The organism is Sphingomonas sp. GW821-FHT09E03, assembly GCF_059416225.1.
Genome location: NZ_JBWKOS010000001.1, coordinates 222,559 through 277,401, shown reverse-complemented (window position 1 = coordinate 277,401; position 54,843 = coordinate 222,559). Strand labels below are relative to the sequence as shown.

Below are 54,843 nucleotides of genomic sequence, written 5' to 3'. Positions count from 1 at the left end.
AAGCACCGGCTCGCTATGAAGAGCCCCCTTCTCCTCCCCGTCGTCGCCGCGCTCTTCGCGCTGGCCGCCTGCAACACCAAGCCCACCCCCGAAGTGGTGGACACCAACCCGGATCCGATGGCGAACGAACTCGCCAACCGCGCACCCGTCGAGCTGCCGCCGGCGATCAAGGCGGACAAGACGCTGCGCTGCAAGGACAACAGCCTGGTCTATGTCACCTTCTTCGAAGGCGACAAGCAGGCGCTGGTGCGCACCGCCAAGGATGGCCCCGCCACGCGCCTGATCGCCCCCACCACCGGCGACCCGCTGGTGGGCGACGGCGGCTGGAAGATGACCGGCACGCCCAAGCTGATCACCCTCACCCAGCCGGGCAAGACGGCGCAGAGCTGCAAGTCGTAAGCGCCTAATCCGCGCAAATTCCCGACGGGCCGGCGCAGCGATGCGCCGGCCTTTTTGCTGACCGACGGCCGGCCTTTGGCGGATGCCGCAATTCGCTGTCCTACAGCATGCCGCTCATGCAACGCTGATGCCCGATCTCGATTCGGTCGCGCTCTTTCTCCCCCGCAAGTGGGACCTCAATCCACACGCACGTGTAGGTGTGACTTTAGTGAGACCTTCGGCGGTTTTCCGCGGGTTTTCATCGGGCGCGGTCGCGCTCTGGCGTCACGTCCATCTTGCCACGCCGCGCAGCGAGCGCCACCTTGCCGCCATGCAGATGCTCGATCCGCAACTCGTGCTCGGCGCTTATGCGGTCGGCGTGTTTCCGATGGCCGATCATCGCGAGGCGGACAGCGTCTATTGGGTTGAGCCGCGCAGCCGTGCCGTGATGCCGCTCGACGGTTTCCACCTGTCACGCTCGCTGCGCAAGACGATCGCCGCGGATCGCTTCCGGGTCACCGCCGATGTCGCGTTCGTCCGGATGATCCAGCTCTGCGCCGAACCGGTCGAGGGCCGGCCCGACACCTGGATCAACGTCGGCATCGAGCGGGCGTTTACCGCGCTTCATGGCCTCGGCTTTGCCCATTCGATCGAATGCTGGGAAGGCGACGAGCTGGTCGGCGGCCTCTACGGCCTCGCGCTCGGCCGCGCCTTTTTTGGCGAATCGATGGTCAGCCGGCGCACCGACGCCTCGAAGGTCGCGCTGGCCTGGCTGGTCGCACGGCTCAAGGCCGGCGGCTTCACCCTGCTCGATTGCCAGTTCCAGACGGCGCACCTCGCGTCGCTGGGCGCCGTCGAGATCAGCCGCACCGATTATGTGGCGTTGCTCTCCGCGGCGCTCGATGGCGTGGTCGGCTCGGCGGCCGGCTCCGCATCGGCCGCCGGCGATTTCCGCGCGCTAGAACGATTGGCCGGCGCGGCGCCGGCGTCGGCGGCTACCGTGTCCGGCCCGGTCGCCGGCCACGACATCGTACAGCTCTTGGTCCAGACATCGTAAATGGCGTTGGGAACGACGTTGAGGCCGGGGCGCTCCTTGTAGAGCCAGCCCGAAAAGCTGCGCCGCCAGTGCCTGTCGATCCCGCGGACATCGAGCTGGACGAACGCGCCGGTCAGCTGCTCCTGCTCCCATGGCGCGGTATGCTCGCAGGCGCGCAGCCGCACGATCGCATCGCCGACGCGCACCGCCTGGCCGGGCTTCAGCGTCAGCTCGCGGCTTTCGCCATTGCGCTTGTTGAGCAGGCCGACCACCGCGATCCGCTGCGCCATCGGCGTGCCGCCGGTCGGCGCGACGTCGTCGGCCGAGGTGACGGTCTCGATCGTCTCGGTGCTGCCCGGCTCGATCGGCGCGATATCCTGACTGGCGACCACTTGGCTGCCACGCTCGCCGTCACGGTTGAGTGCGCGATAGCCAAACCACCCGGCCACCCCCAGCACCACCAGCAACACGCCGGCGGCGAGCCAGCGCCTCATCACCCTTCGGGCGTCCAGGCGTCATAATCTCCGGTGGCGGCGGCGCGGTGGCCGCCCTTTTCCAGCGCGCCCGCCGGCCGATAGGCAAACGGCGTCCCGGTCATGTTGGCCTGGCCCGGCTTTTCCCACGACCGTGCCGGCGGCAGCGCGCGATCGGGCACGTCGTCGATCTGGTGGTGCAGCCAGCTGAACCATTCCGGCGGCACCCGGCTGGCATCGGTGGAGCCGGTGTAAATCACCCAGCGACGCGGTACGCCGTTGGTGTCCTTGCCACCTTCCCAATAGGCATTGCCCAGCGAATCGGTGCCGACCTGGGTCTTACCGCGCAGGCCATAGAGCACGGTGCTCACGGTCGCGCCGTTCCACCAGGTGAAGGGATTGAGGTTGATGCCCATGGCCACCGCTTACGCGCCTCGCCGCGGGTCTTCAACCGCTGAACTGCGGCGCGAGCGTAGCCACCGGCAGCTATTTGGCTGGCGGCGTGGCGACGGTGCCGGCAGGCCAGCTCACCTTGTCGCCTTCGGCGATGCCCAGTTCGGCGGAACGGCCGCCGATCAGCTCGAGCACCGCCGCCACCGGCTCGCGCGACGGCACCGGGGTTTCGGAGAAAGGCACGGTATTCTCGGCGATGGTGGCGATCGTGCCGTCGGCGCGGATGAACACGATGTCGAGCGGCGTCGGCGTGTCCTTCATCCAGAAGTTCGCCTCGCGCGGTCCGCCGCCGTCCGGTGGGTAAGGGGCGAACAGCATGCCGCCATCGGGCTTCAGATCGGTGCGGAACATCAGCCCCTGCGCCTGTCGCGCGGTCGTCGCCGCCACCTCTACCGTGAAGACATGCTTGCCGGTGGCGCTGGCGATCGTGACCGGTACCAGCGCCTCGGCCTGGCTGCTGCTGCCGCCGCTGCCCGCATTGCCGCTGCCGTCACCTGTCTTGCTGCAGCCACTGGCGCACAGCATCAGCAGCGCCGCGGCCGCCGCCCGTACGCCCACCATCGATTTCGCCAAGCTCACTCCTCTTCGACGATCACCGCAAGCGGTCCCTTGCGACCCGCCACCACTCGGGTACGCAGTCGCTGCCCCGGCTCGATCACGATCACCCCGGCGCGGCGCAGCGTCTCCATATGCACGAAGATATCGCTGCCGTCGCTGTCGCGCACCAGGAAGCCATAGCCCTTGAGCCGGTTGAACCATTTTACCGCCGCCCCCTCGAACGGGCCCGCGGCATCGATCAGCGCCACCGGATCCACTCGGTCGCCAGTGCGCGCCGCCCGCGGCGGCTCCTCCACCGCATTCGACAGGTCGATCGCGGTCACCTCACGGGCCTGATAACCGCGCCCACGCTGCACGCACACCGTTTCCACCCGCGTGCCCTCGGGCAGGCTGCGGCGGCCATGCGGCTGCAGCACCGAGAAGTGGATCAGGATATCGCCCATCTCCACATCGTCCGCGACCGCAAAGCCGAAGCCGCGGGTCACGTCGAACCACTTGATTACACCCCCCATGGCGACATGCTCGGCGGGCATTACCCCGCCGTCGTGCTCGTCGCCCTCCCGTTGCGGCTCGCTACGCATCACTGCACCCCTGTTAGCGCTACGCTAGCACGGTTCGTCTCGGCCGCAATTGGTTATCCGGTCCTCATTCTAGATCCTCGGCCCGAAGTGGCTCACTTGAGTTAATGATCCGCCGCGACAGCGTCATCGCATGACCGGCGCGCAGCATCGCCGCGAGTTGCTTCTCGCGCCCCGCTCGGTCCGCCACGGGCGTGCCATAAGGACCGATCCGCTTGCGCCGGGCAAAGGTGAGCGCGGCCTCCACCGCCCGATCCGCGATCGCCGGCGCCAGATCCTCGGCATCGGCCTCGTCGACATGCGCCTCGCGCAGCGCCGCCGTCACGCGCCGCGCGCCGAGCCCGCGCCGGCCGAGCGCCGCCGCCTTGCTTTCCGCATAGAGCCGGTCGTCGACATAGCCGAACTCCGCCATCCGCTGCGCCACCGCGGCGGGGTCCGCCGGCTCGCCCTCCCATCCGCGCTCGCGGATCTTGCGACGCAGATAATCGGCCAATTTACCCCTCGTGGTGGCGAACCGTTCAACGTAGCGCAACGCCAGCCGGTCCAAGGCAGCGGCATCGAGGGGCTTCACGGGACGGCGTTCCTGCCTCATGGCCATGTTGTTGCCACACTAACAGCGGAATTAGAACGTTGGTGCTGTGGTATGAAGCAAGATTGCAGAGCCGCACCAGCGGCCACGAACGGGATGAATAGATGATTGAGCAGCTTGCGGCCACGCCGTCGCTGGATGACCTGCCCCGGCGCTTCGCCGATTTCGCAACGCTGGGCGAGGCGTTGGATTACGCCGCCACCGGCGTGCGCGGGCTCAACTTCCACGACGCACGCGGTACGCTGGTGCGGCCCTATCCCTATTCGCAACTGCGCGCCGACGCTTTGGCGATGGCCAACCGGCTGATCGCCGCCGGGATCAAGCCTGAAGACCGCATCGCGCTCGTCGCTGAAACCGGGCCCGAGTTCGCCGCCTTGTTCTTCGGCACGGTCTATGCCGGCGCATGGCCGGTGCCGCTGCCGCTGCCCACGTCGTTCGGTGGACGCGATTCCTACATCGAGCAGCTTCGCGTCCAGCTCGCGAGTTGCGACCCCAAAATGCTGATCTTCCCGCCGGAGCTCGCGCAGATGGCGGCCGAAGCTGCACGGCTCGCCGGCACGGACGGGATCGACTGGTCGGAATTCGCCACCCGCGAGGCGCCTGCCGCCGAGCTACCGAAAGCCGACGGCCAGGCGATCGCCTATCTGCAATATTCCAGCGGCTCCACCCGCTTCCCGCACGGCGTTGCCATCACTCATCACGCCTTGCTCAACAATCTCGCCGCACACAGCCATGGTATGGAGATCGACGGCACCGATCGCTGCATCTCATGGCTGCCTTGGTATCACGACATGGGCCTGGTCGGCTGCTTCCTGTCGCCGATCGCCAACCAGGTCTCGACCGATTACCTCAAGACCGAGGATTTCGCGCGGCGCCCGCTGGCGTGGCTCGATCTGATCAGCCGCCACGACGGGACCACGCTGAGCTATTCGCCCACCTTTGGCTATGACATCTGCGCCCGCCGCATGTCGTCGCAGACCAAGGCGTCGGACCGGTTCGACCTGTCGCGTTGGCGGGTCGCCGGCAATGGCGCCGACATGATCCGCCCGGACGTGATGCAGAGCTTCGTCGACGCCTTTGCCGATGCCGGCTTCAAGGCTTCGGCATTCCTACCCAGCTACGGGCTTGCCGAAGCAACGCTCGCGGTGTCGCTGATGCCACCGGGCGAAGGCATCCGCGTCGAGCTGGTGGAAGAGACCCAGCTGTCGGGCGGCGACCATTTTGGCGATCGCCCGCAGCGGTTCCGCGCCATCGTCAATTGCGGCAAGCCGGTGCGCGACATGACGATCGAGGTCCGCGAGGAAGACGGTACGCCGCTGCCCGACGGGGCGATTGGCAAGGTCTGGTGCAAGGGTCCGTCGGTGATGGTCGGCTATTTTCGCGACCCCGAGGCAACCGCGGCGTGCATGACCGACGGCTGGCTCGACACCGGCGACATGGGCTATATGTCCGGGGGCTACATCTACATCGTCGGCCGCGCCAAGGACATGATCATCGTCAATGGCAAGAACCATTGGCCGCAGGACATCGAATGGGCGGTGGAGCAGCTGCCGGGCTTCAAGGCCGGCGACATCGCCGCCTTCGCCATCACCACGCCGGGCGGCGAAGAAACCCCGGCAGTGCTCGTCCAGTGCCGCAGTTCCGACGAGGCCGAGCGCCAGCGGTTGCGAGAGGAAATCCGCGAGCGTGTCCGCTCGGTAACGGGGATGAACTGCGTGATCGAGCTGATCCCGCCGCGCACCCTGCCGCGCACCTCCTCGGGCAAGCTCAGCCGTGCCAAGGCGCGCAACCTGTACCTCAACGGCGACATCAAGCCCTACGACATCGCGGCTTGAACGGTCGCCGGCGCAGCCCAACAGCCGGTCTTCCTGCGAGCCGTTACCCCAGCGAAAGCTGGGGTCTCATGCGGCTGCGCTCCGTATGCCTCGGCAAGATTCCAGCGTTAGCTAAGAAGACTGGGGGGTAGCCGTGGGCGGGGCAGTCACTCCCCAAAACCCAACAAAAAATAGCTCCATTTCGGTTGGCGAAACCATCCGCTAACCAGCCGGCCGTTACCGTTGCCGGGTGAATCACAATATTCCCCCCGCATCCGACCTCACGGCAATCCGCTTTCCGCAGCTGCTGGGCCTGCGGGACGGGGGTGACCCCGCGCAATGGGGCCGGATCCGCGCTACTCAGTTGCATGCAGGCCGGCAGCTCGCGCTGTTCATGCTCGCCGCCAACCTGCTGTCGGCGGCGATCACTGCCTCGATCTTCGTTGATTCGCGCCCATTGTGGATGTTGATCGGCTGGGCCGGTCTTGTCGGCATCGTCTCGGTCGGGGTGGCGGTGCGCCGGCTTGCGACCCATCACCGCGGCGACGGCGGCTATGCCGCGCTCAACGATCTGCGCGTCACCGCCATCGAAGGCGCCGCACTGGCGCTGGTATGGGCGGTGCCGCCACTGATGTTCACCGGTGCCACCGGGTCGAGCGACGCTTATGCGATGTGGACCATCCTGTCGGTGTTAATGACCGCGGGTGCGGTGGCGATGGCACCGCTCGCGCTGGCAACCATCGCCTTCGTCGGCGGCCTTGGCCTGGTGGTCTCGGCCAAGCTCATGGTCACCGGCGCCTATGCCGCTGCCGGCGCTACCATTCTGTTCACCACCCTGCTGATCGTCGCCTGCCTGACCCGCGCGCGATCGCTGGTCCAGCTGCGCGCCAGCCAGATTGCCCTGTCCGAGCGCGACGAGACCGTCAGCTTGCTGCTGCGCGAATTCGAGGAAACCAACGCCGACTGGCTGTGGGAGACCGATTCCGCGCGCCGCGTCGTCAAGGCTTCGCCGCGCTTCGCCTTTGCCTGCGGGCTTGATCCCGTCACCATCGACGGCATGCCCTTCCTGCAGGTGCTCGCCGGGCCGAATTGGGATGACGGCAACTTCGCCGCGGGGCTGCGCACCCTCGCTGACAAGCTCAAGACCCGCGAAAGCTTCCGCGATCTGCGCCTGCCGGTTAACGTCGGCGGCGAGGAGCGTTGGTGGGAGTTGGCTGCCAGCCCGCGGTTCGACGAGAGCGGCTCGTTCTGCGGTTTCCGCGGCGTCGGCTCCGACGTCACCGAGCAGCGCGCCTCCTCCGACAAGATCAATCGGATGGCGCGGTTCGACACGCTCACCAGCCTGCCCAACCGGCTGATGGTCAACGAGACGCTCAGCCGCGCGATGGCCGATGCGGACAAGTGGGGCGGCCGCTGCGCCTTCATGATGATCGATCTCGACCGCTTCAAGGCGGTCAACGACACGCTCGGCCACCCGATCGGCGATCGCCTGCTCGGGCGCGTGTCCGAGCGGCTCAGCCAGTTGATGGGCGACAACACCATGTGCGGGCGCCTCGGCGGCGATGAATTTGCCGTCGTGGTGCGCGATGCCAGCGACACCGAAAATGTCGAGCGGCTGGCGCGCAACATCATCGAGACGCTGTCGCGCCCCTATGAGGTCGATGCCCACACGCTCTATATCGGCGCGTCGGTGGGCCTCGCGGTCGGCCCGCGTGATGGTCGCACCGCCGAGATGCTGATCCGCTCCGCCGACCTTGCCTTGTACCGCGCCAAGGACGCCGGCCGCGGTGTCTATCACGCTTACGAGCCAGAACTGCACGTCCAAGCCGAGGAGCGCCGAGTGCTCGAGATGGCGTTGCGGCAGGCGCTCGAGAAGGGCGAGATGCATCTCAACTACCAGCCGGTGGTGGATGCCGGCACCGGCAACCTCAAGGGATTCGAGGCGTTGCTGCGCTGGATCAGCCCGCAGTTCGGCAATGTCTCCCCCGCCAAATTCATCCCGCTCGCCGAGGAATCCCGACTCATCCAGCCGATCGGCGAATGGGTGCTGCGCACCGCCTGTGAGGAAGCGGCAAGCTGGCCGTCCGAGATCCGGGTCGCCGTCAACGTCTCGCCCGATCAGCTCAACAACCCGCATTTTGTCGGCGTCGTCACCTCCGCGCTCGCCAGCGCCGGCCTGTCCGCCGAGCGGCTCGAGTTGGAAGTCACCGAAAGCGTGTTCATGCACGAGGGCCTCGGCGCGACCAAGGTGCTCGAGCGCGTCCTCGATCTCGGCGTCCGCCTCAGCCTCGACGATTTTGGCACCGGCTATTCGTCGCTCGGCTATCTCAGCCGCACTCGCTTTTCGTCGATCAAGATCGATCGCAGCTTCGTCCAGAGCGCGTCCAAGGGCGTCAAGGAAGCGATCGCGATCATCCGTGCCGTGGTTGCGCTCGCCCAGAGCCTCGGCATGGCGACCACCGCCGAAGGCGTGGAAACCGAGGCCGAGCACCAGATGGTCCAGGAACTCGGCTGCACCAAGGTCCAGGGTTATTACTTCGGGCGTCCCTTGCCTGTCGAGGAGGCACGCATCCTCGCCAATCGCCGCTGGGATGATGTCGCCGCCGCCTGATACCGGGTGGCCCGCTATGTCTTCAGCGGGTCGTGTCCCCAGTTCATCAGCGAATAACGCCAGTCGGAATGTTCCTTGTCCTCGGCAGGACCGCCCTGCGCGAGGTGGCGGTGCACATAGCCGACCACTTTGCGCATGTGTGCGTAATCGTCCTCGCTGAGGTCGGACTTGTGGGTGCGCTTGATCGCGACGATCCGCTTGCCAGAGGCATGGCCGACGCTCTCGCCTGAGCCCTTGCCGTCCTCACCCTTCCAGCCGACGCGCTTGCTGTCGTCCGTATCCAGGAACGCCTCGATCGCCGCCGGTGACATGTTCACCGCCTCGGCGAAGTCGCGATAGGTCTGGTCTTGATCGTCGGCCACAGGCAGGTCTCCTCCGGGAGAGAACACGCCTGTGGCCAACGGGTTGCGTGTTACAGCGCCGCCGGCATGGCTGCCATCGCCTGGTGGATCGCCATGGCGGCATGCACGGCATCGACGAAGAAGCCGATCCACATCGCCGCCAGCACGACGCAGGAGGCAAGATAGACCATGAAGCGCGCCTGGACGTTCTTTGGCCCAATGTGGATGAAACTATGCGCGCAGCGCAACGCCACGAACATCCAGGCCAGGATCACCTGGATGTCGTTGGCCGATCGCGTTGCCAGCAACAGCGGCACCAGCGCGAAATAAAGCACCGGCACCTCGAACAGATTGGCGAGATTGTCGGCGGGCGTGTTCTCCACGCCGAAATAACGTGCCATGGTGTCGTTGGTGGCAAAGCTGTCGCGCTCGGGCGGACTTGAACGCATGTGGCGCAACCGCTTGAAGATCATCGTGAACCAGACGACGAAAATGAGCGCGACGAGCGCGAACGTCGGCCACAGGATGCCCAATATCTGCATGGTGTCCCCCTTGATCATGTAGGTGATCATGCCTGCGGGGGCCGGATTGCGCCACCCCGCTGTGGCGACAGGCTCAGCCGAGCATGCCAACATAGGTTTGCGGCGGCGGTGGCAGCAGCAGCCGCGCCGCACCGCCGGTGACCAGCACCACGCCGAGCGCCACCACCAGTGCACGCCGCCACACCGGCCGGCCGAGCAGCAGGAGCGCCAGCGCCGTCGCGGTGATCGCCCACAGGTGATAGCGCAGGTCGGAGGCGATGCTCAGCACCGCGAAGCTCGCCTCGAGCGACAGCGCCGACACCAGCAACGCTCCCGCCAGCCGCGCTGCGGCGGAGTCGGTACGCAGCGCCGGGATCAGTGCCGCCGCTGCCACCACCGCCCACAGCACCGGCCAGCCGATCGGCCATTCCACCAGCGCCGCCGCGAGATGCTGCCACGCCCGGGCGCTGGCGCCGGGATCGCGCAGCCCGAATTCGTTGGGCTCGTCCTGCAACGGCGGCGCCGCACCCGGCCAGTGCCACGGCACCAGCCAGCGTTCGGTGGAGTTGAGATGCGCCAGCCGGTGCCCGGCATAAGCGATCGGATGATGCATCATCGTGGCCGCCAGCATGACGTATAGCCGCCCGGGTGCGATATCCCGCAGCGGGGCGAGATCGTCATTGCAACGTCGCGGCTCGCCGAGCGGATCCCAGAAGAACGGCCGCACGCAATGCTTGGCGCGCAGCGCGGCGATGGTCGTCCGAGGCAGCCCGGTCGCCTCGTCATCGGTGCGGACCGCCAGCCCGGCCAGATCGTACAAGGCCTGGGTGCGCTGCACCCCGCTCGGCTCGGCGGCAAACAGTTGCTGGTTGATCGGGGTCAGCGCCGCGAGCACCACGACGATGCCGACAAGCCCGAGCGCGACCTTGCCCGCCGCCGTTCCTGGCCGCCGCATCAGCATCACCGCCAGCGGCACGACCGCGAATACCGCGTTGGCGCGCACCAGCGTCGCATAGAGCATCAGCACGATGATTGCGGCGAGCGCCAAGGGCGGGATCTTGCGCCCGGGCAATCGCCACCAGACGATCAGCCCCAGCGCCGTCAGCAGCGCGCCGAGCATCTGGGTGTCCTTGAGCACCACCGCCTGCCACCCGAGCAGCGGCGGCCACAGCCCGAGCCCGATCACGCCCCATGAAGCCGTGGCACGGCCTGAACGCCGCACCGCCGCCGCGATCAGCCCGAGCCCGAGCCAATAGAGCCACAGCTGCAGCGCCAGCATCGGCGCGGTACCTACGGCACCGAATAGCGACCACAGCCGCGCCATGATCGGCGGGTGCCAATCGTCGTAGGTGCCGCTCAGCGCCTGCCCATATTGGGCAAGGCTGTCGTACATGGCAAAACCGGGCCAGAACAACGCCAGCGATGCTGCAAGCAGCACGAGCGCAGCGGCCACCGCTGCCAGCTCGCAATGCCGCACGAGCGGCGCAGCCCGAGCCCCTATCGACATTCCCACTTTCCCCCAAACCGTCATGCCGGCGCACGCCGGGGTGCAGAACCCCGTGGCACCATGCGTGAGACTGTATCCCGGGTCGAGCCCGGGATGACGGTGGGTGATCCGCTTCCTAGAAGTGGATCGCGCGGCCGTAGGCGCTGAGCACGCTTTCGTGCATCATCTCGCTCAGCGTCGGGTGCGCGAACACCGTTTCCATCAGCTCGGCCTCGGTGGTCTCGAGCTGGCGCGCGACGACATAGCCCTGGATCAACTCGGTCACCTCGGCGCCAACCATGTGCGCGCCGAGCAGCTCGCCGGTCTTGGCGTCGAACACCGTCTTGACGAACCCCTCGGCCTCGCCGAGCGCGATCGCCTTGCCGTTGCCGATGAAGGGGAACTTGCCGACCTTCAGCTCATAGCCCTGTTCCTTGGCTTTGGCTTCGGTAAGCCCGACGCTCGCCACCTGCGGGCGGCTGTAGGTGCAGCCCGGGATGTTCCACTTTTCGAACGGGTGCGGATTCTCGCCGGCGATCTTCTCGACGCAGACGATACCCTCGTGGCTTGCCTTGTGCGCCAGCCACGGTGCGCCGGTCACGTCGCCGATCGCGTAAATGCCCTCGACGTTGGTGCGCGCATAGCCGTCCACCTTGATGTGGCCGCGCTCGGTCTCGACGCCCAGCGCCTCCAGTCCGATGTTTTCGGTGTTGGGAACGATGCCGATCGCGACGATGACGTGGCTGTATTCCTCGGTGGTGACCGTGCCGTCCTTGCCCTTGATCGACGCCTTCACCGCCTTGGCACCGGTCTCGATCTTCTCGACGCCGGCGCCGGTGACGAGCTTGATGCCCTGCTTGGTCAGCGCCTTGTCCATGAACGCGGAAACTTCCTCGTCCTCGACCGGCAGGATTCGCGGCAGCATCTCGACGATGGTGACGTCGGCGCCCATGTCGTTGTAGAAGCTCGCGAACTCGACGCCGATCGCGCCCGAGCCGATCACCAGCAGCTTCGTCGGCATCTCGGTCGGCACCATCGCATGACGATAGGTCCAGATCCGATTCCCGTCGGCCTTGGCGAACGGCAGGTCGCGCGCGCGCGCGCCGGTGGCGACGATGATGTGCTTGGCTTCGAGCTCGACCGTCTTGTCGCCCTGCTTGACCGACAAGTTACCCTTGCCGGTGAGCGCGCCGACACCCTCAAAGACCGTGACCTTGTTCTTCTTCATCAGCCCTTTGACGCCGGCATTGAGCTGGCCCGCCACCTTGCGGCTGCGGTCCACGATCCGGCCGAGATCAAACCCGATGTTGTCCGCCTTGAGGCCGTAATCGGCCGCATGCGTCATGTAATGGTAGATCTCCGAGGTACGCAGCAGCGCCTTGGTCGGGATACAGCCCCAATTGAGGCAGATGCCGCCCAGCCGCTCGCGCTCGATGATCGCGGTCTTGAGGCCAAGCTGGCTCGCGCGAATCGCGGCGACATAGCCGCCAGGCCCCGAGCCGAGGATGATGAGGTCGAATTGGTCAGCCAACGGTTTTTCCTTCGTTGAATTCTATGTGGGGATGCGACCGGCGCTTGTCAGGCCGTCGGCATGCCCGGCACCGGCCGCGGCTGGCGATTTTCGTCGGTGGCGACGAACACGAAGCGCGCCTGGGTTACCTTGGTGGTGGTCTCGGTGTGGCGGGCACGACGCCAGGCTTCCACCTCCACCGTCATCGACGTCCGCCCGACCCGCACCAGCGCGCCATAGACCGACACTTCGTCGCCGACGAGCACGGGAGCATGGAACTTCATACTCTCCACCGCGATCGTCACCGCGCGCCCCCCGGCATGGCGCGAGGCGACCGACGCGGCGCCGAGATCCATCTGCGCCATCAACCAGCCGCCAAAGATGTCGCCATAGGGGTTGGCATCGTTGGGCATTGCCGTGACACGGATCACCGGCGCGCCGGCCGGGAGATGCTGGTCGCTCTCGCTCACGCCCGCCCCCGGTCGAACGCGCGGGCACGTCGAAGCGGGCCGATGCTCATCACCAGCGCCGCGACCATCGCCGCCCCGCCGCACCACCAGATCACGTCGTGCCCCAGCGGATAGGCCCAGGCGGCGGCGGCGGTCATCGCCACCGCCACCGCCAGCCCTGCCACCAGGAAGAACAGCTCGATCAGCGTGCGCATCGCGGCGGCTTTACGCGAGCATGCCCAGCGGGCGCTCGACCAGCTCCTTGAACGCCTTCATCAGCTGGGCGCCGTCTGCCCCGTCGATCGCGCGATGATCGAAACTGCCGGTGGCGCTCATCACCGTCGCTACGCCGACCGCGTCGTCGATGATGTACGGGCGCTTCTCGCCGGCGCCGATCGCCAGGATCATGCCCTGCGGCGGATTGATCACGGCCTCGAACTGCTTGATCCCGAACATGCCCATGTTGCTGATCGAGGCGGTGCCGCCCTGATATTCCTCTGGCTTGAGCTTGCCGTCGCGGGCGCGGCTCGCGAGGTCCTTCATCTCGGTGGAGATGGCGGACAGGCTCTTGGTGTCGGCGCCGGCGACGATCGGCGTGATCAGCCCGGTCGGCGTCGACACCGCGACCGAGATGTCGGCGCGCTTGAAGCTGATCAGCTGGTCCGGCGTGAACATCACGTTGCAGCTCGGCACCTGCACCAGCGCCACGCCCAGCGCCTTGATCAGCAGATCGTTGACCGAGAGCTTGACGTTGCGGCTCGCCAGCGAGGCATTGAGCTCGCTGCGCAGCTTGAGCAACGCGTCGAGGCGGACATCCACGGTGAGATAGATGTGCGGCACGGTCTGCTTCGACTCGGTGAGTCGACGCGCAATCGTCTTGCGGATGTTGGAGAGCTTGGTCGCCTCGTGGGGGATATCCGGCACCGCCGCAGGCTTTGCCACGACCGGCGCAGGCGCCGCCGCAGTGCTCGCCGCCGCGGCGGGATCGGCCTTCGCCGGTGCGGCGCCAGGCTTGGCACCCTCGACGTCGGCCTTGACGATCCGGCCGTTGGGTCCGGTGCCGATCAGCGCGCCGAGATCGACGCCCTTCTCGGCCGCGATCCGCCGCGCCAGCGGGCTCGCCTTGACGCGGCCGCCCGAGTCGCCACCGTCCTTGCCACCCGGCGCGGCACCGTCGTCGGCCGGCCGGCCGTGATCCTCGGCCTGGGTAATCGTCCGCTCCACCGGCTGCGCTTCGCTGCCGGTATCGTTGGGATCGGTCGCGTCGGGAGCGCCGCGGAACTGGCTGTCCGCCGGCTGCGGCGTCTCGCTCTTGGCGGGTGCCTGCAGCGCGGCGGCATCCTCGCCCTCCTCCGCCAGAATCGCGATCACGGTGCCGACCTTCACGCCGTCCGTGCCTTCGGCGACGAGGATCTTGGCGATTACGCCCTCATCCACCGCCTCGAACTCCATCGTCGCCTTGTCGGTTTCGATTTCGGCCATGATATCGCCGGACTTAAGGGTATCGCCCTCCTTCACCAGCCATTTGGCGAGGGTGCCCTCCTCCATCGTCGGCGACAGCGCGGGCATCTTGATCTCGATCGACATGCAGGTCCTCTTGCCTGGTAAGCTGCGCGCTCCTTCGCGCCGCAGCGCCGGGGGGTCAACCCTTGCGCGCCGACACAAGCCACGGCACCTAGCAGGAAAAGGGGTCGCCATGCGCATCTATCTGGTAGTGATCGACGATAGTCCGGAAGCGGAAATCGCGCTGCGCTTCGCCGCGCGCCGCGCCGTCAAGACCGGCGGCGGAGTCGAGATCCTCACCCTGATCCCACCGCAGGAGTTCATCGCCTTCGGCGGCGTCCAGGCCACGATCGAGGAAGAAGCGCGCCTCCACGCCGAAGGGCTGGTCACCGCCGCCGCGGGCACACTGATCGATGAAGCCGGACTGAAGCCCGCAATCACGGTACGTGAAGGCGAAGGCCCGAAGGTCATTCGCGAGATCATAGCCGCCAATCCCGAGATCGCGGCGCTGGTGCTCGGCGCTGCGGCGAGCGGCGCACCGGGCAAATTGGTCAGTCATTTCACCGGCGCTGATGCAGGCGCGCTGCCGGTGCCGGTGATGATCATTCCGGGATCGCTCTCACCCGAGGCGATCGATCGGTTGAGCTGAGCCGATCGTGTTTTAGTGTGCCAAGGTGGAACAATACTCATGTGCGTCGCACCATCGCGCCGCTAGGAGCGGCGGCCTGACCGGAAGGTGATGACGATGGATCTATATCTAGAGGCGCTCGACCTGCTCGACCGGGCCATGGCCATCCTCGATGGCTTGGACGAGAGCGTCGCTGCGGCTCATCTCAGCAGCGTCATCGAAGCGGTACAGGCCGCTATTGCGTCGAACGCACCTCAGCCGGACTGACGCCCTCCTGCCAAGCAGCCATGACGCTCGTCAGCGCGGCATTTACTACCGCCAGCCCCGGCGCCGTCAGCGTGCAGGTGAGAGCATCGCGCTCCACCAGCCCCTCCTGCGCGAACGCACCAACCCAGCGTAGCATCACGGTTGGCGACGCACCGGTCGCTGTGTCCAACGAGCGCAACGTCACAGCCTCGCCGTCCTCGGAGGCGACGAACAGCGCCAGCAGGAGGTCGAGGCCAGGACTGCTGATCATCATTGGGGGCAGCGCCTCGTTCAGCACCCGGCGCGCGGCGATCAGCCGGCGTGCGGCTTCAACCGCCGCCCGCGGCGCCAGTCGCCCACTGTCACGCATCCCGAACGCCGGTTCGGCAACCGCGCTATGCGCCATATCCTCTCACTCCACCCACGCTGGAACAAAGCTGACGCCTGCTCGTTGATATGGGTTAAATACGGCAGCAACGCTAAGACTTTGTTGCTTTTTCACGGCAGCATTGATGTCGCGACTCTAGATTTTTGCTGCTGCGCGCATTGGCCACTTGAGTGAACAGCCAATCCCGCTCAGCATCAGCCGATGATCATGTCCTTGCTGCTCGCCGCAGCCACCCCCAGCCTTCCGCCTCCCAGTCAGGCCCGGCTCAAGGCCGACGTCACCAGCCTGGTCGGCTTCGGCACTCGTCATACGCTGTCGACCACCACGGATCCCCATCGCGGAATCGGGGCGGCGCGAACCTGGATGGCAGCCCAGCTGGACGCGATCGGGCGCGGGTGCGGCGGCTGCATCAAGGTCGAACGGATCAGCCGCCGCTTCACCGGCCCGCGCGCGCCGAACGGGGTGATCGTCGAGGACGTGCTCGGCATCCAGCCGGGGCGCGACCGCAATCGCGTGGTGATCGTCGGCGGCCACATCGACAGCCGAGTCACCGACGTGATGAACGCCACCGCCGATGCGCCAGGCGCCAACGACGACGCCTCGGGCGTCGCCTTGGTGCTCGAAACCGCGCGACTGCTGTCCAAGCATCGCTTCGACGCCACGATCATCTACGTCGCCTTCTCTGCCGAGGAACAGGGGCTGTGGGGCGCCGAACTGCTCGCCGACACCGTCAAGGCGCGCGGCTGGCAGGTGTCGGCGATGCTCAACGACGATATTGTCGGTAATTCGATCGGCCAGGGCGGGGTACGCGACGGTGGCCGGGTTCGGGTCTTTTCCGAAGGCATCCGCGCAGCGGAGAACGAGGCGGAGACGCAGCGCCGCCGTGGCGAAGGCGGCGAGGATGACGGCCCGTCGCGCGCGCTCGCCAAGACGATCGACGGCATCGCCAAAGCCATTCCCGGCGGTCTCGACGTGGTCGTCGAGCGCCGTCCCGACCGATTCGGTCGCGGCGGCGACCACGAGCCGTTCCTCGCCCTGGGCTATCCGGCGGTACGCTTTTCGGTTGGTGCCGAGAATTGGGATCGCCAGCATCAGGATCTGCGCACCGAGCAGGGCGTCGTCTATGGCGACACGATCGAGGGCATGGACTTCGGCTATCTCGCCAAGGTCACCGCGATCAACGCCGCCACACTCGCCCGCCTGGCCGCGGCCCCCGCTGCGCCGGCGACGGCAGCCCTGGTCGGCGATCTGTCGCGCGATACCCAGGTCAGCTGGGCGGCGGTGCCGGGCGCGGTCGGCTACCGGGTGCGCTGGCGCGACAATGACGCAATGGCGTGGAGCGACAGCCGCGACGTGACCGGCACCAGCACGGTGCTGGTCCAGGTGCCGGTGGACGACCATTTCGTCGGCGTCTCCGCCCTCGCGGCTGACGGCAGCGAAAGCCTCGTCACCTTCGCCGGCCGCGCGCGCAAGTAAGCGCGCGGCCGGGTCAGCCGGTCAGCGGCAGGCGCAGTGCGGCGCCGGTCGCGGCCGCCACACGCGCTTCACCCGCTTGGTCACCGGCCGGCGCGTGTAGGTCACGGCATCCTCGTAGATCTCGGTGGTGGTCGTGGTCACCACCGGCGCGGTCTGCACCACTACCGTCGTGGTCGTCGTGCCCGGATAATAGTAACCGCCGCGTGCATAGCCGCCACCGCTCGTGGTGGTCACCGTGGTGCGGCCGTCCGCCGACACCCAGTCGGGCCGCTGGTGCGGCGGCAGGGGGCGTGGTGGTGGCGGCGGCGCATAGGCCATCGGTGGCGGCGGCGCATAGCCCGGCGGGGGCGGCGGGGCGCGATCCGGCGCGACCGGCACCCGGCCGCGGTGGCGATCGGCACCGCGGTCGACTGCATAGCCCGCCGCCGCGCCGACTCCGGCGCCGATCAGCGTGCCGCCCAGCCGGTTGCCCCGCCCGGCGATCACATTGCCGGCGACACCCCCGACCACCGCGCCGGCGACCGCGCCACCGACGCCGTCGCTCCGCCGCGCCTGGCCATGATCGTCATAGCCCCGGTCGCCGTAGCTGCGATCGTCATAGCCGCCCCGATCCGCCGGGGTCGCATAGACCTGGGCATCGTCGGTGGCATAGGCGCCGTCGGCGACGTCGTCCCGATCCCAGTCGAGCCCCTCGACCGTGTCGTAGATCGAGCCGCGCGCGTCGATCAGCACGGCATCGTCATAATAGCGCAGCCAATTATAGCCGTAGGGCGGCTGCGACAGGCCATAGCCCTGCCAATCGTCGATATAGAAGCGCGGGCTGATCCAGTAATTGGGCACCACCCAGCCGCGGTGTGGCCGACGATAGGCGTTCCAGCCACCCGGCGCGTTGACCCCGCCCCACCAATGGCCACCGATCTTGCTGCCCCAGCGGGGCCCATGCAGCCGACCGACGGTGCCGGGCCGCACCGGCCCCGGCGTGATTACCGGCGGCCGCACCACGCCGACCCGCGGCGCCATCGGCGCGGTGCCCGGCATGGGATAACCGGCGCCGGGGCCATGAGCGACGACACGCTGTTGGGCATCGGCGCTCCCGGCGATGATCAGGCCCAGGCCAGCACCGGCGATCATCGTCGTCGCCATCAAGATCCGTCCGGTGACCGCCAAGGTCCGCATCGTCATCTCCCTGTTGCCCGCGCGCCGCCCCTGGCATCACGGTTAACAAAATGTTGACGAACTGCTTACCATCGCGGCCGAAGAGTCGCCAGCTTGGCGAACGTCCCGATTCGGATCAGCCGCCCAGCCGTGTGGCGAGCAGCGCCACCAACGCCTCGCAGCCGGCGGCATCGGCAGCGTCGAACCGGGCCGGTACCGGGCTGTCGAGATCGAGCACGCCCAGCAGCACGCCATCGGCGACAATCGGCACCACCAGCTCGGAGCGACTCGCCGCGTCACACGCGATGTGCCCCGGAAACACGTGGACGTCGTCCACCACCTGGGTGGTGCGGCTCGTCGCCGCAGCGCCGCACACCCCCTTGCCGAACGGAATGCGGATGCACGCCGCCTTGCCCTGGAACGGCCCGAGCACCAGCTCCTCGGCGACGTTGCGGTAAAAGCCGGCCCAGTTGAGATCTGGCAGATATTGCCAGATCACCGCCGCGGCATTGGCCATGTTGGCGATTGGATCGGGCTCGCCAGCGGTCAGCCCGTCCAGCGCGGTGAGCAGGTCACGATACAGCTCGGGCTTGGATCCGGCGGCGACATCGAATTGGTACACGTCATTTCCCTCTGCAGACCCGCCCGCATGTGCGCAGGCCGCTGCCGCCGCACAAGTACCGGTCAGCGACGCCGTAACGGACAAGTTGAGGAAGTTGTCACTCCAGAAGACACGATCAATGGTCATCGTTTCCGAACAATCACCCGATGCTGGCATCATGCAGGCAATCTACCTCGAGCGGTGCGTGTAGGACAGCCGCTCGCCGATGGCGCCGGCAATTCGCCTTTGACTCCGCCACGGCGCCGAGCATGATCAGGGCTCGACACCTCAGGAGCCACCATGACCCGCCCGCTTGTGCTCGCCGCCTTGTTGCTGGCCACCACCGCCACCGCTCAAGTGCCGGTCGCATCCGCACCGGCACCTTCGCCGGCACCGGCCGATCTCGCGCTCGGCGCCGATATCGCCGCCAGGTTGCTGCCGGACGGGACTTATCAGCGGATGATGGGCGGGACGATGGCCAAGATGATGGACGGTCTCACCGGCCAGATGTCGGCGATGCCGATCGCGCCCTTTCTCAAGTCGGCCGGGCTGCCGGCCAGCGACTCGGCCAGGCTGGGCCAGACCACGATCAGGCAGATCATGGACATCGTCGATCCCGCCTATCAGCAGCGCATGCACGTGATGATGCCGGTGATGATGGCCGAGATGGGCAAGATCATGACCGAGGTGGAGCCGCAGATGCGCGACGGGCTCGCCCATGCCTATGCGACGCATTTCAGCACGGTGCAGCTCACCGACATCGATCGCTTCCTTCATACGGCGAGCGGCAGCGCCTTCGCCGCGCAGAACATGACGATCGCCACCGACCCGGTCGTGATCGAGAAGATGCAGGCGTTCATGCCCAAGTTGATCGCGGCGATGCCCGCCATCATGCAGAAGGCCACCGCCGCTACCGCCGCCCTCCCCAAGGCGAAGACCCCCGAGACGCTGACCGACGCCGATCGTGTCCGGCTGGCGACGCTGCTCGGCGTCACGCCCGACAAGCTAAAGAAGACCGCGGGCTCGTGAAGGAAGGTAACCTTAGGGGATCAGCCCTGCCCTATCGGGTTGATGATGCTCAGCCGGCCGCCCGCCGTTGGCGCGCGGCCGAATAGGCCGTCCAGATGGTCGACGCCGGGATCGCGAACACCACGCCGAACCCTGGTAACACCTGGCCTATCCCGAACGCGACGAGCGCAATGACGAACGCGACGGCTACATAGATCCAGATCGACGGCATCGGACGAACCCTTGCTAAGGCAGAACAAGTTTAAGCTGCTGCCCGGCGTGAGTCCACGGTCACCACACCGACGCTTCGGCCGTTGCCATGGCCGCCGCCACGATACGGTTCATCGATGGTGCGCGTCGCCTGCGCACATGACACCTGCGCGCCAGACCGGGGCGATCAACCCACGCGCCCTTCCTCTAATCCCTGACCTTCCCCCGCCCCGCCTTGACCGCCGAGCGCCGCACCTTGCCGTCCACGCGCCGGGTCTGCGAGGCGCGGGTCGGCTTGGTCGGGCGGCGCTTCTTGGGGACGATCGTCGCCTCCTTGATCAGCGCGAACAGGCGCTCGCGCACCTCTTGCCGGTTGAGCAGCTGCGAGCGCGAGCCCTCGCTGCGCAGCACCAGCACCCCGTCGCGAGTCAGCCGCGAGCCGGCGAGGTCGGCCAGGCGGTTCTTCACCGCCATCGGCAACCCCGGCGAGGCGCCGACGTCGAAGCGCAGGATCACCGCGCTGTCGGTGGTGTTGACGTGCTGGCCACCGGGACCGCCGGCGCGCGTGGTGGTCTCGATCAGCTCGCTGTCGTCGATCGCGATCGATCGCGTGATGGGGATGGCGACCATGCGCTCACGCTGCCGCGGGAGCGACCTTCTGCGCCGAGGTCGGCGCCGCGCCATCGGGATCAGCGTCGACGAACACGCCGAACCGCTCGGGCGTCGGCGCTACCGCGACGATCGGTTCCTTGCCCTCACGCGGCACCGTCAGCTCGCGCGCGTGGAGCAGCATGCCCGCGGGATCGGCCTGGCCATAGGTCGGGTCGCCGACCACCGCGACGCCGAGCCCGCTCGCGGCATGGACGCGGATTTGGTGGGTGCGGCCAGTCTCGGGCCTAAACTCGACGAGCGCACGCCCGTCCTGGACGTGGAGCAACCGCCAAGCGGTGCGCGCCGGCTTGCCGGCGGGATCGGGTACCATCCGCCAGCCCGATTCGCGGCTGCTCACCTTGGCGAGCGCGAGATCGATCAGGCCGCCCTCACCCACCGTGGCGCCCGCGGGCACGCCCTCCAGCACGGCGAGATATCGCTTCTGCACCAGGCCCTGTTCGAACGCCTGCTGGAAGCGGGCATGCGCCTTGGGATTGCGCGATAGCAACAGGCAGCCGCTGGTGTCGCGATCGAGCCGATGGACCGGGTGCGGCCAGCGCTTGAAGCCGAATTTCAGCGAATCGAGATGATTCTCCAGGCTCAGCGAGCCATCGCGAGGGGGATCGACCGGAAGCCCGGAGGGCTTGTCGATCACCAGGGCCTCGCCATCGAGGTACAGTACATGGTCGCCGTGCATCCGCTGCCCTTGCCACTGCGCGCGCCCGCATGCCAGAGGCCGCGGCAATGCATCGCCCGCGTCCGTCGCCGATCGCCCGCGCCGTGGCCGCGCTGCTGATCATGGCCAGCCCCTCCCTCGCCCAGGCGCAGCTGTGCGCCGGCGCCTCGTCGATCATCTCGCGCGATGGCCGCGTGTTCGGCCATCTGCCTTACGGCGACGCACCGGCGGACGAGCTGGTCGAGGCGCCGGCCGGCTTCGCGCTCAACAGCTGCAAGGTCCGCCGCGACATGATCCCCGATCTTCAGCGGCTGCTCGCCGCCGCCCGCGGCGATCCGGCGGTGATGGGCCAGTTGCGCGGCCTGTCCTGCCACCGCTCGGTCATGCGCCAGGCAGGGGTGTTCTGCCGCGACCATCCCGCGGACGACACCGATCGTGCGATCTCGGTGGCGCCACCCGGGCATAGCGAGCATTCCACCGGCTATGCGATCGACTTCGCGGTGCGGCCGATCCGCGACGGCTGCCGCGACGCCGAGGGCTGCATGGCGGCAACGCCCGCGGCGCGCTGGCTGGTGGCCAATGCGCCGCGCTACGGCTTCGAAATGAGCTTCCCCGGCGGTAACCGCCAGCAGGTGAAATGGGAGCCGTGGCATTGGCGCTGGGTCGGCACCAGCGCCAGCGCCCCCGGCGCCGCCCGCGCCCGCTTCGTCTTCGCCCGCGCCCGCGACCAGTTTCCCGCCGACCCCGCGGTGGACCCTGTGGTGATACTCACCCACGCGCCACCGCCGCCGGTGTTCATCACCGTCCCACGCTGGACGCCGCCGAAGAAGATGCGCAAGCGGCGCTAAGCCCCACACGTGATCCTAGCGGAAGCTCGAATTGGGCGTTTGGGTCGAATTTCCGCTCGCCCCCTCGAGCCAGCCAAACCGTCATCCCAGCGAAAGCTGGGATCTTTCGCGGCAATGGCGGGACAGGAGTCGCGGGAGACCCCAGCGTTCGCTGGGGTGACGATCTGTTAGTCTCGACTAGGGAGTCGCGGTTGGGAGCGAACCACCGGCCCGCCCCCTTTTCCCGCGCTTACTTCAGCTTGGCCGCCGTCTCGGCGATGCGCTGGCCCTGATAACGCGCAGCGGCGAGTTCTTCCTCGTGCGGCTGGCGGCTGCCGTCGCCGTCGGCGATGGTGGTGGCGCCATAAGGCGAGCCGCCGCGGACCTCGTCGACGCCCATCTGGCCCTTGAAGCCATAATCGAGCCCGACGATCGTCATGCCGTGGTGCAGCAGATTGGTGATGATCGAGAACAGGGTGGTCTCCTGCCCGCCATGCTGGCTGGCGGTGGCGGTAAAGGCGCCGCCGACCTTGCCGATCAGCTTGCCGCCGAACCACAGGCCGCCGGTGGTGTCCCAGAAGCTCGCCATCTGGCTCGGCATGCGGCCGAAGCGGGTCGGCGCGCCGACGATGATGGCATCGTAGTCGGCGAGCGCATCGGGGCTCTCGATCAGCGGGTGGGCGGTGTCGGTCTTGAAATGCGCGGCAGCGACCACCTCGGCGGGCGCGGTCTCGGCGACGCGGCGGATGTCGACCTCGGCGCCGGCGGCGCGGGCGCCCTCTGCGACGGCATCGGCCATCTGCTCGATATGGCCGTAGGACGAGTAATAAAGCACCAGAACCTTGGTCATCGGATCAATCCTGTATGGGCGTGGAAGAAATAATGGCGTTGGCGGCACCGGAAGAAACTGCCCCGGTGCCGCCAACGATGGAAGACGCGGTTACGCTGCGTCCACCAGCACGATTTCCGTATCGGTCAGCGCGGTGATCGTCACCGTGCGGCCGCCGGACAGCGCCGCGCCGTCGCGCGCTTCGAAGCGGACCGGGACGCCGTGCTCGTCGGCGATCTCGATGCTGCCGGTGGCGGGCACCAGGTAGACGTGACGACCATCGCCGATGGTGTGGGTCGCGGTATCGCCGGCGCGCAAGGTTGCCGCCATCACCCGTGCCTCGGCGCGGATCGGCAACGCATCGCCATCATCGGCAAAGCCGCTCGCCAGCGTCACGAACGATCCGGAGCGCTCGCCCTTGGGGAAGGGCTTGGCGCCCCAGCTCGGCGCACCGCCCTTGCGGGTCGGCTCGATCCAGATCTGGAAGATCGTCGTCGTCTCGTCCTCGAGATTATATTCGGCATGGCGCACGCCGCTGCCCGCGCTCATCACCTGAACGTCGCCCGCCTCGGTGCGGCCCTTGTTGCCGAGCGAATCCTGGTGGGTGATCGCGCCGGTGCGGACATAGGTGATGATCTCCATGTCCGCATGAGGGTGCGGCGGAAAACCGGATTGCGCGCCGATCTCGTCGTCGTTCCAGACGCGGATCGCGCCCCAGCCCATCCGCTGCGGGTCATAGTAATTGGCGAAGGAGAAATGATGGCGCGCGTTGAGCCAGCCGTGGTTGGCATGGCCGAGCGTCGCGAAGGCGCGGCGGTCGATGCCAGTGTCCGTGTCAGTGTCGGTGTTGGTGCGGGTAGCGGTGGTCGTGGCAGTCATGGGATGCCTCCTTTGTTGCCGCCAAGATAAGAGATCGAATCGTCACGTAAACGGAAACGCTGGAAACCGATCGTTTCACGGGCTATGCACGGGCAGCGACGATCGACGGAGGATCCCAGCGCCATGCGACTACCTGATCTCGAAGCCTGGGCGATCTTCGCCGCGGTGGTGGAGCATCGCTCGTTCAGCGGCGCCGCCGAGGGTATCGGCCTCAGCAAGGCCACCGTGTCCAAGGCGATCACCCGGCTCGAGGCGCATCTCGGCCAGTCGCTGTTCCACCGCACCTCGCGCCGCCTCGCCCTCACCGAAGCCGGCAAGCCACTCGCCGAGCATGCCGCGCGGATCCTCGCCGAGGCCTATGCCGCCGAGGAATCGGCGCGCGATGCGGCAAGCGCCCCCTCCGGGCGGGTCCGGCTGGCCGCGCCGATGAGCTTCGGAGTCAGCAACGTCGCGCCATTGCTCGCAGACTTCCTGACCGCCCACCCGGGCATCGAGATCGACCTGCATTGCTCGGACGCCAAGGTCGATATCGTCGCCGAGGGCTTCGACGTCGCGCTGCGCATCGCCGACCTGCCCGACAGCTCGCTACGCGCGCGCCGGCTTTGCAGCATCGCCGCCCACACCGTCGCGGCCCCTGCTTATCTCGCGGCGCACGGCACGCCGACCCACCCCGGTCAGCTCGGCGACCACCGCCTGTTCGGCTATTCCAACGTCGCCGGCCCGTGGCGCTTTCGCGGCCCCGGCGGCGCCGAGGTGTCGGTCAAGCCGCAGGGCCCGCTGGTGGCCAACAGCGGCGAGGCGATCGTCCCCGCATTGCTCGCCGGGCTCGGCATCGCGCGGCTGCCGGGGTTCATCGTCGGCCCGTATCTGGCCGACGGTCGACTGGTCGAGATCCTCAGCGACTGGCCGCCATCGCCGATCGGTCTCCACCTGCTCACCCCGCCAAGCCCGCTGCGGCCGGCGCGCGTAGAAGCGCTGATCACCTTCCTGTCGGAACGGCTCCGCGATCCCTGCGCGGTGACCACGGCGAAGGCGGCGTGAGCCGGTCACCGGACCCTTTGCCGCGCTACCGTATTGATACGGTCATGACCATGTCCCCACCCGCATGAACCGCCTCGCCCCCGACGCCGATGATTCACGTTTCATCCGCCGAATCCTCTACATCCTGGTCATCGCCGCGGTCGCCGCGGCGCTGTTCCGCGCCGGCAACCTGCTGATTCTTGCCTTCGGATCGATGCTCGGTGCGATCGCGATCCACGCCATCGCCGATCTCTACCACGATCATCTGCGCGTGCCGGCCAAGCCCGCGCTCGGCCTCGGCATCGCCACTGCGCTCGGTGTCGTCGCCTTCCTGGTCTGGCTGTTCGGCGTGCAGTTCCGCGAGCAGGTTAACGTGCTCGTCACCCAGCTTCCCGGGCTGCTCGACCAGCTCGCACGCTACCTGTCGCAATCCGCGGTCGGCGCCAAGATCGTCGATGCGGTGCAGCAGGCCTATGCGGGCTCCAAGGTCGCGCAGGACGTGGGCGGGCTCGTCGCGGGCGCCGGCGAACTGCTCCTCAATTGCATCCTGTTGCTGGTCGGCGCGATCTTTTTCGCCGCCGATCCAGGCATCTACCAGCGCGGCTTCCTGTTCCTCATCCCGCCGGCCAAGCGCCCCGCGATCGAGGATGCCTTGTTCGACGTCGGCTCGACGCTGCGGCTGTGGCTGCGCTCATCGCTGATCCTGATGACGAGCATGGGCGTGCTGATCGGCCTGGGCCTGTGGGCGGCGGGCGTGCCGTCGGCGGCGGCGCTCGGACTCCTCGCGGGGCTTAGCGAATTCATCCCCTATATCGGCCCCACCGCGGCGATGATTCCCGCGCTGGGCCTTGCCGCGACTCAAGGCACGGGCTCGCTGATCGGTGCGCTCGTCACCTACGCCTTGGTAAGGCTGGTCCAGACCAACTTCATCACGCCCTATGTACAGAATCGCGTGATCTCGATACCGCCGGCGATCACGGTGTTCGCGATCCTCGGCATCGGCGTGATCTTCGGCATCTTCGGCCTGTTCTTCTCCGCGGCACTGCTGGTGGTGATCTTCACCCTGGTGCGCAGTCTCTATCTGCGTGAAGTTCTTGGCGAAGACATTCCCCGTGCCCGCCACCAGACTCTGCTCGGCCCCGATCTCATTCCGCGTGACACACCGGATTCCGGCGATTAAATCGGAATTAACCTTTTGCCTTCAGATGTTCTTTGGTTAATGAATCAGGGCCGGCCGTGAGCAGGGGTGCTCCACGGGCTCGCCAACAGGGGACGACGCAATGCGGGTGCTGCTGATCGAGGACGAGCCGACGACGGCCAAGGCCATCGAGCTGATGCTCGGGACCGAAGGGTTCAATGTCTACACCACCGATCTGGGCGAAGAGGGTTTGGACCTCGGCAAGCTCTACGATTACGACATCATCCTGCTCGATCTCAACCTGCCGGACATGCATGGCTATGACGTGCTCAAGAAGCTGCGCGTCGCCCGCGTCTCCACCCCGGTGCTGATCCTGTCGGGGATCAACGAGATGGACAGCAAGGTCCGCAGCTTCGGCTTCGGCGCCGACGATTACGTCACCAAGCCGTTCCATCGCGAGGAACTGATCGCGCGCATTCACGCCGTGGTGCGCCGCTCCAAGGGCCACTCGCAGTCGGTGATCCGCACCGGCAAGCTAGCGGTCAACCTTGATGCCAAGACCGTCGAGGTCGATGGCAGCCGGGTGCATCTGACCGGCAAGGAATATGCGATGCTCGAGCTGCTGTCGCTGCGCAAGAGCACCACGCTGACCAAGGAAATGTTCCTCAACCACCTGTATGGCGGGATGGACGAGCCCGAGCTCAAGATCATCGACGTGTTCATCTGCAAGCTGCGCAAGAAGCTCAGCCTCGCCTGCGATGGCGAGAATTACATCGAGACTGTCTGGGGCCGCGGCTATGTGCTGCGCGAGCCCGAAGAGGTCGTCCAGGTCGCCTGATTTTGCCGTCACGGCAGCGACAAGGCCGCGGCGTCGGGGGGCGCCGCGGCCTTTTTCGTGCGCGTCACACGCCAGTTTCTTCTTTGTCATGCTGAACTTGTTTCAGCATCCATGGCCTGCGCTACCCGCGAGCCTGCGGCGCGATGGTGATGGATGCTGAAACGAGTTCAGCATGACGGCAAGTGGAAGCGTGCCGGTGATGACAAAGCCAGCGCGCAGGTCATTGTGCATGACCACGGCGCCTCCAGCTACTTCCGCTCCCAGACCTTCGTCCCGCCGATCCACGTCTCCTGCACCTTTGTCGCCCGCAACTCGGTGGCGCTGGCGAGCAGCGGGTCGCGATCGACGATGATGAAGTCGGCCAGCTGCCCGGGCGCGAGCCGGCCGAACTTGTCCTCAGCGAACTCGGCATAGGCCGCGCCCGCGGTATAGGCCCACCAGGCCTGCTCGCGCGTCACGGCTTCTTCCGGGCGCCAGCCGCCGAACGGCTGTCCCTCGGCATCTTGGCGGGTGAACGCCGCCGCCCAGCCGGCCCAGGGGTCGGGCTTTTCCACCGGATAGTCCGAGCCGAAGGCAAGCGCCGCGCCGTTGCGCAGCATCGATGCCCAGGCATAGGCGCCGGCAAGTCGCTGCGGGCCGAGCCGCGCCTCCGCCATGGTCCGGTCGCTGGTCTGGTGGGTCGGCTGCATCGAGGCGATCACGCCGTTCTTGCCGAACCGCGGCAGATCGACCGGATCGACGATCTGGGCATGCTCGATCCGCCAGCGGCGATCGCCCTTGTAGGTCTGCGCCATTTCATCGATCGCATCGAGCGCCTCGGCGTTGGCGCGATCGCCGATCGCGTGCACCGCGACCTGATAGCCATCCATCGCCGCGCGGCTCATCAGGTTGCGGATCACGTCGTCGGACATGAACCCCGCCCCCGACTGCCCCGGCGCATCGGCATAGGGCGCCTTGAGCCACGCCCCGCGCGAGCCGAGCGCGCCATCGGCATAGAGCTTGACCCCGCCGAGCTTCAGCTTGTCGCCATAGAGCCACGGCGTCGGCCCGGTACCACCGATCTGCACCGCCGTCTCGACGCCCAGGCCATAGCTCATGATCCGCACCCGCAGCGCGCCGAGGTCGCCGATCCGCCGATAGGTCAGCCAATCGTCTAGGCTCGTGCCCATGTCGGCAGTGGCGGTGATGCCATAGCTCATCAACATGGCCTGCGCCTTGATGAAGGCGGCATTGCGATCCTTGCCGAGCGGCTGCGGCACCAGTTTGCCGACCAGCGCCTGCGCGGCGTCCACGAACACGCCCGCGGGCTGACCGCCGGCGCCCTTCTCGATCCGTCCACCCGCCGGCGCCACGCTCTTGGCGGTCACCCCCGCGGCCTTCAGCGCGGCGGTGTTGCCCCAGCTCGCATGGCCGTCGGCGCGCGCCAGCCACACCGGGCGGTCGGGCACCGCGGCGTCGAGCTCGGCCGCGGTCGGGAAACGGCCCAGCCCCCAGACCTCCTGGTTCCAGCCGCCGCCGAGAATCCATGATCGCTCCGGATTGGCCTTGGCATAGGCCGCGATCCTGGCCTGCGCCTCGGCAAGCGAGCGTGTGTCCGACAGGTCGAGCTCGAGCGCGCGGAAGCCAAGCTCCATGATGTGGCCGTGCGCGTCGATCATCCCGGGCAGCAGCGTCCGCCCCTTCATGTCGGCGCGCCAGTCGAGCTTGTCGGGCCGCTTGTCCTTGGCGGCGAGCAGCCGGGTGACATGGCCGTCGGGCGACAGCAGCATCGCCTGGAAGCGGATCACCTTGCCGTCCGTGTCCAGCGTCATGCCGTTGACGTTGTCGATCAGCGCGTCCGCCGCGGCGGGCACCGGGGCAAGCCCGAGCAGCAGTGCCGCCGCGGCCACGGCGATCGCCACGGCGCGCGCGGGGAAGAGAGGGAGGCCTGCCGCGCTGGCGGCGTTAGCGGGAGCGATCGGTGCCGATGATGCCATGGACCCGCGCATAAGCGGTGTTCCCCCACCACGCCAGATGGTCTAGCGCCGGAGGATGGCTACCCACCCAGCGCCCACGCCGTTCGTGTCGCCCGTGTCGATCGACGATATCCATGCCGCCCATGCGCGGATCCGCGACGCCATTGTGCGCACGCCGACGCTGATCAGCCGCACCTTCAGCGAAATGACCGGCGCCAAGGTGTATCTCAAGTTCGAGAACCTCCAGTTCACCGCGGCCTATAAGGAGCGCGGCGCGCTCAACACGCTGCTCCAGTTGTCGCCCGAGGCGCGCGCCAAGGGCGTCATCGCCGCCTCGGCCGGCAACCATGCCCAGGGTCTCGCCTACCACGCCCACCGCCTCGGCATTCCGGCGACGATCGTGATGCCGCGCAACACCCCCACGGTGAAGGTGATCCAGACCGAGGGCCATCATGCCAAGGTCGTGCTGGAAGGCGACACCTTCGACGCCGCCTACGCCCGCGCCCGCGTGCTCGAGGGCGAGTGCGGCTACACCTTCGTCCACCCGTTCGACGATCCCCGCGTGATCGCCGGCCAGGGCACCGCCGCGGTCGAGATGCTCGAGGACGTGCCGGGGCTCGACACCTTGCTGGTGCCGATCGGCGGCGGCGGGCTGATCTCGGGCACTGCCACCGTGGCGCGCGCCGCCGGTCATCCGATCGAGGTGGTCGGCGTCGAGGCCGAGCTGTTCCCCTCGATGTACAACCGCATCCGCGGCACCAACATGCCCTGCGCCGGCGACACGCTGGCCGAGGGCATCGCGGTCAAGGAGCCGGGCGGGATCACCTCGCGGATGGTCGCCGAGCTGGTCGACGACATCGTCCTGGTCGGCGAGCGCGCGCTGGAGGAAGCGGTCAGCCTGCTGCTCCAGATCGAGAAGACGGTGGTCGAGGGCGCCGGCGCCGCGGGTCTTGCCGCACTCCTCGCCTACCCCGAGCGCTTCAGGGGCCGCACCGTCGGCATCATCCTGTGCGGCGGCAACATCGACACCCGGCTGCTCGCCAACGTGCTGCTCCGCGATCTCGCGCGCTCGGGCCGCCTTGCCCGCCTACGGGTGCGGCTGCAGGACCAGCCCGGCGCCCTGTTCAACGTCGCGCGGATCTTCGACCAGGAGCGGGTCAATATCATAGAGGTGTATCACCAGCGCATCTTCACCAGCCTGCCCGCCAAGGGGCTGATCACCGACATCGAATGCGAGGCGCGCGATCGCGATCATCTCAACCGGCTGATCGCGGCGTTGCGCGAGGCGGGCTACGAGACCAGCATGGTCGAACAGGCCTGAGGCGCCAGACAAAATCTTGAGAACACTAATCTAAAACAAAACGGGGGCCGCAACCAGTGGTTGCGACCCCCGTCTCGTGACAAAACCGAACGCTTAGTTGCTGTCGGAATCGTCGCTCTGCGTGGCAGCAACCACGCCGATGGCAACCACACCGGCCGCGATCAGGCCGGCGAGGAGCACGCCGCCGCCAGCAGCCTTGTTCTTGCCGGTGGTCGGGGTGCCGGCGCGGACGCTCTTCGACACCGACAGCGAAGCCGCCGGGTTGCTGGGAGCGGCGAACGCCGGTGCCGCTGCGATCGGCGATGCGGCCATGGCGAGGGCGGCCAGCGAGCCGCTCAGCGTCTTCATACTCATACTCGAACTCCCAATAGTTGGTCGTTCACTCGTCGCGCCTAATGCGAAGTCGGTACTATTATTTCACGGCGCGACATTAGCAACGTCCCTGTACCGAAATGGGTGCAAAACAACTGTGGTTGCTCCGGGTTAACCCACTTTCATGGTAAAGCGCCTTTTCAGAATCGGTGGGGTATCACATATAGGTGCTTCACGCCGCCCGCGCGGCCCACCTGCATCATGAGGTTTCACCGGCGGTGACTGCGCCATTCCGTTTCCCGCGCTTTTTCGTCACCAGTCCAGCACCTTGCCCCTATTTGCCTGGGCGCCAGGAGCGGAAGGTGTTCACTGAGCTCAACGGACCCAACGCCACCGAACTCAACGACGCGCTCGGCCGGATCGGCTTCCGCCGCAGCCAGGGCGTCGCTTATCGGCCGTCGTGCGCGGGCTGTGCCGCCTGCGTTTCGGTGCGCGTGGTGACGCGCGATTTCCAGCCCAACGCCACCCAGCGCAAGTTGCTCAAGCGCAACGCCGATCTCGAGGTCACCGCCTGCCGCCCCTGGGCGACGGACGAGCAGTTCCAGCTGCTGCGCGGCTATCTGTCGGCGCGCCACCCCGGCGGCGGCATGGCGGGGATGGACGAGGACGATTATGCCGACATGGTCGAGCATTCGCCGGTCAACTCGTTGATCATCGAATATCGCACGCCAGCGGTGGACGGGGTGCGCGGCCGGCTGGTCGGCGCCTGCCTCACCGATCGCCAGGCGGACGGCCTGTCTATGATCTACAGCTTCTTCGCCGCCGACGACGATGACGGCGCCGAGCAGGGCGGCGCCCGGCCGGGGCTCGGCAACGTCATCATCATGGATCACATCACGCGCGCGCGCGATGCCGGGCTCGATTACGTCTATCTTGGCTATTGGGTGAAGGGCTCGGCGCGCATGGCGTACAAGACCCGCTACCGCCCGCTCGAGGTGCTCGGCCCGACCGGCTGGCGGCTGATCGAGGCGGCGGACATCGTCCCCGCCGAGCCGACGATCCGCACCGTCAGCCTGCAGCCCGCCTGAGCGGGTCGCGCCCCGGCGTCAGATCGGGTCGCCTTCCTCGCCGATGATCGCGCCCTGCGAATCGACCACCGGCGCGACATGGCCACGCGGCGCGACGGCGCCGACATGAATGCGCACGCCGGCCACGGTCATCCGCCGCGGCCCGACATGCACCGTCACCCCGCCAGCGGCCTCCGGCATGTCGCTTGCCACGGCCGGCGTTAAAGCGGCCACGGTTTGCCCGCGATGGACAGTGACGCCGCTGTCGTCGATCCCGGCAGTGACGGCGCCCGCCCCGGCGGCGAACGCGCTCGGCGCGACCGGCTCGGTACCGGCATAGGCCTGGCGGAACGACAGCGCGCGCTCCATCGCGCCGCGCCAGCGATAGAAGATATGCGAGCCGACCATGCCGATCCGCGCGAGGCTCGGCGCCCACCACGGATAAACCGCGCCGGTATGGTAGAAGGTCGCCGCACCGATCGGCGCATAGACGCTGCCGGCGAGCGCCTGCTCGGCGACGCCCCGCGAGCGCAACCACGAGCGTTCGTCGCGCGCCGCGGCCATCGAGCCGTCGCAGGTGAAGCTGAACTGGCAGCCGGTGCGCCGCGTCGATCCCTGATAGACCACGCCGCACACGCTCTTGGGAAAGGCGCGGTCGCGGACCCGGTTGAGCACCACCTGCGCCACTGCGCGCTGGCCGTCGATCGGCTCGGAGCGCGCCTCGTAATAGACCGCCGCGGTCAGGCAATCGACCGCGCGCGCCGCATCGTCGTCGCTGCGCGCGGCGGCGAGGAACGGCGGCGCCGCGGGCACGAACGCCGCGGCGGCATCGTCGGCCACCGCCGGGGTCAGCGCCGCCGACAGCTCCGGGCGATCGGGCACGTCGAGCGCAAGGTCGTGGAGCAATTGCCTGCCGGTCGCCGGTGCGCGCGGCGGCACCGCCTGGCTCACCCGCTCCGACGGGGCGCACGAACTCGCGGCGAGCAGCGCTGCGACGAGCGAGCCATGGTAGATCATCGAAGGGCGGGGCTGTGTCATTCAGCCCAACGCCTAAGGCGCTCGGGTTAGGACACGGTTAATCGGGCCGTCAGTGACGCGTCACTGCGCCTGCGACACGCTGACGTCGACGTCGAGCTCCTCCTCGCCCTCGCCCAGCCGCGATCCCGCCACCGGCGCCGCGCCGGTCGCGTCGAGCGCCGCGGCGACCCGGACATATTCCTCCTCGGGCGAGCGCGCCGTCCACGGATCGAAGCCTATCCAGCCGAGCCCATCGACATGCGCCTCGGCCCAGCCGTGCGGGGTCGGCCGATGGCTGCCGTCGACCAGGCTGTAGCCCGACACGTAGCGCGCCGGCACGCCGATGCTGCGCGCCGCCACCGCGAAGATATGGGCAAGGTCGCGCGACGTCACCGCCTCGCGGCCGAACGCCTCGCCCGCGCTCAGCCCCGCCTCAGGCCGCCGGCAATCGCGGCCGAAGCGCTCGTGCAGCGCCTGCTTGATGCGGTGCAGCGACGCGATCGTGCGGTCGTCGTGAAGCTCGCGCGCGAACGTCGCGATCCCCTCATCGGGGGTCGTCGCCGGCGTCGCGCGCAGGAACAGCGCCGGCGGCAACACCTCGGCGACACCGCGCACCACGCCGTCGGAATGGCTGGTCAGCACCTCGCCGCGTACCGCGATCTCCAGGCTGGTCACCGGCCCGTCGCAATAGAGCATCGTCACCGCATTGCCGAAACCGTCGCGGCCGCGGCGCATGATCGCGTCACAATCGACGTCGATCCGCCACCGCGCCACCGTTTGGTCGTGGCTGTTCTCCGGCGTCATCCGCAGCATCTGGACGATCCGTACCTGCGGCGCGCTGAACCGGTAGACGGTGCGATGATCGATCGACAGCCGCATCAGCCGAACCTGAACTGGCGGCCGATCGCCTCGTGCAACCGGCTGTTCTCGTCGATGAACGACTGGAGATATTGATGCAGCCCGCCGGCAATCACCTCGCCCGTCCGGGTCCGCGCCAGCCGCGCCGCACGCATCCGCGCCATCCGGTCCGCCTCGCCATGGCTGCCGGTGCGCTCGGCCAGCAGCCCGAGGATGTCGACCGCGGTCTCCGCCGAGGCGACCAGGCTGCGCGGCAGCTCGGGGCTGGCGATCAGCAGGTCGATGACGTTGGCGGGGGTGAGTCCGTCCGAATAGAGCCAGCGATAGGCGGTCACCGCGGACACCGTCTGCAGGATCGTGGTCCATTGATCGCGATCGACCACGCCCCCCACCACTTCGCCCGCCGGCAGCAGGATGTGGTATTTGACGTCGACCAGCCGCGCGGTGTTATCGGCGCGCTCCACCGCCTGGCCGAGGCGGATGAACCAGTGCGACTGGTTGCGCAGCATCTGGTGGACCGCACCCTCGAAGCCGCGCGTCTCGTTCTTCACCGCTTCCACCAACCCCAGCGCCTTGGCGGTATCGCCGACGCTGGTGCGCTTTTCGAACAGCAGCCAGGCGCGGTTGATCGCGGTCCATGCCTCGCGGCTCAGCGCCGTGCGCACCGCGCGGGCATTGTCGCGCGCCCGATCGAGGCAGCGCGCCACCGATCCGGGGTGGCTGGTGTCATAGGTGAGGAAGCGGACCACGTCGGCCTGGGTCATCGCCCCGCCACTCGCCGCGAACGCATCCTCGGTTTCGGTGACCGCCAGCGCCGACGACCAGGCGACCTCGCCCGCCGGGCGCGACGACATCACGTCGAGCCGCACCGTCGCCTCGATCAGCCGGGCGATGAAATCCGCGCGTTCAATGTAGCGGCCAAGCCAGTACAGCGACGACGCCGTGCGCGACAGCATCATGCGTGAATGCCCTGCGCCTGCCCGCCGGAGCGCTGTATCTGCCCGCCGGCGCCCTGTATCTGCCCGCCGGCGCCCTGGGACTGCGTCATCCCGCCCAGCGACTGGCTCTGCCCGGGGCCATCGGCCATCAGCACGAAGCTGTCCTTGGTGCCGCCGCCCTGGCTGGAATTGACCACCAGCGAGCCTTCCTTGAGCGCGACGCGGGTCAGCCCGCCCGGCACCACCTGGACGCCGTTGGAGCCGGTCAGCACGAACGGGCGGAAGTCGACATGGCGCGGGCTGAGGCCGCTGTCCGCGAGCGTCGGCACCGTCGACAGCGCCAGCGTCGGCTGAGCGATGTAGCGATGCGGCTCGGCGATCAGCGCGGCGCGGAAATCCTCGATCTCCTGTTTCGACGCGGTCGGCCCCACCAGCATGCCATAGCCGCCCGACCCATCGACCAGCTTGACGACCACGTCGCCGAGGTTGTCGAGCACGTACTTCAGCGCCTGCGGTTCGCGGCACCGCCAGGTCTCGACGTTGGGCAGCTTGGCCTCGCCGCCCGAATAGAAGCGGACGATCTCGGGCATGTAGCTGTAGATCGCCTTGTCGTCGGCGATGCCGTTGCCGGGCGCGTTGAGGATCGCGACATTGCCCGCGGCATAAGCGGCGATCAGCCCCGGCACGCCGAGCATCGAATCGGCACGGAACACCAGCGGATCGAGATAGTCGTCGTCCACCCGGCGATAGATCACGTCCACCTTCACCCGGCCGGCAATGGTGCGCATCCACACCTGGTCGTCGTCGACCACCAGATCCGCCGCCTCGACCAGTTCGATCCCCATCGAATCGGCGAGGAAGCTGTGCTCGTAATAGGCCGAATTGTAATGGCCGGGGGTCAGCACCACGCATACCGGATTGGCGCCGGTGCCGCGCGGCGCCACCGAGCGCATCGTCGCCAGCAGCCGGTCGGGATAGCTGTCGACCGGCTCGACGCGATATTCGCGGAACAGCTCGGGGCACAGCCGCACCATCGCCTCGCGGTTTTCGAGCATGTAGCTGACGCCGGACGGCGTGCGGGCATTGTCCTCGAGCACGTAGAATTCGTCGGGCCCGGTGCGGACCAGGTCGATCCCGCAGATATGCGCCCAGATGCCGTGCGGCGGGCGCATGCCGGCGATCTCGGGGCGGAACTGCGGGTTGCCGAGGATCAGATCGGCCGGCAGCACGCCTTCCTTGAGGATCCGGCGCTCGCCATAGATGTCGTCGAGGAAGGCGTTGATCGCCTCCACCCGCTGGACCAGCCCTTCGGACAGGCGCGCCCATTCGTCGGCGAGGAACACCCGCGGCACGATGTCGAACGGGATGATCCGCTCGCTCGCCTCGTCATCGCCATAGACGGCAAAGGTGATGCCGAGCTGGCGGAAGGTGGTCTCCGCCGTCTCCTGGCGGCGTCGCAGGTCGTGATCCGGCGTTTCCTCCAGCCACCGGCCAAGGGCTGCAAGCGGGGGCCGAGGCGGCTGTTCGCCGGTCATGCCCATGATCTCATCGAAAGCCGGTCTGTTCCCCATAGAAGCCGTAAAGTCCTCCAGCTGCCCCTGGTTCCATGCTGCGCGGGTTCATCGGGGCGCACAAGCGCTGAAATGGTGCACGGCAACAGCGGCTTGGTGCGTTAATGGCACATTAGGCGGATATCGGCGCCGGCACCGCCATCATCCCCCGATGGGCCCAGCCCCGCGCAGCTGCGCCCAGCCCCAGATCGTCATCCCAGCGAAAGCTGGGATCCCCTCGAGGCAGGCAGGACAAGCCGCAAAAGACCCCAGCCTGCGCCAGGGTGACAATGCGCTGGGCACCGACACACCGCTCACCCGCCCAGCTTCTCCAGCATCCCCGGCGTCAGCACCTGCGGCAGCACCTCGGGCTCGGCCGCGCCGGGGCGATAATAGAGATACAATGGCACCCCCGCGCGGTTGTGCGCCTGGATAAAGCGGCCGAGCACCGGATCGCCATTGGTCCAGTCGCCCACCAGCACCGCGACCTTCTTCGCCGCGAACGCCGAACGCACCCCTTCGGTCTCGATCGCCGCCTTCTCGTTGACCTTGCAGGTCAGACACCAATCGGCGGTGAAATAGGCGAACACCGGCCGCCCCTGCTTGCGCAGCGCATCGAGCTTGGCCTCGCTGAACGCCGCGTCCGCGCCGGCGACCGCCGATGCCGCCGGGCCGGCCGCGACCGGCCGCAGCCGTGTCGTCACCCCGGCCGCGATCACCAGCACGATCCCGATCACCGGCACCAGCCCGAAGCTGAGGCCGCGATGCTGGCGGCCACCCGCGACCCACAGCAGCAGGCCGAGGATCATCGCGAGGAGGAGCGCGAAGATCACCCCGTCGACGCCGGCCTGCCGGCCGAGCACCCAGAATAGCGCCAGCGCGGTCAGCCACATCGGCACGCTGAGGATCCGCCGCAGCCGCTCCATCCAGGCGCCGGGTCGCGGCAGCCGCGCGCGCAGCGCCGGCACGAAGCCGATCAGCAGAAACGGCAGCGCCAGCCCGATCCCGAGCCCGGCGAACACCGCCATCGCCGCCGGCCACGGCAGCACCAGCGCCGCGCCGAGCGCCGCGCCCATGAACGGCCCCGAGCAGGGCGTCGCCACGAACGCCGCGAGCGCGCCGGTCATGAACGCGCCGCCGGTGCCGCCACGCCCCGCGAAGCGCGGCATCGGCACCTCGAACAGGCCGGCAAGGTTGAACGCGATGGCGACGCTGAGCAGCAGCAGCACGACGATCGATCGGCTGTCCTGCAGCTGGAACGCCCAGCCCGCGCTCGAGCCGCCGGCGCGCAGCGCCAGGATCACGACGCCGAGGCCCAGGCAAACCATCACCACGCCGCCGGTATAGGCGAGCGCCTCGCCCCGGGCCTCGCGCGGCCCGGCATTGGCGCGCGCCAGGCTCAGCGCCTTGAGGCTGAGGATCGGGAACACGCAGGGCATGACGTTGAGGATCAGCCCGCCGAGCAGCGCACCGGCAAACGCCACCAGCGCCGACCAGGCCCAGCCGTTGCCGGTCGACGCCGTGCTGCCGGATGCAGCCGTCGCGCCCGGCGTTGCGCGGACGGTGAGCCCCAGCGTCGGCCCGATCCGCAGCACGCCCTCGATCGCGCCAGCGGGCTTGCCCTTGGTCGCGATGATCAGCCGGTCGCCGTCGCGAGTCACGGTCTGCGGCGCGGCATAGTCGAGCGCATGCTCGGTGACCGCGAAGAAATAGGCGTCCTTGACGCTGGCCGAGGCGGGCAGCGGCACCGCCAGCGTCACCGCGCCATCCTTGGCCTGATAGGTGGCGGCGGCGTCGAGCGGCTTGGGGATCGCCGCGCGCCAGCCGTCGAACGCCGGACCGGCGGTGACCGCGCCGTCGCCTACCGTCAGGGCGAGCGACAGGGTCTGGTCCTCGGGTACGCACAGCGAGCTGGTGCAGACCAGATAGCTGATGTGCAGCTTGACCGGCAGCGCGGTGCCCGCGGCGAGATCCGCCGGCACGGTGAGTGTCACCAGCGGCGCATAGGGCCGCTCGTAGACATAGTTCATCAGCCCGGCGATCAGCAGCGTCGTCGGCACCGGCCATTGCGGCGCGCTGGCAGTGGCGCGCTTGGGGAGGGTCCAGTCGAGCTTGGCGGGGAAGCCGGCATCGCCCGGGTTGCGCCAATAGCCGTGCCAGCCCGGCTCGGGCCGGGTGTCGATCGCCAGCATCACCGTCTGCCCGGCACGCGGATGATCGCTCTCCGCCACCAGCCGCATTGCCAGGTGCGGCGTGCCCATCGGCCCGAACGCCTCGGCCGCGGCGGGCGGCACCCCGGTCATCACCGCCACCAGGGCGAGCGAGAATGTCATCAGAGCGCCATACAGCGCGCGCATTGCGAACGTCATCGCCGCGGAGCATAGCCGCGACGCCCCGTCATTGCACCCCAGGGAAGTCCATGAAAACGTTGATCGCCGCCGTTCTGCTCGCTTCAGCCGCCGCGGCGCCGATCGCCGCGCAGGATGCCCCGGCTCCCGCGCCGGCCGCCGCCACTCCCGCGCCGCGGACCCCGCCCAAGCTGATCGTCGCGATTTCGGTGGATCAATTCTCGGCCGATCTGTTCCAGCAATATCGCAACCGCTTCACCGGCGGCTTTGCCCGGCTGCTGAACGGCGCGGTGTTCCCGGCGGGCTATCAGAGCCATGCCGCGACCGAGACCTGCCCCGGTCATTCCACCATCCTCACCGGCATGCGCCCCGCCCACACCGGGATCATCGCCAACAACTGGGTCGACCTCAAGACGCCGCGCGCCGACAAGACCGTCTATTGCGCCGAGGACGAGAGCGTCCCCGGCAGCACGTCAGAGCATTACACCGTCTCCGACAAACATCTGAAGGTGCCGACGCTCGGCGAGCGGATGAAGAACGCCAACCCGGCGACCCGCGTCGTCTCGGTCGCCGGCAAGGATCGCGCCGCGGTGATGATGGGCGGGCACAAGGTTGACGAACTGTGGTGGTATGAGAATGGCGCGTTCGTCAGCTACGCCGGCCGTGTCGCCCCGCCGGCGGTGAAGCGCACCAACGCTGCGGTCCAGGCGCTGGTCGCGCGACCGCAGGCGGCGCTGGACGTGCCCGGCTTCTGCCGCGCCGCCGATCGCGCGGTGCTCGCCAATGGCCGCAGCGTCGGCACCGGCCGCTTCGCCCGCGCGGCGGGCGACGAGCACGGCTTCCGCGCCTCGCCGGCGTTCGACGCCAGCATCGGCGCGCTTGGCATCGCGCTGGTCCAGGACATGAAGCTCGGCAAGGGCCCGACGACCGACATCATCGACATCGGCCTGTCCGCTACCGATTACGTCGGCCACGGCTATGGCACCGAGGGGCTGGAAATGTGTCTCCAGCTCGCCAACCTCGACGAGACATTGGGCGGCATGTTCGACGCGCTCGATGCCACCGGGGTCGATTACGAGGTGGTGCTGACCGCCGACCACGGCGGCAACGACACCCCAGAGCGCGAGCGCGAGCATGGCGTGCCGATGGCCGCCCGCGTCGATCGCGCGCTCGCCGCCGCCACCGTCGGCAAAGCGGTCGCGGGGCAGCTCGGCCTTTCCGGCCAGTTGCTGTGGGGCGACGGCGGCAACGGCGATGTCTGGATCGATCCCGCGATCACCGCCAAGCAGCACGCCGCGGTGATCGCCGCCGCGACCCGGATCTACACCGCCAACCCGCAAGTCGCCGCCGTCTTCACCCGCGAGGCGATCGCGGCGACGCCGATGCCGTCGGGCCCGCCCGAAACTTGGACGCTGATCGAGCGCGCCCGCGCCTCGTTCAACCCCGATCATTCGGGCGACCTCATCGTCTTCCTGCGCCCGCGGATCACCGCCATCCCCGAGGGCGCGAAGGGCAATGTCGCCACCCACGGCAGCCCCTGGGACTATGACCGCCGCGTGCCGATCCTGTTCTGGCGCCGCGGCATGACCGGGTTCGAGCAACCGCTGTCGGTCGAGACGGTAGACATCGCGCCGACGCTCGCGGCAACGATCAACCTTCCCGTCAGCGGCCTCGACGGCCGCTGCCTCGATCTCGACCCAGGCGCGGCGAGCACCTGCGCCAACTGATCGTGCGGGCGCAGCCGACGGATTGTGCCGCCGGCCGCGCCCGCTACAGCGGTGCCATGACTGCCCGCTACCTCCTCCTGCTGCTCCTCCTCGCCGGCTGCGACCCTCGCCCGGCCCCTGCCCCCGCGGCTCATGACGAGGCCGCCAAGGCGATCGCCGGCGAGCGCGCGGTGGATGCCGGGATCATCGACAATGCGCGGATCACCGCGCTGCAGAAGCAGGTCAACGACCTGTCGGCCGAGGTCTCCGAGCTGCGCGACGGCAAGCAGGCGATCGACACGCAGCTGCTCGAGCAGCGCCTCGCCGCGGTCGAGCAGCGCGTCTACGCCCGCGCGCCCACCGACACGCCGACGCCGCAACCCACCCCCGCCGCGCGGCCGACCCCGCGCGCGCCGCTCAAGCTCGCGCTGCCGCCGGCGGAGAAATGAGCGTCACCGTGTCTCGAATGGCCTGATCCCCGCGCCCAGCGTATTGGCGCCGATCGCGAGCCGATCGCCAGTGAAATCGGCGACGAACGCGGGGTTGGTCGGCGCGCCCGGCGCCAGCCGCGCGTCATTGCCCTCGATCCGCAAGCCGGTGGCGGCATAGGTGCGATGCTCGGCGCCGATCACGATCAGCCCCGAATGATTCTCCTTGCCGCGGCCCTGGACGAAGGTGTTGCGCGCGATCAGCCCGGTCGCGCCCTCGGGCAGGTCGATCATATAGTTGGTCTTGCTGCCCTGGGTGTCGTCGAAGCTGTTGTCGGTGATCGACACGTGGGGGCTGCGCAGCTTGACGTAATGGCCGCCGGTGCCGCGCTCGAACCGCGAGTTGGTGACGGTGACGCTGCCGCGATTGGCGAGATAGATGGCATGCGCGCAATCGGGCGTCTGGTCGCACTGGCCAAGGCCTGAGAAGGTCGACCGATCGATGCTGATCTTCTGCCCGACCGGCTCGCCGCCGAGGATCCCCTCCTGGCTGTCGAGGAACATCGAATTGCTGACGGTGAGGTCGCCCATCTCGGTGCGGATCCCGGCGCCGTTGCCGTCGGCCACCTTGTAGCCGCGGAACACCAGCCCATCGACGCGCGAGCCCTGCCCGCGCAGCACCAGCCCGGCCTTGCCCTCGCACGCCTCGCGCTCGAAGATCGCGGTGCCCGGCGTCACCGCCTGGAAGGTGATGTGCCCGCCGGCCTGGATCGCGCACTGGCGATAGGTGCCCGGCGCGATCAGGATCGTCGCCGTCCCCATCCGCACCGAATCCACCGCCGCCTGGAGCTGGTCGAATCCCTGGCCGGTCTCGGCGATGGTGAAGGGCGCATGGGTCTGCGCGAGCGCAGGGGCAGCGACAAGGGCGAGCGCAAGAAGGGCTTTGGTCATGCCCGCGAGCATCCGCAAACTTCGCGCGGCGCGCCATGCAGATTCGCGGTTAATGCAGCGCCGCGCGGTCGCGAGCGGTTAGCTCGACCCGCATCTGTCCCACACTGAACCAGCCAACGTCGGCTGCGGCGGCGTCATTGGCCGCAGCACCGACGATGGCGAGGAAGCGATCAGTCCAGGTTCGGCCGCAGCCACCGCTCCGCCTGCGCGACGTCGACGCCGCGCCGCGCGGCGTAATCCGCCACCTGGTCCGCCCCGATCCGCGCCACGCCGAAATATTCCGCCTGCGCATGGCCGAAATAGAAGCCGGATACCGCCGCGGTCGGCAGCATCGCGAAGCTGTCGGTGAGCGTGATCGCCACCTTGTCCTCGGCGCCGAGCAGGTCGAACAGCTGCCGCTTGAGGCTGTGCTCGGGGCAGGCCGGATAGCCCGGCGCCGGGCGGATGCCGCGATACTTCTCGCGGATCATCGCCTCGTTGGTGAGCTGCTCGCCATGCGCATAGCCCCACAGGTCGGTGCGGACGTGCGCGTGCAGCCGCTCGGCGAACGCCTCGGCCAGCCGGTCGGCGAGCGCTTTGAGCAGGATGTCGTTGTAATCGTCATGCCCTGCCTTGAACCGCGCGATATGCGCGTCGATGCCGTGGATGCCGACCGCGAAGCCGCCGATCCAGTCGCCGGCGGGATCGACGAAATCGGCGAGGCACATGTTGGCGCGGCTCTCGCGCTTGGCGATCTGCTGGCGGAGGAACGGCAGCCGCACGCCCTCGTCGAGTACCACGTCGTCGCCGTCGCGCCGGCACGGCCACAGCGACGCGACGCCGCGCGCCGTCAGCCACTTCTCCGCGATGATCGTGTCGAGCATCGCCTGCGCATCCTGGTACAGCCCGCGCGCGCTCTCGCCGACTATCTCGTCGTCGAGGATCGCCGGGAAGTTACCCGCCAATTCCCAGGCGCGGAAGAACGGCGTCCAGTCGATGTAGTGGCGCAGGTCCTCGAGGCTCCAGTCGTCGAACACATGGGTGCCCGGCTGCACCGGTGCCGGTGCCTTCAGCATCATGTCCGCGGCAAAGCCGCGTTCGCGCGCGGTGGCGATCGGCAACAGGTCGTTCTGTCCCTTATTGGCGCGCGCCACCCGCACCGCCTCATAATCCGCGGCGATCCCCGCGACATAGCCGTCGCGCTGGGTATCGCTGACCAGCGTCGTCGCGACCCCGACCGCGCGCGAGGCATCGAGCACATGGACGATCGGGCCATCATAGGCAGGTGAGATGCGCAGTGCAGTATGCACCTTGGAGGTGGTCGCGCCGCCGATCAGCAGCGGCATGGTCATGCCCGCGCGCTTCATCTCCTCGGCGACGGTCACCATCTCGTCGAGGCTCGGCGTGATCAGGCCCGACAGCCCGATCATGTCGGCGTCGCTGTCGTTCGCCGCCTCGATGATCCTGGTCCAGGGCACCATCACGCCGAGATCGACCACGTCGAAGCCGTTGCACTGCAGCACCACGCCGACGATGTTCTTGCCGATGTCGTGGACGTCGCCCTTGACGGTCGCCATCACGATCTTGCCCTTGCCCTTGGCACCGGGCTCCTTGGCGGCCTCGATGAACGGCAGCAGGTGCGCCACCGCCTTCTTCATCACCCGCGCGCTCTTCACCACCTGCGGCAGGAACATCTTGCCCGAGCCGAACAGGTCGCCGACCACGTTCATCCCGTCCATCAGCGGGCCCTCGATCACCTCGATCGGCCGCGCGAACTGCTGGCGGCATTCCTCGGTATCGTCGACGACATGCGCGTCGATACCCTTCACCAGCGCATATTCCAGCCGCTTCGTCACCGGCAGCGAGCGCCATTCCGCCGCCGCCTTCTCGGCGACCGCGTCGGTGCCGCGGAACTTCTCGGCGAGCGCGACCAGCCGGTCGCCTGCCTCGGGATCGCGGTTGAGGATGACGTCCTCCACCGCGACGCGCAGCTCGGGCTCGATCTGATCGTAGACGTCGAGCTGGCCGGCATTGACGATCGCCATGTCCATCCCCGCGGGGATCGCATGGTAGAGGAACACCGAGTGCATCGCCTTGCGCACCGGCTCGTTGCCGCGGAACGAGAAGCTGAGGTTCGACAGCCCGCCCGAGATGTGGACGTGCGGGCAGCGCGCCTTGATCTCGCGGCATGCCTCGATGAAGTCGACGCCGTAATTGTTATGTTCCTCGATCCCCGTCGCCACCGCGAACACGTTGGGATCGAAGATGATGTCCTCGGGCGGAAAGCCGATGCCGACGAGCAGATCGTAGGCGCGCGAGCAGATCTCGACCTTGCGTTCCTTGGTGTCGGCCTGGCCGACCTCGTCGAACGCCATCACCACCACTGCGGCGCCATAGGCCATGCATTTGCGGGCGTAATAAAGGAACGATTCCTCGCCCTCCTTCATGCTGATCGAATTGACGATCGGCTTGCCGGAGACGCACTTCAGCCCCGCCTCGATCACGTCCCACTTCGAACTGTCGACCATCACCGGGATCCGCGCGATGTCGGGCTCGGCCTGGATCAGCTTGAGGAAGGTGGTCATCGCCTCGTGCGCGTCGAGCAGGCCCTCGTCCATATTGACGTCGAGCACCTGCGCGCCGGCCTCCACCTGCTGCAGCGCCACCGCGACGGCGGCGGGATAATCCCCCGCCATCACCAGCTTCTTGAACCGCGCCGAGCCGGTGACATTGGTGCGCTCGCCGATGTTGACGAAGCTGGTGGAAAGGTTGGTCATCTTTTTCTTCTTTAGATCCTCCCCCGGAGGGGGAAGGGGGACCGCCGAAGGCGGTGGAGGGGTAGTCGCCGCAAATACCAAGGCTTGTGCTCGCGGAGACTACCCCTCCACCAGCGTCGCTGGTCCCCCTCCCCCTCCGGGGGAGGATCTGAGATCACGCCGCCATCGTAAACGGCTCCAGCCCCGCCAGCCGCGTCCGCACCGGCGCCTGGGGCACCGCCCGCGGCGCCACCCCGGCGACCCCGTCGGCGATCGCCTTGATATGCGCTGGGGTCGATCCGCAGCAGCCGCCGAGCACGTTGACCTGCCCCGCCTCGGCCCATTCGCCGACGAGTCCCGCGGTCGTCACCGGCGCCTCGTCATAGGCGCCGAGCTCGTTCGGCAGCCCGGCATTGGGATAGACCATGATCAACGTGTCGCAGATCTCCGCCAGCGTCTTCACGTGCGGCCGCAACTGCTCCGCGCCGAACGAGCAGTTGAGCCCGATCGTCACCGGCCGCGCATGGCGCACCGCATGCCAGAACGCCTCCACGGTATGGCCGGACAGATTGCGCCCGGACAGGTCGGTCAGCGTCATCGACATCATGATCGGCAGGTCACGGCCCAGATCATGCGCCGCGTCCAGCGCCGCCATGATCCCGGCCTTGGCGTTCAGCGTATCGAACACCGTCTCGATCAGGATGAAGTCGACGCCGCCTTCGACCAGCGCGTCGATCTGCTCGCGGTACACGCCCTTCAGGTAATCGAAGTCGATCTCGCGATAGCCCGGATCGTTGACGTCGGGCGACAGCGATAAGGTCTTGTTGGTCGGCCCCAGCGCGCCGGCGACGAACCGCGGCCGGCCATCCTTGGCCTGGAACTCGTCGGCGATTCGCCGGGCGAGCTTGGCGCTCTCGACGTTGATCTCGCGCACCAGATGCTCGGCGCCATAATCGGCCTGGCTGATCCGGTTGGCGGAGAAGGTGTTGGTCTCGGCGATGTCCGCCCCGGCCTCGAAATAGGCGCGGTGGATCGATTCCGGCACCGCCGGCTTGGTCAGCGCGAGGATGTCGTTGTTGCCCTTCTGGTCATGGCCGAGGCCCAGGGTGCCGGCATAATCCTCTTCCGAGAGCTTCCAGTTCTGGATCTCGGTCCCGAACGCGCCGTCGGTGATCAGGATGCGCTTGGCCGCCTCGGCCAGGAAGGTATCGCGTACGGTCATCAAACCCACTCCGTCTCCCGGCCAATACCGGGATTTGAGCTGCCGAAGCAGCCTCATTCCGTCACCCCAGCGAAAGCTGGGGTCTCAAGCCGCAAGCGCCCGCGCGCCACCACGAGATCCCGGCGTTCGCTGGGATGCCCCCTGGCTCACGCCGCCGCCACGTTCGCCACCGGCTTGGAGCGCACGCCCAGCAGATGGCAGATCGCGAACGCCAGCTCGGCGCGGTTGAGCGTGTAGAAGTGCAGCGACTTCACCCCGCCCGCATAGAGCTTGCGGCTGAGTTCGGCGGCGAGCGTCGCGGCGATCAGCTGGCGCGCAGCGGGATGGTCGTCCAGCCCCTCGAACAAGCGCGCCATCCACGCAGGCACCTTGGTCCCGCACATGTTGCTCATCCGCACCACGCTGGCGAAATTGGTCACCGGCATGATCCCGGGGACGATCTCGGCATCGATCCCCGCTGCGGCGAGCTTGTCGCGATAGCGGAAGAAGGTCTCGGGCTCGTGGAAGAACTGCGTAATCGCGCGGGTCGCGCCGGCATCGAGCTTGGCCTTGAGATTGTCGATGTCGGAACGGTCGTCGGGCGAATCCGGATGGCATTCGGGATAGGCCGCCACCGACACCTCGAACGGGTGCAGCCGCTTCAGCCCCGCCACCAGCGCCGCGGCATTGTCATAGCCGCCGGGATGGCTGACGAACTTCGCGCCCGCCGCGGGCGGATCGCCGCGCAGCGCGACGATGTGGCGGACGCCGGCGGCCCAATATTCCTCGGCGACTTGGTCGATCTCGTCGCGGGTCGCTTCCACGCAGGTGAGGTGCGCGGCGGCGGCAAGGCTGGTCTCGCGCTGGATTCGTGCCACCGTCTGGTGGGTCCGCTCGCGGGTCGAGCCGCCGGCGCCATAGGTCACCGAGACGAAGCTCGGCCCGAGCGGCTCCAGCGTGCGCACCGCGCCCCACAATTGCTCTTCCATCTTCTCGTTCTTGGGCGGGAAGAATTCGAAGCTGACGTCGAGGTCGCCCGCGACATCCGCATAGAGCGGCGCCTTCAGCGCGATCTGCGCCTCCTCGAGCTGGTTCACCGAGATCGTCGTCATGCCGCCTTCACCTCACGCAAGCGCGCACCGGGCTTGGCGCCCAGCCACAAAGTCACCGTCAATTCCCCACCCTTCAATGTCTCGGTCCGTGCCAGCTGCAGCCCGGCATTGGCGAACCAGGCCGCGATCTGCTCGTCGGCGAAGCCAAGCCGGGTATGCGCATCCTTGGCGCGCAATTCCTCGCGATCATGCGGCGCGAAGTCGGCGATCAGCAGCCGCCCGCCCGGCCCCAGCACCCGTGCCGCCTCGGCGATCGCGGCGCCCGGCTGCTGCGCGAAATGGAGCACGTGGTGGAGGATCGCAACGTCGGCCGCACCATCGTCCATCGGCAGCGCATAGAGATCCGCCTGGCGCAGCTCGGTATTGACGCGATCGTGCAGCTTGGCACGCGCCAGCCGCAGCATCTCCGACGAGCGATCGATGCCGAGCGCGGTCTCCGCCTGGTCGCCGAACAGCTCGAGCATCCGCCCCGTGCCGGTGCCGATGTCGATCAGCTGGCCGATCGGCCCCTCTCCAAGCACCGCGGCCATCGCGTGCTCCACCTGCTCCTCGGCGACATGGAGCGAGCGGATCGCGTCCCACTCGTCGGCATGGCCCTCGAACCAGCTCGCCGCGCTTGCCGCGCGATCGGCGCGCACCGCCGCGAGCCGTGCCGCATCGGCCACCGCCCAATGGTCGGGCTGCGCCGCATGCCATTGATCGAGCGCCGCGGCCACCGGTGCGGTCGCTGCCTGCTTGCCCAGCGCCACGAATACCCAGCTGCCTTCCTTGCGCCGCTCGGCCAGGCCCGCATCGCACAGAATCTTGACGTGCCGGCTCACCCGCGGCTGGCTCTGGCCGAGCACCTGCGCGAGCTCGCCCACCGACAGCTCCATCGAGCGCAGCAGCGAGAAGATGCGCAGTCGCGTGGCATCGGCCAGGGCGCGGAAGATATCGAGGGCGAGCGTCATCGGCGTGTCCAGCTTAGCGGCTTAGAGATATAAAGATATCTTTATATGAGGTCAACGCGGGAGCCTTGGGGGCTTGCCTCGCGTTGCATATGCGTGATGTTAGACAGATTAGGGAGTATCCACATGAAGCGCCTCATGATCCTCGCCGCGCCGGCGCTGCTGCTCGGCGCCTGCAGCCAGAACACTCAGGACCAGACCGCCAACGCTGCCGACGCGGTCGCCGGTGACGCCAATGCGACCCTTCAGAACGCGGTCGGCGATGTCGGTGCCGCCACCGATGACGCCTTCGGCTCGGCCGAGCGCTCGATGGACAATGCCGGCGACCGCCTCAGCAACAGCGCCGACCATGCCGGCGACCGGCTGAGCGACCACGCCGATCGCGCCGGCGACGACATCGCCAATGCCGCCGACCGCGCCGGCGATGCCACCGGCAACGCCCTGGTCCGCGCCGGCAACGCCATCCGCCACTGATGATGGCCCGGCGCGCCCCGATGCTCGTCGCCGCCGCGCTGGCGCTCGCCGCCTGCTCACGCCACCACGACGACCAGCCCGGTGCCGTCTCCGCCGACGAAGCCGCCCAGCTCAACGATGCCGCCGCGATGCTCGACGCCAACAGCGTCGACCTCAACGCCGCCACCGCCAACGACCAGGATCAGCCATGACCATTGCCAAGCGCCGCCTCGGCGCCACCGACCTCCAGATCGCGCCGCTCGTGCTCGGCGGCAATGTGTTCGGCTGGACCGCCGATCGTGACGCCAGCTTCGCCGTGCTCGACGCCTTCGTCGCCGGTGGCGGCACCATGATCGACACCGCCGATGTCTATTCGGCGTGGGTCGACGGACACCAGGGCGGCGAGTCCGAGAGCATGATCGGCGCCTGGCTCAAGGCGAGCGGCAAGCGCGACAAGGTGCTGATCGCCACCAAGGTCGGCATGCTCCCGGGCGAAGGCGGCGAGAAGCTCGCGCCTGCCCGCATCGCCGCCGCCGCGGACGCGTCCCTCAAGCGCCTCGGCACCGATCGCATCGACCTCTATTACGCCCATCAGGACGACGACGGCGTGCCCCAGGACGCGGTGGCCGAGGCGTTCGCCAGGCTGGTCGAGGCCGGCAAGGTCCGTGTGATCGGCGCCTCGAACTTCCATGCCGCCCGTCTGAAGTTGGCGGTCGATGCCGCCAAGGCCACCGGCCTGCCGCGCTACCACGTGCTCCAGCCCGAGTATAACCTCGTCAGCCGCCACAAGTTTGAAGGCGAGCTGCAGGACTATTGTGTCACCGAGAACATCGGCGTGCTGCCTTATTACGGCCTCGCTTCGGGCTTCCTCACCGGCAAGTACCGCTCGGCCGACGACCTCAAGAAGAGCGTTCGCGGCGGCCGCATGACCGAGCTGCTCGAGGGCAAGGGCAAGGCGGTGCTCGCGGCGATGGACGGCGTTGCCGAGGAGACCGGCGCCACCCTCGCGCAGATCGCGCTCGCCTGGCTGATCGCCCAGCCCGGCGTCACTGCGCCGATCGCCAGCGCCACCCGCGTCGAGCAGCTCGAGGATCTGCTCCCGGCGATGACGCTCGAACTGAGCCAGGACCAGCTCGAGCGGCTCACCACCGCGGGCGCCTGACCGGCGCGGCAGGTGGCTCGATCCATTGGTGTCGATGTAAACGTCGCGACTCAGTCGCCGACGAAGCTGAAGCCCGAGACGCCGCGCTCGCGCTCGTCGATCGACAGCGCGCGGCCAGCGGGAGGTGACGAGCGCTGGGGGCAGTTGACCCTGAGGCAGGCACGACAGCCGAGGCCGATCGGGGTGGCGTCGCCGCGCAGGTCCACGCCGCGCGCGATCGCCAGCGTACCGCCGAGGTGGGCAGCCACTCCGAGCCCAACTGTGAACTCGGCCGGCACCCCGCCATAGCGGCGGCGCTGCGGCGTCACGGTGCGCGCGACGGTGAGCCAGCGGCCGCCATCCTCCAGCTCGACCAGCTGGATCGCCAGGCTGCCGGGCCGATCGAAGGCATGGTGGAGCCGCCATAACGGGCAGCGCCCCTCGGCCTCGGCAAGCGGCGACCCGCTTGCTCCCGAGAACCGCTTTGACGACTGCCCGGCGCGATCGACCCGGACGAGAAAGAAGGGCAGCCCGCGCGCGCCGACCCGCTGCAGCGTCGTCAGCCGATGCGCGACCTGCTCGAACCCGGCGCCGAAGCGACGCTGAAGCAACTCGAGATCGTAGCCGGTGCTCTCGCAGGCGCGCAGGAAGCGCGCGTAGGGCATCATCACCGCGGCGGCGAAATAGCTGGCGAGATGGCGGCGGAACAGCTTCTCGGCCGAGCGATCGGCAAAGCCCGCTCCGGTGGCGAGACCGTCGACCTCGCCGCGCGCCTCGATCTGCGCGAGCTGATAGGCGGCGGCAAAGGTACGCGACGCCGAATCGAGCGTTTCGCTGAGCTGCAACTGGCGCGCGTGGAGATCGAGCCGACGGAGCAGATCGGGCATAACGTCGACCGGCAGGATGCGGATGGTCAGCTGGTGCTTGACCCGCAACCGCTCGGCGATCGCGCCATAGAGATCGCCGGCGCCAAGCCGCAGCTCGTCCGCCAGCGCCTCGGCCGCGCCATCGAGATCGGGGAAGTAGCCGCGCCAGCGTTCGATCTCGCGGCGCACCTCGGCCACAGGGTCGCTGCCCTGGTCAGCGCCGCTGCCGCCGCCCGCGACCAACCGGTCATAGACCCGCGCGAAAGCCTCGGCGCCACCGGGCGCGCCGGCGAGCCATTCGCCGATTTCGGTGCGATCGACCTCGAGATCGGTGAACAGCGGATCGGCCAGCCGCCGGCGGATCGCCGCCTCGCCGCCGCCGGGCTCGCCCGCGCTCAACGCCCGCGGATCGAAGTCGTACGATTCGGCGAGCCTGACCAGCAGCGTCGCCGACAACGGCCGCTGGTTGCGCTCGACCAGATTGAGGTAGCTCGGCGAGATCGCCAGCGCCTCGGCCATCGCTGCCTGGGTCAGCCCGGCCTGCCGTCGCAGCCTGCGCACCGCATGCCCGGCGAACAGTTTACGTTCCGCCATGTCCTTCTCCTGACCGCGGTGATCAGTCAGCCAGGCAAGCCTGTCAAATAGTTACAACATGACCGATGAGGTGCAGTCAGCGTGCACAGCATCACCACGCCGCCGAGCTGCCGCCCCTGCCCCGTATCGGCATTTACCGCTAGCGCCGACCCACGGATTTTCCTGGGGAGGAAAGGTGCCCGTCGGTGACATACACCGGCGGGCATTCCTCCGCCACCGCGTGTCAATCACGTGCCCTTCTTTCGCGCCGGGCGTTTCCGGGTCATAGCCGAGCGCAACAGGGAGAAGGCATGACCCACGGTTTCACCGCGCGGATCCGCGAGAATCTAGTTCTCTACGGCGCGCTCGCCGCCAACCTTGGCATCGGCGTGGCCAAGTTCATCGCCGCGGCGATCACGGGTTCGTCGTCAATGCTCACCGAAGGCGTGCATTCGTGCGTCGACAGCGGCAACCAGCTGCTGCTGCTCTACGGCCAGCACAAGGCCAAGCGCCCCGCCGACACCGCCCACCCGTTCGGCTATGGTCGCGAGCTGTATTTCTGGGCGTTCGTGGTCGCAATCCTGATCTTCGCAGTCGGGGCGGGCGTGTCGATCTACGAGGGCTATCGCCACATCATCGAGCCAGAACCGCTCAGCAACCCGCTGATCAATTACATCGTGCTCGGCGTCTCGGCGCTGCTCGAGGTATCGTCCTGGTTCCTGGCGATGCGCGAGTTCGCGGCCAAGAAGGGCGATACCGCCTGGTGGAGCGCGATCCGTCGCTCGAAGGATCCGGCTGGCTTCATCGTGTTGTTCGAGGATTCGGCAGCGCTCGCCGGCCTCGCGATCGCCGCGGCCGGCGTGTTCGCCAGCCATGCGCTGAACGACCCGCGGATCGACGGCGTCGCCTCAATCCTGATCGGCATCATCCTCGCCGCGGTGGCAGGGCTGCTGGCGCGCGAATCCAAGGGGCTGCTGATCGGCGAGCGCGCCGACCCGCGGGTGGTGGCAACCGTGCGCGCGATCATCGAGGCGCATCCGGCAATCTCCTCGGTCAACCACGTCCGCACCATCCACACCGCGCCCGATTCGATCTTCGCCGCGGTCAGCGCCGATTTCGTCGATTCGGTGACGATGGGTGAAGGCGAAACCATGATCGAGGAACTGGAGGACCGGCTACGCGAGGCGGTGCCGATGCTGAGCTCGATCTACATCCGCCCGGAAAAGCGCGAGAATGCGGCGGTGTTCAGCGGCGTCGCCCCCTGAAACAGGTGGTTGCCGATCGTCACGCGATGGATACACTCGCGAGCCATGCACCGCTCGCTTCTTCGGCCGCTGCTCGGCCTGCTGCTGACGCTCTCCGCGCTGCTCGGCGCGGTGCCGGCGTTCGCGGCGGTGACGATCACCTTCTGGAGCCATGAACTCGGCAACAGCTTTCCCCACGCCTTCTTCACCCTGCGCGGCGTACCCGATGCCGGCGGGCCACCGGTGGACGCCAATTACGGCTTCACCGCCAAGGCGATCACCCCCAAGCTGCTGATGGGCACGGTGGGCGGGCGGCTCGACATCGCCAAGCCGGGCTATATCAACGGCAGCGACGCGCAATTCTCGGTGATGCTGAGCGATGCGCAATACAGCCAGGTGCTGGCGCTGATCGCGGCCTGGGACGACAAGACCGGCGACGGCCATTACAATCTGACCAACCGCAATTGCATCCACTTCGTCAAGGAAGCGGCGCGGATCGCGGGGCTGACGGGGCTGGACCAACCGGGGCTGATGAAGAAGCCGCGCTCGTACCTGCAGGCAGTGGAGGCGGCCAATGGGGGGATCGTCACGCCAGTGAGGCGGCACGGCAGCGATTATCTGGCGTCGCTGCCGCCCCTAGCGGCGGCAGCATCGGCGGCGCCTGCCGTGGTGACGGCGACGGCTCACTAAGTTGGTGCGTCATGCGCGACTGGGTTCGGCGCGCGCTTCTTCCGCAGCAAAATCCATGGTGGCGCGGTGAACTCCGGCGCACGCCCGGCATGTCGGAATAGGTGCGACAGACGCGGGGCAGATCTCACGCAGGAACTGATCAGCCCGCCGGTGCGATCTCGACCAGGTCCAGCATCGATTCGAATGCCGGGTACGGGATCACCAATCGCCAGCGATGCTCGTCGATGCGCTCGACAACACCGGCGACGTCGCGCTTGCTGTCGCGCCCATAGACCATTGCGCGCGGTTCGTCGCCGAGCACCAGCGTGCCAAGGAACACCTCGCGGGCGTCGGTGCGGTCGAACAGATGGCCGACCAGCCGCTGGGTGCCGCCGGTGCGAAGGGTGAGCACGCCCTCTTCCGGCGCGATCGTGCATGGGTTCCACCGGCCCGGGACGAGCGGCCGGCTGGCATCGTGGTGGCGGCCGAGCTTGATGGTGCGGCAGCGGTACGTAGCGGGCGGCAGCGCGACGCCTTCGATGCTGCGATCGGGATCGAACAGGGGGTCGGCGGCAAGCACCGCGGCGTGACCAGCGGCGCGCTCGATCCCGAGCGCGGCCACCCAGGCATCGCGCCAGTCGCGTAGCCGCGCGCGGTCCGCGCCGGTCGCGACCCGTTGCCAGTCAACGTCCACCGTGTCCTCGGCCGAGGCGAGGCTGCCCGTCGCGATCGATACTACCAGCGCCGCCGCCGCGAGCCCCCCGCGCCACCGGCTCGCGGCACCGCCTGCCCGTCGCTCGCTCAGCCGTGTGCGTGTCATGGTAGTGCCGTCTCCCGCCGATATCGTGCGCGCCAATCTCCTGGCATCAATCTCCTGCCCGGCGCACCGTGCGGTTGCAACCACCAGCCTCGCCAAGCATTTCGTGACGGAACAGCAACGGAGCCTGGCATGCGCCTCGACGATTTCGATCCCAACATCAACGTCGAGGATCAGGGCAACCGAGGCGGTGGCTTTGGTGGCCTGGGCGGCGGTGGTGGTGGCGGCGGCGGGCTGCTGTTCGGCTTGCTGCCGTTGATCGGCAGCCGGTTCGGCTGCGGCGGCATCGTCGTGGTGCTGATCCTGCTCGCGGTGTTCGGCGGGCTCGGCAACATCGGCGGGATGCTGGGTGGTGGCGGCAGCCAGACCGGCACGCAGATCTCGCGCCCTGCCAGCGGCACCGCGGGCGACGGCACCAGCGCTACCAGCGTCTGCACGTCGGATCCCGCCAAGCATGCCGCGTGCAACGCGTTCAGCTCGGCGCAGAAGACCTGGGCGGCGATCTTCGCGCAGGAGGGCCAGCAGTTTGAAGCCCCGGGCCTGCGCTTCTTCAGCAACAACGGCGAGTCCGGCTGCGGCGCGGCGCAATCGGCGATGGGCCCCTTCTACTGCCCGACCGACCACGACATCTATCTCGACACCGCCTTCTTCGACGAGCTCGCCAACCGCTTCCAGGCCAAGGGCGATTTCGCGCAGGATTATGTGATCGCGCATGAGTTCGGCCATCACATCCAGAATCTGCTCGGCACCTCGGACAAGGTGCAGCAGATCCAGCGCGGCGGCAGCGAGACCCAGGGCAATGCCGCCTCGGTGCGGCTCGAGCTGCAGGCCGATTGCTACGCCGGGGTGTGGGCGGCCAAGAACCGCGACCGGATGGATCCGGGCGACCTCGAGGAGGGCCTGACCGCCGCGCATGCGATCGGCGACGACACGCTCCAGCAGCAGTCGCAGGGCCGCGTGGTGCCCGACAGCTTCACCCATGGCACCTCGGCGGAGCGGATGAAGTGGCTGCGCCGCGGCATCGAGACGGGCGACCCTGCCCAGTGCGACACCTTCTCGGGAGCGATCTGATGGCGCGTGCCTGGAGTCTGGTGTCCCGCCCCGAGGGCCTGCCGACTGCCGACAATTTCCGATTGCTCGATCTCGGCCGGGCCGAGCTCGCCGATGGCGAGGTGCGGATCGCCAACGAGTGGCTGTCGGTCGATCCGTATATGCGCGGGCGGATGAACGACGTGAAGAGCTACACGCCGCCGTTCGCGCTCGGCGAGCCAATGACCGGCGGGGCGATCGGGCGGGTGACGGAGAGCCGCTCCGACCAGTTCACGCCCGGCGAGATCGTCCAGCATTTCGCCGGCTGGCGCGACGAGGCGGTGCTCCCCGCCGACCAGGTCAAGCCGCTGCCGCAGCTCGACGTCGAGCCGCAGGCCTATCTCGGCCAATTGGGCGTGCCGGGGATGACGGCCTATTTTGGGCTGCTCGATATCGCCGCGGCGCAGGAGGGCGAAACGGTGTTCGTCTCGGCCGCCGCCGGCGCGGTCGGCTCGACGGTGGTGCAGATCGCCAAGGCGCGGGGCATGCATGTCATCGCCTCGGCCGGCGGCCCGGAGAAATGCGCCTGGGTGCAGTCGCTCGGCGCCGATTCGGTGATCGACTACAAGGCCGGCACGCCAATTGTGCAGGCGCTCGGCGAGCAGGCGCGCAACGGCATCGACGTTTATTTCGACAATGTCGGTGGCGATCACCTCGATGCGGCGTTCGCCCACG

The 54,843-nt window shown here is 68.1% G+C and carries 56 protein-coding genes and 1 pseudogene (1 of these 57 only partly in view); 23 read left to right on the top strand and 34 right to left on the bottom strand.

All coding sequences use genetic code 11. From position 1 onward, the window contains the following. The first annotated feature begins 15 nt into the window (after positions 1 to 15). Both AC07M8_RS01455 and aat read left to right on the top strand, forming a co-directional pair. Entirely contained in the window at positions 16 to 399 is a 384-nt protein-coding gene (locus AC07M8_RS01455; RefSeq protein WP_267397316.1) for a hypothetical protein, read from the top strand. 310 nt (positions 400 to 709) lie between these two features. Next, the gene (gene aat, locus AC07M8_RS01450; RefSeq protein ID WP_495173125.1) at positions 710 to 1,435 is read left to right on the top strand and encodes a leucyl/phenylalanyl-tRNA--protein transferase; all 726 of its coding nucleotides are present in this window, start codon (positions 710 to 712) and stop codon (positions 1,433 to 1,435) included. Positions 1,436 to 1,470: 35 nt separating this feature from the next. Here aat and AC07M8_RS01445 read toward each other — a convergent pair. From AC07M8_RS01445 to AC07M8_RS01425, 5 genes and pseudogenes are all read right to left on the bottom strand, one after another. After that, a pseudogene (locus AC07M8_RS01445) lies at positions 1,471 to 1,704 on the bottom strand (DUF2155 domain-containing protein); the annotation flags it as partial. A gap of 203 nt (positions 1,705 to 1,907) precedes the next feature. Beyond that, the gene (locus AC07M8_RS01440; protein ID WP_495172682.1) at positions 1,908 to 2,303 is read right to left on the bottom strand and encodes an NADH:ubiquinone oxidoreductase subunit NDUFA12; all 396 of its coding nucleotides are present in this window, start codon (positions 2,301 to 2,303) and stop codon (positions 1,908 to 1,910) included. Positions 2,304 to 2,373: 70 nt separating this feature from the next. Further along, positions 2,374 to 2,901 (bottom strand): DUF192 domain-containing protein, encoded by a 528-nt coding sequence (locus tag AC07M8_RS01435; RefSeq protein ID WP_495173124.1) that lies wholly within the window; start codon positions 2,899 to 2,901, stop codon positions 2,374 to 2,376. A 14-nt stretch (positions 2,902 to 2,915) separates the two neighbouring features. Beyond that, a complete protein-coding gene (locus AC07M8_RS01430) occupies positions 2,916 to 3,479 on the bottom strand; it encodes a cold-shock protein (protein ID WP_495172681.1) in 564 nt (187 codons plus the stop codon). Between the two features lie 64 nt (positions 3,480 to 3,543). Next, entirely contained in the window at positions 3,544 to 4,074 is a 531-nt protein-coding gene (locus tag AC07M8_RS01425) for a regulatory protein RecX (protein WP_495172680.1), read from the bottom strand. Positions 4,075 to 4,169: 95 nt separating this feature from the next. On the opposite strand from AC07M8_RS01425, the gene AC07M8_RS01420 reads away from it, so the two are divergent. Both AC07M8_RS01420 and AC07M8_RS01415 read left to right on the top strand, forming a co-directional pair. Continuing rightward, entirely contained in the window at positions 4,170 to 5,900 is a 1,731-nt protein-coding gene (locus tag AC07M8_RS01420; RefSeq protein WP_495172679.1) for a fatty acyl-AMP ligase, read from the top strand. Positions 5,901 to 6,243: 343 nt separating this feature from the next. Further along, on the top strand, positions 6,244 to 8,490 hold the full coding sequence (locus tag AC07M8_RS01415) for a putative bifunctional diguanylate cyclase/phosphodiesterase (RefSeq protein WP_495172678.1): 2,247 nt from the start codon (positions 6,244 to 6,246) through the stop codon (positions 8,488 to 8,490). A gap of 14 nt (positions 8,491 to 8,504) precedes the next feature. On the opposite strand, the gene AC07M8_RS01410 is transcribed toward AC07M8_RS01415, so the two are convergent. The 7 genes from AC07M8_RS01410 to AC07M8_RS01380 all read right to left on the bottom strand — a co-directional run bounded on the left by AC07M8_RS01410 (position 8,505) and on the right by AC07M8_RS01380 (position 14,384). Continuing rightward, positions 8,505 to 8,852: a DUF3140 domain-containing protein gene (locus tag AC07M8_RS01410; RefSeq protein ID WP_495172677.1), complete on the bottom strand. Its 348-nt coding sequence runs from the start codon at positions 8,850 to 8,852 to the stop codon at positions 8,505 to 8,507. A 50-nt stretch (positions 8,853 to 8,902) separates the two neighbouring features. Then, the gene (locus AC07M8_RS01405) at positions 8,903 to 9,403 is read right to left on the bottom strand and encodes an MAPEG family protein (RefSeq protein WP_495172676.1); all 501 of its coding nucleotides are present in this window, start codon (positions 9,401 to 9,403) and stop codon (positions 8,903 to 8,905) included. Between the two features lie 43 nt (positions 9,404 to 9,446). Beyond that, on the bottom strand, positions 9,447 to 10,805 hold the full coding sequence (locus AC07M8_RS01400) for a hypothetical protein (RefSeq protein ID WP_495172675.1): 1,359 nt from the start codon (positions 10,803 to 10,805) through the stop codon (positions 9,447 to 9,449). Positions 10,806 to 10,974: 169 nt separating this feature from the next. Continuing rightward, the gene (gene lpdA / locus AC07M8_RS01395) at positions 10,975 to 12,369 is read right to left on the bottom strand and encodes a dihydrolipoyl dehydrogenase (RefSeq protein ID WP_495172674.1); all 1,395 of its coding nucleotides are present in this window, start codon (positions 12,367 to 12,369) and stop codon (positions 10,975 to 10,977) included. Positions 12,370 to 12,416: 47 nt separating this feature from the next. Beyond that, positions 12,417 to 12,761 (bottom strand): acyl-CoA thioesterase, encoded by a 345-nt coding sequence (locus tag AC07M8_RS01390; RefSeq protein WP_495173123.1) that lies wholly within the window; start codon positions 12,759 to 12,761, stop codon positions 12,417 to 12,419. 53 nt (positions 12,762 to 12,814) lie between these two features. Continuing rightward, entirely contained in the window at positions 12,815 to 13,012 is a 198-nt protein-coding gene (locus tag AC07M8_RS01385) for a hypothetical protein (RefSeq protein ID WP_495172673.1), read from the bottom strand. 10 nt (positions 13,013 to 13,022) lie between these two features. Beyond that, entirely contained in the window at positions 13,023 to 14,384 is a 1,362-nt protein-coding gene (locus AC07M8_RS01380; protein WP_495172672.1) for a pyruvate dehydrogenase complex dihydrolipoamide acetyltransferase, read from the bottom strand. A gap of 109 nt (positions 14,385 to 14,493) precedes the next feature. Between AC07M8_RS01380 and AC07M8_RS01375 the strand changes: the two genes are divergently transcribed. Together AC07M8_RS01375 and AC07M8_RS01370 are read left to right on the top strand one after the other, a co-directional pair. Next, on the top strand, positions 14,494 to 14,949 hold the full coding sequence (locus AC07M8_RS01375; RefSeq protein WP_267397332.1) for a universal stress protein: 456 nt from the start codon (positions 14,494 to 14,496) through the stop codon (positions 14,947 to 14,949). 96 nt (positions 14,950 to 15,045) lie between these two features. Next, positions 15,046 to 15,195: a hypothetical protein gene (locus AC07M8_RS01370; RefSeq protein WP_495172671.1), complete on the top strand. Its 150-nt coding sequence runs from the start codon at positions 15,046 to 15,048 to the stop codon at positions 15,193 to 15,195. On the opposite strand, the gene AC07M8_RS01365 is transcribed toward AC07M8_RS01370, so the two are convergent. Next, entirely contained in the window at positions 15,164 to 15,580 is a 417-nt protein-coding gene (locus tag AC07M8_RS01365) for a hypothetical protein (RefSeq protein ID WP_495172670.1), read from the bottom strand. The genes AC07M8_RS01370 and AC07M8_RS01365 overlap by 32 nt on opposite strands. A 183-nt stretch (positions 15,581 to 15,763) precedes the next feature. On the opposite strand from AC07M8_RS01365, the gene AC07M8_RS01360 reads away from it, so the two are divergent. After that, positions 15,764 to 17,038, top strand: coding sequence for a M20/M25/M40 family metallo-hydrolase (locus AC07M8_RS01360; protein WP_495172669.1), 1,275 nt, complete (start codon positions 15,764 to 15,766; stop codon positions 17,036 to 17,038). A gap of 21 nt (positions 17,039 to 17,059) precedes the next feature. On the opposite strand, the gene AC07M8_RS01355 is transcribed toward AC07M8_RS01360, so the two are convergent. Together AC07M8_RS01355 and AC07M8_RS01350 are read right to left on the bottom strand one after the other, a co-directional pair. Continuing rightward, positions 17,060 to 18,214 (bottom strand): RcnB family protein, encoded by a 1,155-nt coding sequence (locus AC07M8_RS01355; protein ID WP_495172668.1) that lies wholly within the window; start codon positions 18,212 to 18,214, stop codon positions 17,060 to 17,062. A 115-nt stretch (positions 18,215 to 18,329) separates the two neighbouring features. Then, on the bottom strand, positions 18,330 to 18,815 hold the full coding sequence (locus AC07M8_RS01350) for a GAF domain-containing protein (protein WP_495172667.1): 486 nt from the start codon (positions 18,813 to 18,815) through the stop codon (positions 18,330 to 18,332). Between the two features lie 279 nt (positions 18,816 to 19,094). Between AC07M8_RS01350 and AC07M8_RS01345 the strand changes: the two genes are divergently transcribed. Further along, a complete protein-coding gene (locus AC07M8_RS01345) occupies positions 19,095 to 19,823 on the top strand; it encodes a DUF2059 domain-containing protein (protein WP_495172666.1) in 729 nt (242 codons plus the stop codon). Between the two features lie 49 nt (positions 19,824 to 19,872). Here the strand turns inward: AC07M8_RS01345 and AC07M8_RS01340 are convergent, their stop codons facing one another. The 3 genes from AC07M8_RS01340 to AC07M8_RS01330 form a co-directional block, all read right to left on the bottom strand. Beyond that, a complete protein-coding gene (locus AC07M8_RS01340) occupies positions 19,873 to 20,034 on the bottom strand; it encodes a hypothetical protein (protein WP_495172665.1) in 162 nt (53 codons plus the stop codon). Positions 20,035 to 20,219: 185 nt separating this feature from the next. Then, entirely contained in the window at positions 20,220 to 20,642 is a 423-nt protein-coding gene (gene arfB / locus AC07M8_RS01335) for an alternative ribosome rescue aminoacyl-tRNA hydrolase ArfB (RefSeq protein WP_495172664.1), read from the bottom strand. Positions 20,643 to 20,646: 4 nt separating this feature from the next. After that, positions 20,647 to 21,360, bottom strand: coding sequence for an RluA family pseudouridine synthase (locus tag AC07M8_RS01330; RefSeq protein ID WP_495172663.1), 714 nt, complete (start codon positions 21,358 to 21,360; stop codon positions 20,647 to 20,649). Between the two features lie 29 nt (positions 21,361 to 21,389). Between AC07M8_RS01330 and AC07M8_RS01325 the strand changes: the two genes are divergently transcribed. Then, positions 21,390 to 22,187 carry a M15 family metallopeptidase gene (locus AC07M8_RS01325; RefSeq protein ID WP_495172662.1) on the top strand — a complete coding sequence of 266 codons (798 nt, stop codon included), beginning with the start codon at positions 21,390 to 21,392 and terminating at the stop codon, positions 22,185 to 22,187. 229 nt (positions 22,188 to 22,416) lie between these two features. On the opposite strand, the gene wrbA is transcribed toward AC07M8_RS01325, so the two are convergent. Together wrbA and AC07M8_RS01315 are read right to left on the bottom strand one after the other, a co-directional pair. Further along, on the bottom strand, positions 22,417 to 23,016 hold the full coding sequence (gene wrbA, locus AC07M8_RS01320; RefSeq protein ID WP_267397425.1) for an NAD(P)H:quinone oxidoreductase: 600 nt from the start codon (positions 23,014 to 23,016) through the stop codon (positions 22,417 to 22,419). A 90-nt stretch (positions 23,017 to 23,106) separates the two neighbouring features. Continuing rightward, a complete protein-coding gene (locus AC07M8_RS01315; protein WP_495172661.1) occupies positions 23,107 to 23,874 on the bottom strand; it encodes a pirin family protein in 768 nt (255 codons plus the stop codon). A gap of 123 nt (positions 23,875 to 23,997) precedes the next feature. Between AC07M8_RS01315 and AC07M8_RS01310 the strand changes: the two genes are divergently transcribed. The 3 genes from AC07M8_RS01310 to ctrA all read left to right on the top strand — a co-directional run bounded on the left by AC07M8_RS01310 (position 23,998) and on the right by ctrA (position 26,870). Next, positions 23,998 to 24,915, top strand: a complete 918-nt coding sequence (locus AC07M8_RS01310) for a LysR family transcriptional regulator (RefSeq protein WP_495172660.1) — start codon at positions 23,998 to 24,000, stop codon at positions 24,913 to 24,915. Positions 24,916 to 24,979: 64 nt separating this feature from the next. Then, positions 24,980 to 26,074: an AI-2E family transporter gene (locus AC07M8_RS01305; RefSeq protein ID WP_495172659.1), complete on the top strand. Its 1,095-nt coding sequence runs from the start codon at positions 24,980 to 24,982 to the stop codon at positions 26,072 to 26,074. Between the two features lie 100 nt (positions 26,075 to 26,174). Further along, the gene (gene ctrA, locus AC07M8_RS01300; protein ID WP_267397429.1) at positions 26,175 to 26,870 is read left to right on the top strand and encodes a response regulator transcription factor CtrA; all 696 of its coding nucleotides are present in this window, start codon (positions 26,175 to 26,177) and stop codon (positions 26,868 to 26,870) included. A gap of 248 nt (positions 26,871 to 27,118) precedes the next feature. On the opposite strand, the gene AC07M8_RS01295 is transcribed toward ctrA, so the two are convergent. Then, entirely contained in the window at positions 27,119 to 28,846 is a 1,728-nt protein-coding gene (locus tag AC07M8_RS01295; protein ID WP_495172658.1) for an amidohydrolase, read from the bottom strand. A 55-nt stretch (positions 28,847 to 28,901) separates the two neighbouring features. Between AC07M8_RS01295 and AC07M8_RS01290 the strand changes: the two genes are divergently transcribed. After that, complete coding sequence (locus AC07M8_RS01290) at positions 28,902 to 30,146, top strand: threonine ammonia-lyase (RefSeq protein ID WP_495172657.1); 1,245 nt, start codon at positions 28,902 to 28,904, stop codon at positions 30,144 to 30,146. A 93-nt stretch (positions 30,147 to 30,239) separates the two neighbouring features. Here AC07M8_RS01290 and AC07M8_RS01285 read toward each other — a convergent pair whose 3' ends face one another. After that, positions 30,240 to 30,500, bottom strand: a complete 261-nt coding sequence (locus tag AC07M8_RS01285; RefSeq protein WP_495172656.1) for a hypothetical protein — start codon at positions 30,498 to 30,500, stop codon at positions 30,240 to 30,242. Positions 30,501 to 30,736: 236 nt separating this feature from the next. Between AC07M8_RS01285 and AC07M8_RS01280 the strand changes: the two genes are divergently transcribed. Beyond that, positions 30,737 to 31,546 carry an arginyltransferase gene (locus AC07M8_RS01280; RefSeq protein WP_495172655.1) on the top strand — a complete coding sequence of 270 codons (810 nt, stop codon included), beginning with the start codon at positions 30,737 to 30,739 and terminating at the stop codon, positions 31,544 to 31,546. 18 nt (positions 31,547 to 31,564) lie between these two features. Here the strand turns inward: AC07M8_RS01280 and AC07M8_RS01275 are convergent, their stop codons facing one another. The 5 genes from AC07M8_RS01275 to AC07M8_RS01255 form a co-directional block, all read right to left on the bottom strand. Further along, positions 31,565 to 32,542 carry a cell wall hydrolase gene (locus tag AC07M8_RS01275; RefSeq protein ID WP_495172654.1) on the bottom strand — a complete coding sequence of 326 codons (978 nt, stop codon included), beginning with the start codon at positions 32,540 to 32,542 and terminating at the stop codon, positions 31,565 to 31,567. A gap of 81 nt (positions 32,543 to 32,623) precedes the next feature. Continuing rightward, the gene (locus AC07M8_RS01270) at positions 32,624 to 33,421 is read right to left on the bottom strand and encodes a transglutaminase family protein (RefSeq protein ID WP_495172653.1); all 798 of its coding nucleotides are present in this window, start codon (positions 33,419 to 33,421) and stop codon (positions 32,624 to 32,626) included. Next, positions 33,421 to 34,356 (bottom strand): alpha-E domain-containing protein, encoded by a 936-nt coding sequence (locus tag AC07M8_RS01265; protein ID WP_495173122.1) that lies wholly within the window; start codon positions 34,354 to 34,356, stop codon positions 33,421 to 33,423. The genes AC07M8_RS01270 and AC07M8_RS01265 overlap by 1 nt, the downstream gene beginning before the upstream one ends. Then, positions 34,356 to 35,909 (bottom strand): circularly permuted type 2 ATP-grasp protein, encoded by a 1,554-nt coding sequence (locus tag AC07M8_RS01260; RefSeq protein ID WP_495172652.1) that lies wholly within the window; start codon positions 35,907 to 35,909, stop codon positions 34,356 to 34,358. Before AC07M8_RS01260 ends, AC07M8_RS01265 begins: the two co-directional genes overlap by 1 nt. A gap of 293 nt (positions 35,910 to 36,202) precedes the next feature. After that, entirely contained in the window at positions 36,203 to 38,221 is a 2,019-nt protein-coding gene (locus AC07M8_RS01255; protein WP_495172651.1) for a protein-disulfide reductase DsbD family protein, read from the bottom strand. An 86-nt stretch (positions 38,222 to 38,307) separates the two neighbouring features. On the opposite strand from AC07M8_RS01255, the gene AC07M8_RS01250 reads away from it, so the two are divergent. Together AC07M8_RS01250 and AC07M8_RS01245 are read left to right on the top strand one after the other, a co-directional pair. After that, positions 38,308 to 39,963, top strand: a complete 1,656-nt coding sequence (locus AC07M8_RS01250) for an alkaline phosphatase family protein (protein ID WP_495172650.1) — start codon at positions 38,308 to 38,310, stop codon at positions 39,961 to 39,963. Between the two features lie 56 nt (positions 39,964 to 40,019). Beyond that, positions 40,020 to 40,391, top strand: a complete 372-nt coding sequence (locus AC07M8_RS01245) for a hypothetical protein (RefSeq protein WP_495172649.1) — start codon at positions 40,020 to 40,022, stop codon at positions 40,389 to 40,391. Between the two features lie 3 nt (positions 40,392 to 40,394). Here AC07M8_RS01245 and AC07M8_RS01240 read toward each other — a convergent pair whose 3' ends face one another. From AC07M8_RS01240 to AC07M8_RS01220, 5 genes are all read right to left on the bottom strand, one after another. Then, complete coding sequence (locus AC07M8_RS01240; RefSeq protein WP_495172648.1) at positions 40,395 to 41,321, bottom strand: right-handed parallel beta-helix repeat-containing protein; 927 nt, start codon at positions 41,319 to 41,321, stop codon at positions 40,395 to 40,397. Between the two features lie 170 nt (positions 41,322 to 41,491). Then, a complete protein-coding gene (gene metH / locus AC07M8_RS01235) occupies positions 41,492 to 44,077 on the bottom strand; it encodes a methionine synthase (protein ID WP_495172647.1) in 2,586 nt (861 codons plus the stop codon). Between the two features lie 154 nt (positions 44,078 to 44,231). Beyond that, positions 44,232 to 45,278, bottom strand: a complete 1,047-nt coding sequence (locus tag AC07M8_RS01230; protein ID WP_495172646.1) for a homocysteine S-methyltransferase family protein — start codon at positions 45,276 to 45,278, stop codon at positions 44,232 to 44,234. A gap of 146 nt (positions 45,279 to 45,424) precedes the next feature. Beyond that, positions 45,425 to 46,369, bottom strand: a complete 945-nt coding sequence (gene metF, locus AC07M8_RS01225; RefSeq protein WP_495172645.1) for a methylenetetrahydrofolate reductase [NAD(P)H] — start codon at positions 46,367 to 46,369, stop codon at positions 45,425 to 45,427. After that, a complete protein-coding gene (locus AC07M8_RS01220) occupies positions 46,366 to 47,319 on the bottom strand; it encodes an ArsR/SmtB family transcription factor (protein ID WP_495172644.1) in 954 nt (317 codons plus the stop codon). The genes metF and AC07M8_RS01220 overlap by 4 nt, the downstream gene beginning before the upstream one ends. 123 nt (positions 47,320 to 47,442) lie before the next feature. Here AC07M8_RS01220 and AC07M8_RS01215 point away from each other — a divergent pair, with 123 nt between their 5' ends. The 3 genes from AC07M8_RS01215 to AC07M8_RS01205 are packed head-to-tail and all read left to right on the top strand — an operon-like array spanning position 47,443 to position 48,931. Continuing rightward, on the top strand, positions 47,443 to 47,790 hold the full coding sequence (locus tag AC07M8_RS01215) for a hypothetical protein (RefSeq protein ID WP_495172643.1): 348 nt from the start codon (positions 47,443 to 47,445) through the stop codon (positions 47,788 to 47,790). Next, positions 47,790 to 47,981 carry a hypothetical protein gene (locus tag AC07M8_RS01210; RefSeq protein ID WP_495172642.1) on the top strand — a complete coding sequence of 64 codons (192 nt, stop codon included), beginning with the start codon at positions 47,790 to 47,792 and terminating at the stop codon, positions 47,979 to 47,981. The genes AC07M8_RS01215 and AC07M8_RS01210 overlap by 1 nt, the downstream gene beginning before the upstream one ends. Then, the gene (locus tag AC07M8_RS01205) at positions 47,978 to 48,931 is read left to right on the top strand and encodes an aldo/keto reductase (RefSeq protein ID WP_495172641.1); all 954 of its coding nucleotides are present in this window, start codon (positions 47,978 to 47,980) and stop codon (positions 48,929 to 48,931) included. The genes AC07M8_RS01210 and AC07M8_RS01205 overlap by 4 nt, the downstream gene beginning before the upstream one ends. A 50-nt stretch (positions 48,932 to 48,981) precedes the next feature. Here the strand turns inward: AC07M8_RS01205 and AC07M8_RS01200 are convergent, their stop codons facing one another. After that, positions 48,982 to 50,370, bottom strand: a complete 1,389-nt coding sequence (locus AC07M8_RS01200) for a helix-turn-helix domain-containing protein (protein ID WP_495172640.1) — start codon at positions 50,368 to 50,370, stop codon at positions 48,982 to 48,984. A gap of 290 nt (positions 50,371 to 50,660) precedes the next feature. Between AC07M8_RS01200 and AC07M8_RS01195 the strand changes: the two genes are divergently transcribed. Together AC07M8_RS01195 and AC07M8_RS01190 are read left to right on the top strand one after the other, a co-directional pair. Further along, positions 50,661 to 51,614, top strand: coding sequence for a cation diffusion facilitator family transporter (locus AC07M8_RS01195; protein WP_495172639.1), 954 nt, complete (start codon positions 50,661 to 50,663; stop codon positions 51,612 to 51,614). A 45-nt stretch (positions 51,615 to 51,659) separates the two neighbouring features. After that, the gene (locus AC07M8_RS01190; RefSeq protein WP_495172638.1) at positions 51,660 to 52,283 is read left to right on the top strand and encodes a hypothetical protein; all 624 of its coding nucleotides are present in this window, start codon (positions 51,660 to 51,662) and stop codon (positions 52,281 to 52,283) included. A gap of 139 nt (positions 52,284 to 52,422) precedes the next feature. On the opposite strand, the gene AC07M8_RS01185 is transcribed toward AC07M8_RS01190, so the two are convergent. Then, on the bottom strand, positions 52,423 to 53,082 hold the full coding sequence (locus AC07M8_RS01185; RefSeq protein WP_495172637.1) for a DUF4893 domain-containing protein: 660 nt from the start codon (positions 53,080 to 53,082) through the stop codon (positions 52,423 to 52,425). 129 nt (positions 53,083 to 53,211) lie between these two features. On the opposite strand from AC07M8_RS01185, the gene ypfJ reads away from it, so the two are divergent. After that, the gene (gene ypfJ / locus AC07M8_RS01180) at positions 53,212 to 54,150 is read left to right on the top strand and encodes a KPN_02809 family neutral zinc metallopeptidase (RefSeq protein ID WP_495172636.1); all 939 of its coding nucleotides are present in this window, start codon (positions 53,212 to 53,214) and stop codon (positions 54,148 to 54,150) included. Continuing rightward, positions 54,150 to 54,843: the 5' portion of an NADP-dependent oxidoreductase gene (locus tag AC07M8_RS01175; protein WP_495172635.1), read on the top strand. Its footprint extends 296 nt past the window's final position; the window shows 694 of its 990 coding nt (coding positions 1-694); it begins with the start codon at positions 54,150 to 54,152; its stop codon lies beyond the right edge, outside the window. Before ypfJ ends, AC07M8_RS01175 begins: the two co-directional genes overlap by 1 nt.

Bases quoted from the DNA above. Each gene is read 5' to 3' on its own strand.
- AC07M8_RS01260 (WP_495172652.1), bottom strand. From the start codon at position 35,909: ATGGGGAACAGACCGGCTTTCGATGAGATCATGGGCATGACCGGCGAA.
- AC07M8_RS01360 (WP_495172669.1), top strand. From the start codon at position 15,764: ATGATCATGTCCTTGCTGCTCGCCGCAGCCACCCCCAGCCTTCCGCCT.
- AC07M8_RS01240 (WP_495172648.1), bottom strand. From the start codon at position 41,321: ATGACCAAAGCCCTTCTTGCGCTCGCCCTTGTCGCTGCCCCTGCGCTC.
- AC07M8_RS01265 (WP_495173122.1), bottom strand. From the start codon at position 34,356: ATGCTGTCGCGCACGGCGTCGTCGCTGTACTGGCTTGGCCGCTACATT.
- metH (WP_495172647.1), bottom strand. From the start codon at position 44,077: ATGACCAACCTTTCCACCAGCTTCGTCAACATCGGCGAGCGCACCAAT.
- AC07M8_RS01250 (WP_495172650.1), top strand. From the start codon at position 38,308: ATGAAAACGTTGATCGCCGCCGTTCTGCTCGCTTCAGCCGCCGCGGCG.
- AC07M8_RS01355 (WP_495172668.1), bottom strand. From the start codon at position 18,214: ATGCGGACCTTGGCGGTCACCGGACGGATCTTGATGGCGACGACGATG.
- AC07M8_RS01310 (WP_495172660.1), top strand. From the start codon at position 23,998: ATGCGACTACCTGATCTCGAAGCCTGGGCGATCTTCGCCGCGGTGGTG.
- AC07M8_RS01330 (WP_495172663.1), bottom strand. From the start codon at position 21,360: ATGCACGGCGACCATGTACTGTACCTCGATGGCGAGGCCCTGGTGATC.
- AC07M8_RS01405 (WP_495172676.1), bottom strand. From the start codon at position 9,403: ATGATCACCTACATGATCAAGGGGGACACCATGCAGATATTGGGCATC.
- AC07M8_RS01290 (WP_495172657.1), top strand. From the start codon at position 28,902: ATGGCTACCCACCCAGCGCCCACGCCGTTCGTGTCGCCCGTGTCGATC.
- AC07M8_RS01255 (WP_495172651.1), bottom strand. From the start codon at position 38,221: ATGACATTCTCGCTCGCCCTGGTGGCGGTGATGACCGGGGTGCCGCCC.
- AC07M8_RS01455 (WP_267397316.1), top strand. From the start codon at position 16: ATGAAGAGCCCCCTTCTCCTCCCCGTCGTCGCCGCGCTCTTCGCGCTG.
- AC07M8_RS01270 (WP_495172653.1), bottom strand. From the start codon at position 33,421: ATGCGGCTGTCGATCGATCATCGCACCGTCTACCGGTTCAGCGCGCCG.
- wrbA (WP_267397425.1), bottom strand. From the start codon at position 23,016: ATGACCAAGGTTCTGGTGCTTTATTACTCGTCCTACGGCCATATCGAG.
- AC07M8_RS01275 (WP_495172654.1), bottom strand. From the start codon at position 32,542: ATGATCTACCATGGCTCGCTCGTCGCAGCGCTGCTCGCCGCGAGTTCG.
- AC07M8_RS01230 (WP_495172646.1), bottom strand. From the start codon at position 45,278: ATGACCGTACGCGATACCTTCCTGGCCGAGGCGGCCAAGCGCATCCTG.
- AC07M8_RS01285 (WP_495172656.1), bottom strand. From the start codon at position 30,500: ATGAGTATGAAGACGCTGAGCGGCTCGCTGGCCGCCCTCGCCATGGCC.
- AC07M8_RS01370 (WP_495172671.1), top strand. From the start codon at position 15,046: ATGGATCTATATCTAGAGGCGCTCGACCTGCTCGACCGGGCCATGGCC.
- AC07M8_RS01205 (WP_495172641.1), top strand. From the start codon at position 47,978: ATGACCATTGCCAAGCGCCGCCTCGGCGCCACCGACCTCCAGATCGCG.
- AC07M8_RS01435 (WP_495173124.1), bottom strand. From the start codon at position 2,901: ATGGTGGGCGTACGGGCGGCGGCCGCGGCGCTGCTGATGCTGTGCGCC.
- AC07M8_RS01210 (WP_495172642.1), top strand. From the start codon at position 47,790: ATGATGGCCCGGCGCGCCCCGATGCTCGTCGCCGCCGCGCTGGCGCTC.
- AC07M8_RS01200 (WP_495172640.1), bottom strand. From the start codon at position 50,370: ATGGCGGAACGTAAACTGTTCGCCGGGCATGCGGTGCGCAGGCTGCGA.
- AC07M8_RS01380 (WP_495172672.1), bottom strand. From the start codon at position 14,384: ATGTCGATCGAGATCAAGATGCCCGCGCTGTCGCCGACGATGGAGGAG.
- AC07M8_RS01340 (WP_495172665.1), bottom strand. From the start codon at position 20,034: ATGCCGTCGATCTGGATCTATGTAGCCGTCGCGTTCGTCATTGCGCTC.
- AC07M8_RS01440 (WP_495172682.1), bottom strand. From the start codon at position 2,303: ATGGGCATCAACCTCAATCCCTTCACCTGGTGGAACGGCGCGACCGTG.
- AC07M8_RS01385 (WP_495172673.1), bottom strand. From the start codon at position 13,012: ATGCGCACGCTGATCGAGCTGTTCTTCCTGGTGGCAGGGCTGGCGGTG.
- AC07M8_RS01420 (WP_495172679.1), top strand. From the start codon at position 4,170: ATGATTGAGCAGCTTGCGGCCACGCCGTCGCTGGATGACCTGCCCCGG.
- AC07M8_RS01190 (WP_495172638.1), top strand. From the start codon at position 51,660: ATGCACCGCTCGCTTCTTCGGCCGCTGCTCGGCCTGCTGCTGACGCTC.
- AC07M8_RS01365 (WP_495172670.1), bottom strand. From the start codon at position 15,580: ATGGCGCATAGCGCGGTTGCCGAACCGGCGTTCGGGATGCGTGACAGT.
- metF (WP_495172645.1), bottom strand. From the start codon at position 46,369: ATGACGACGATCTCGGTGAACCAGCTCGAGGAGGCGCAGATCGCGCTG.
- AC07M8_RS01295 (WP_495172658.1), bottom strand. From the start codon at position 28,846: ATGGCATCATCGGCACCGATCGCTCCCGCTAACGCCGCCAGCGCGGCA.
- AC07M8_RS01215 (WP_495172643.1), top strand. From the start codon at position 47,443: ATGAAGCGCCTCATGATCCTCGCCGCGCCGGCGCTGCTGCTCGGCGCC.
- ctrA (WP_267397429.1), top strand. From the start codon at position 26,175: ATGCGGGTGCTGCTGATCGAGGACGAGCCGACGACGGCCAAGGCCATC.
- aat (WP_495173125.1), top strand. From the start codon at position 710: ATGCAGATGCTCGATCCGCAACTCGTGCTCGGCGCTTATGCGGTCGGC.
- arfB (WP_495172664.1), bottom strand. From the start codon at position 20,642: ATGGTCGCCATCCCCATCACGCGATCGATCGCGATCGACGACAGCGAG.
- AC07M8_RS01185 (WP_495172637.1), bottom strand. From the start codon at position 53,082: ATGACACGCACACGGCTGAGCGAGCGACGGGCAGGCGGTGCCGCGAGC.
- AC07M8_RS01390 (WP_495173123.1), bottom strand. From the start codon at position 12,761: ATGCCCAACGATGCCAACCCCTATGGCGACATCTTTGGCGGCTGGTTG.
- AC07M8_RS01195 (WP_495172639.1), top strand. From the start codon at position 50,661: ATGACCCACGGTTTCACCGCGCGGATCCGCGAGAATCTAGTTCTCTAC.
- AC07M8_RS01315 (WP_495172661.1), bottom strand. From the start codon at position 23,874: ATGACTGCCACGACCACCGCTACCCGCACCAACACCGACACTGACACG.
- AC07M8_RS01305 (WP_495172659.1), top strand. From the start codon at position 24,980: ATGAACCGCCTCGCCCCCGACGCCGATGATTCACGTTTCATCCGCCGA.
- ypfJ (WP_495172636.1), top strand. From the start codon at position 53,212: ATGCGCCTCGACGATTTCGATCCCAACATCAACGTCGAGGATCAGGGC.
- AC07M8_RS01345 (WP_495172666.1), top strand. From the start codon at position 19,095: ATGACCCGCCCGCTTGTGCTCGCCGCCTTGTTGCTGGCCACCACCGCC.
- AC07M8_RS01220 (WP_495172644.1), bottom strand. From the start codon at position 47,319: ATGACGCTCGCCCTCGATATCTTCCGCGCCCTGGCCGATGCCACGCGA.
- AC07M8_RS01245 (WP_495172649.1), top strand. From the start codon at position 40,020: ATGACTGCCCGCTACCTCCTCCTGCTGCTCCTCCTCGCCGGCTGCGAC.
- AC07M8_RS01375 (WP_267397332.1), top strand. From the start codon at position 14,494: ATGCGCATCTATCTGGTAGTGATCGACGATAGTCCGGAAGCGGAAATC.
- AC07M8_RS01325 (WP_495172662.1), top strand. From the start codon at position 21,390: ATGCCAGAGGCCGCGGCAATGCATCGCCCGCGTCCGTCGCCGATCGCC.
- AC07M8_RS01425 (WP_495172680.1), bottom strand. From the start codon at position 4,074: ATGGCCATGAGGCAGGAACGCCGTCCCGTGAAGCCCCTCGATGCCGCT.
- AC07M8_RS01430 (WP_495172681.1), bottom strand. From the start codon at position 3,479: ATGCGTAGCGAGCCGCAACGGGAGGGCGACGAGCACGACGGCGGGGTA.